The 57,262-nt window shown below is 64.1% G+C and carries 51 protein-coding genes (2 of these 51 running past the window's edge); 10 read left to right on the top strand and 41 right to left on the bottom strand.

Annotation, left to right across the window (positions count from 1 at the left end; translation table 11 throughout):
* The 4 genes in view from M2281_RS10790 to M2281_RS10775 are tightly spaced (at most 13 nt apart) and all read right to left on the bottom strand, a layout consistent with a single transcriptional unit that may run on beyond the window.
* A protein-coding gene (locus M2281_RS10790) for an ABC transporter ATP-binding protein (protein ID WP_280821052.1) crosses the window boundary here: on the bottom strand, positions 1–943 show its 5' portion. 122 nt of this gene lie to the left of the window's left edge; only the first 943 of its 1,065 coding nucleotides appear in the window; the start codon lies at positions 941–943; its stop codon lies off the left edge, out of view.
* Entirely contained in the window at positions 940–1,722 is a 783-nt protein-coding gene (locus tag M2281_RS10785; protein WP_280821051.1) for an ABC transporter permease, read from the bottom strand. Before M2281_RS10785 ends, M2281_RS10790 begins: the two co-directional genes overlap by 4 nt.
* Before the next feature lie 3 nt (positions 1,723–1,725).
* Entirely contained in the window at positions 1,726–2,568 is an 843-nt protein-coding gene (locus M2281_RS10780) for an ABC transporter permease (RefSeq protein WP_280821050.1), read from the bottom strand.
* Between the two features lie 13 nt (positions 2,569–2,581).
* Positions 2,582–3,625: a polyamine ABC transporter substrate-binding protein gene (locus M2281_RS10775; RefSeq protein ID WP_425537712.1), complete on the bottom strand. Its 1,044-nt coding sequence runs from the start codon at positions 3,623–3,625 to the stop codon at positions 2,582–2,584.
* A gap of 148 nt (positions 3,626–3,773) precedes the next feature.
* Between M2281_RS10775 and M2281_RS10770 the strand changes: the two genes are divergently transcribed.
* Complete coding sequence (locus M2281_RS10770) at positions 3,774–4,388, top strand: TetR/AcrR family transcriptional regulator (RefSeq protein WP_280821048.1); 615 nt, start codon at positions 3,774–3,776, stop codon at positions 4,386–4,388.
* A gap of 44 nt (positions 4,389–4,432) precedes the next feature.
* Here M2281_RS10770 and M2281_RS10765 read toward each other — a convergent pair whose 3' ends face one another.
* Positions 4,433–5,335, bottom strand: a complete 903-nt coding sequence (locus M2281_RS10765) for an AraC family transcriptional regulator (RefSeq protein WP_280821047.1) — start codon at positions 5,333–5,335, stop codon at positions 4,433–4,435.
* Positions 5,336–5,585: 250 nt separating this feature from the next.
* On the opposite strand from M2281_RS10765, the gene M2281_RS10760 reads away from it, so the two are divergent.
* Positions 5,586–6,680 carry a BMP family ABC transporter substrate-binding protein gene (locus tag M2281_RS10760; RefSeq protein WP_280821046.1) on the top strand — a complete coding sequence of 365 codons (1,095 nt, stop codon included), beginning with the start codon at positions 5,586–5,588 and terminating at the stop codon, positions 6,678–6,680.
* A gap of 73 nt (positions 6,681–6,753) precedes the next feature.
* Here the strand turns inward: M2281_RS10760 and M2281_RS10755 are convergent, their stop codons facing one another.
* The 15 genes from M2281_RS10755 to M2281_RS10685 form a co-directional block, all read right to left on the bottom strand.
* Positions 6,754–9,894 (bottom strand): efflux RND transporter permease subunit, encoded by a 3,141-nt coding sequence (locus tag M2281_RS10755; RefSeq protein WP_280821045.1) that lies wholly within the window; start codon positions 9,892–9,894, stop codon positions 6,754–6,756.
* Positions 9,895–10,008: 114 nt separating this feature from the next.
* Positions 10,009–11,157, bottom strand: a complete 1,149-nt coding sequence (locus M2281_RS10750; RefSeq protein ID WP_280821044.1) for an efflux RND transporter periplasmic adaptor subunit — start codon at positions 11,155–11,157, stop codon at positions 10,009–10,011.
* 52 nt (positions 11,158–11,209) lie between these two features.
* Positions 11,210–11,818: a TetR family transcriptional regulator gene (locus tag M2281_RS10745; RefSeq protein ID WP_280821043.1), complete on the bottom strand. Its 609-nt coding sequence runs from the start codon at positions 11,816–11,818 to the stop codon at positions 11,210–11,212.
* Between the two features lie 212 nt (positions 11,819–12,030).
* A complete protein-coding gene (locus M2281_RS10740) occupies positions 12,031–13,542 on the bottom strand; it encodes a zinc-binding dehydrogenase (RefSeq protein WP_280821042.1) in 1,512 nt (503 codons plus the stop codon).
* 7 nt (positions 13,543–13,549) lie between these two features.
* Positions 13,550–13,987, bottom strand: coding sequence for an SRPBCC family protein (locus M2281_RS10735; RefSeq protein WP_280821041.1), 438 nt, complete (start codon positions 13,985–13,987; stop codon positions 13,550–13,552).
* 19 nt (positions 13,988–14,006) lie between these two features.
* Positions 14,007–16,199, bottom strand: a complete 2,193-nt coding sequence (locus M2281_RS10730; RefSeq protein WP_280821040.1) for a flotillin family protein — start codon at positions 16,197–16,199, stop codon at positions 14,007–14,009.
* A gap of 28 nt (positions 16,200–16,227) precedes the next feature.
* Positions 16,228–17,061 (bottom strand): phosphoenolpyruvate hydrolase family protein, encoded by an 834-nt coding sequence (locus M2281_RS10725; RefSeq protein ID WP_280821039.1) that lies wholly within the window; start codon positions 17,059–17,061, stop codon positions 16,228–16,230.
* Complete coding sequence (locus tag M2281_RS10720) at positions 17,061–19,280, bottom strand: ABC transporter permease (RefSeq protein ID WP_280821038.1); 2,220 nt, start codon at positions 19,278–19,280, stop codon at positions 17,061–17,063. The genes M2281_RS10725 and M2281_RS10720 overlap by 1 nt, the downstream gene beginning before the upstream one ends.
* Positions 19,273–20,049 (bottom strand): ABC transporter ATP-binding protein, encoded by a 777-nt coding sequence (locus M2281_RS10715; protein WP_280821179.1) that lies wholly within the window; start codon positions 20,047–20,049, stop codon positions 19,273–19,275. Before M2281_RS10715 ends, M2281_RS10720 begins: the two co-directional genes overlap by 8 nt.
* A gap of 35 nt (positions 20,050–20,084) precedes the next feature.
* The gene (locus M2281_RS10710) at positions 20,085–21,329 is read right to left on the bottom strand and encodes an ABC transporter substrate-binding protein (protein ID WP_280821037.1); all 1,245 of its coding nucleotides are present in this window, start codon (positions 21,327–21,329) and stop codon (positions 20,085–20,087) included.
* A 52-nt stretch (positions 21,330–21,381) separates the two neighbouring features.
* Entirely contained in the window at positions 21,382–22,407 is a 1,026-nt protein-coding gene (locus tag M2281_RS10705) for a branched-chain amino acid ABC transporter permease (protein ID WP_280821036.1), read from the bottom strand.
* Positions 22,404–23,459: a branched-chain amino acid ABC transporter permease gene (locus M2281_RS10700; RefSeq protein WP_280821035.1), complete on the bottom strand. Its 1,056-nt coding sequence runs from the start codon at positions 23,457–23,459 to the stop codon at positions 22,404–22,406. The genes M2281_RS10705 and M2281_RS10700 overlap by 4 nt, the downstream gene beginning before the upstream one ends.
* Positions 23,456–24,778 carry a metal-dependent hydrolase family protein gene (locus M2281_RS10695; protein WP_280821034.1) on the bottom strand — a complete coding sequence of 441 codons (1,323 nt, stop codon included), beginning with the start codon at positions 24,776–24,778 and terminating at the stop codon, positions 23,456–23,458. Before M2281_RS10695 ends, M2281_RS10700 begins: the two co-directional genes overlap by 4 nt.
* A gap of 56 nt (positions 24,779–24,834) precedes the next feature.
* Complete coding sequence (locus tag M2281_RS10690) at positions 24,835–25,614, bottom strand: alpha/beta fold hydrolase (protein WP_280821033.1); 780 nt, start codon at positions 25,612–25,614, stop codon at positions 24,835–24,837.
* Entirely contained in the window at positions 25,611–26,486 is an 876-nt protein-coding gene (locus M2281_RS10685) for a fumarylacetoacetate hydrolase family protein (RefSeq protein ID WP_280821032.1), read from the bottom strand. The genes M2281_RS10690 and M2281_RS10685 overlap by 4 nt, the downstream gene beginning before the upstream one ends.
* 250 nt (positions 26,487–26,736) lie before the next feature.
* Between M2281_RS10685 and M2281_RS10680 the strand changes: the two genes are divergently transcribed.
* Both M2281_RS10680 and M2281_RS10675 read left to right on the top strand, forming a co-directional pair.
* Entirely contained in the window at positions 26,737–27,408 is a 672-nt protein-coding gene (locus M2281_RS10680) for a FadR/GntR family transcriptional regulator (protein WP_280821031.1), read from the top strand.
* Between the two features lie 130 nt (positions 27,409–27,538).
* A complete protein-coding gene (locus M2281_RS10675; RefSeq protein WP_280821030.1) occupies positions 27,539–27,784 on the top strand; it encodes a hypothetical protein in 246 nt (81 codons plus the stop codon).
* A gap of 43 nt (positions 27,785–27,827) precedes the next feature.
* Here M2281_RS10675 and M2281_RS10670 read toward each other — a convergent pair whose 3' ends face one another.
* The 15 genes from M2281_RS10670 to M2281_RS10600 all read right to left on the bottom strand — a co-directional run bounded on the left by M2281_RS10670 (position 27,828) and on the right by M2281_RS10600 (position 45,159).
* Complete coding sequence (locus tag M2281_RS10670) at positions 27,828–28,520, bottom strand: response regulator transcription factor (protein WP_280821029.1); 693 nt, start codon at positions 28,518–28,520, stop codon at positions 27,828–27,830.
* Entirely contained in the window at positions 28,517–31,213 is a 2,697-nt protein-coding gene (locus tag M2281_RS10665) for a sensor histidine kinase KdpD (RefSeq protein WP_280821028.1), read from the bottom strand. The genes M2281_RS10670 and M2281_RS10665 overlap by 4 nt, the downstream gene beginning before the upstream one ends.
* 83 nt (positions 31,214–31,296) lie before the next feature.
* Positions 31,297–31,902 carry a K(+)-transporting ATPase subunit C gene (locus M2281_RS10660; protein ID WP_280821027.1) on the bottom strand — a complete coding sequence of 202 codons (606 nt, stop codon included), beginning with the start codon at positions 31,900–31,902 and terminating at the stop codon, positions 31,297–31,299.
* Positions 31,903–31,913: 11 nt separating this feature from the next.
* Positions 31,914–33,998 carry a potassium-transporting ATPase subunit KdpB gene (kdpB, locus tag M2281_RS10655; RefSeq protein ID WP_425537711.1) on the bottom strand — a complete coding sequence of 695 codons (2,085 nt, stop codon included), beginning with the start codon at positions 33,996–33,998 and terminating at the stop codon, positions 31,914–31,916.
* 24 nt (positions 33,999–34,022) lie between these two features.
* Positions 34,023–35,726 (bottom strand): potassium-transporting ATPase subunit KdpA, encoded by a 1,704-nt coding sequence (kdpA, locus tag M2281_RS10650; RefSeq protein WP_280821025.1) that lies wholly within the window; start codon positions 35,724–35,726, stop codon positions 34,023–34,025.
* A gap of 30 nt (positions 35,727–35,756) precedes the next feature.
* Complete coding sequence (kdpF, locus tag M2281_RS10645) at positions 35,757–35,846, bottom strand: K(+)-transporting ATPase subunit F (RefSeq protein ID WP_280821024.1); 90 nt, start codon at positions 35,844–35,846, stop codon at positions 35,757–35,759.
* Positions 35,847–36,392: 546 nt separating this feature from the next.
* On the bottom strand, positions 36,393–36,800 hold the full coding sequence (locus M2281_RS10640) for a F0F1 ATP synthase subunit epsilon (protein ID WP_280821023.1): 408 nt from the start codon (positions 36,798–36,800) through the stop codon (positions 36,393–36,395).
* Positions 36,801–36,910: 110 nt separating this feature from the next.
* A complete protein-coding gene (gene atpD, locus M2281_RS10635; RefSeq protein ID WP_280821022.1) occupies positions 36,911–38,458 on the bottom strand; it encodes a F0F1 ATP synthase subunit beta in 1,548 nt (515 codons plus the stop codon).
* 70 nt (positions 38,459–38,528) lie between these two features.
* Positions 38,529–39,410, bottom strand: a complete 882-nt coding sequence (locus tag M2281_RS10630; RefSeq protein ID WP_280821021.1) for a F0F1 ATP synthase subunit gamma — start codon at positions 39,408–39,410, stop codon at positions 38,529–38,531.
* 16 nt (positions 39,411–39,426) lie between these two features.
* The gene (gene atpA / locus M2281_RS10625) at positions 39,427–40,956 is read right to left on the bottom strand and encodes a F0F1 ATP synthase subunit alpha (protein WP_280821020.1); all 1,530 of its coding nucleotides are present in this window, start codon (positions 40,954–40,956) and stop codon (positions 39,427–39,429) included.
* A complete protein-coding gene (locus M2281_RS10620) occupies positions 40,956–41,516 on the bottom strand; it encodes a F0F1 ATP synthase subunit delta (protein WP_280821019.1) in 561 nt (186 codons plus the stop codon). Before M2281_RS10620 ends, atpA begins: the two co-directional genes overlap by 1 nt.
* 237 nt (positions 41,517–41,753) lie before the next feature.
* Positions 41,754–42,149, bottom strand: coding sequence for a DUF4345 family protein (locus tag M2281_RS10615; RefSeq protein ID WP_280821018.1), 396 nt, complete (start codon positions 42,147–42,149; stop codon positions 41,754–41,756).
* 94 nt (positions 42,150–42,243) lie between these two features.
* A complete protein-coding gene (locus M2281_RS10610) occupies positions 42,244–42,633 on the bottom strand; it encodes a type II toxin-antitoxin system RelE/ParE family toxin (RefSeq protein ID WP_280821017.1) in 390 nt (129 codons plus the stop codon).
* Complete coding sequence (locus M2281_RS10605; protein ID WP_280821016.1) at positions 42,630–42,893, bottom strand: type II toxin-antitoxin system ParD family antitoxin; 264 nt, start codon at positions 42,891–42,893, stop codon at positions 42,630–42,632. The genes M2281_RS10610 and M2281_RS10605 overlap by 4 nt, the downstream gene beginning before the upstream one ends.
* A 61-nt stretch (positions 42,894–42,954) precedes the next feature.
* A complete protein-coding gene (locus M2281_RS10600) occupies positions 42,955–45,159 on the bottom strand; it encodes a primosomal protein N' (protein ID WP_280821015.1) in 2,205 nt (734 codons plus the stop codon).
* A 90-nt stretch (positions 45,160–45,249) separates the two neighbouring features.
* Between M2281_RS10600 and fsa the strand changes: the two genes are divergently transcribed.
* Positions 45,250–45,903, top strand: coding sequence for a fructose-6-phosphate aldolase (gene fsa, locus M2281_RS10595; protein ID WP_280821014.1), 654 nt, complete (start codon positions 45,250–45,252; stop codon positions 45,901–45,903).
* Here fsa and M2281_RS10590 read toward each other — a convergent pair.
* Genes M2281_RS10590 through leuS form a run of 3 tightly spaced genes read right to left on the bottom strand, consistent with a single transcriptional unit; the run spans position 45,900 to position 50,269 of the window.
* Complete coding sequence (locus M2281_RS10590; RefSeq protein WP_280821013.1) at positions 45,900–47,039, bottom strand: AAA family ATPase; 1,140 nt, start codon at positions 47,037–47,039, stop codon at positions 45,900–45,902. The genes fsa and M2281_RS10590 overlap by 4 nt on opposite strands.
* Before the next feature lie 52 nt (positions 47,040–47,091).
* Entirely contained in the window at positions 47,092–47,661 is a 570-nt protein-coding gene (locus M2281_RS10585) for an LPS assembly lipoprotein LptE (protein WP_280821012.1), read from the bottom strand.
* On the bottom strand, positions 47,648–50,269 hold the full coding sequence (leuS, locus tag M2281_RS10580; protein ID WP_280821011.1) for a leucine--tRNA ligase: 2,622 nt from the start codon (positions 50,267–50,269) through the stop codon (positions 47,648–47,650). Before leuS ends, M2281_RS10585 begins: the two co-directional genes overlap by 14 nt.
* Before the next feature lie 144 nt (positions 50,270–50,413).
* Here leuS and M2281_RS10575 point away from each other — a divergent pair, with 144 nt between their 5' ends.
* Positions 50,414–51,076, top strand: coding sequence for a YggS family pyridoxal phosphate-dependent enzyme (locus M2281_RS10575; protein ID WP_280821010.1), 663 nt, complete (start codon positions 50,414–50,416; stop codon positions 51,074–51,076).
* 11 nt (positions 51,077–51,087) lie between these two features.
* Here the strand turns inward: M2281_RS10575 and M2281_RS10570 are convergent, their stop codons facing one another.
* Positions 51,088–51,996, bottom strand: coding sequence for a LysR family transcriptional regulator (locus tag M2281_RS10570; protein ID WP_280821009.1), 909 nt, complete (start codon positions 51,994–51,996; stop codon positions 51,088–51,090).
* A 117-nt stretch (positions 51,997–52,113) separates the two neighbouring features.
* On the opposite strand from M2281_RS10570, the gene M2281_RS10565 reads away from it, so the two are divergent.
* Positions 52,114–53,298: an MFS transporter gene (locus tag M2281_RS10565; protein WP_280821008.1), complete on the top strand. Its 1,185-nt coding sequence runs from the start codon at positions 52,114–52,116 to the stop codon at positions 53,296–53,298.
* 69 nt (positions 53,299–53,367) lie between these two features.
* Complete coding sequence (locus M2281_RS10560) at positions 53,368–54,402, top strand: aldo/keto reductase (protein ID WP_280821007.1); 1,035 nt, start codon at positions 53,368–53,370, stop codon at positions 54,400–54,402.
* Positions 54,403–54,513: 111 nt separating this feature from the next.
* Here M2281_RS10560 and M2281_RS10555 read toward each other — a convergent pair whose 3' ends face one another.
* Positions 54,514–55,626, bottom strand: a complete 1,113-nt coding sequence (locus M2281_RS10555) for a branched-chain amino acid ABC transporter substrate-binding protein (protein ID WP_425537691.1) — start codon at positions 55,624–55,626, stop codon at positions 54,514–54,516.
* 290 nt (positions 55,627–55,916) lie between these two features.
* On the opposite strand from M2281_RS10555, the gene M2281_RS10550 reads away from it, so the two are divergent.
* Positions 55,917–56,303, top strand: a complete 387-nt coding sequence (locus M2281_RS10550; RefSeq protein ID WP_280821006.1) for a hypothetical protein — start codon at positions 55,917–55,919, stop codon at positions 56,301–56,303.
* An 8-nt stretch (positions 56,304–56,311) separates the two neighbouring features.
* Here M2281_RS10550 and M2281_RS10545 read toward each other — a convergent pair whose 3' ends face one another.
* Positions 56,312–56,584: an usg protein gene (locus M2281_RS10545; protein ID WP_280821005.1), complete on the bottom strand. Its 273-nt coding sequence runs from the start codon at positions 56,582–56,584 to the stop codon at positions 56,312–56,314.
* A 315-nt stretch (positions 56,585–56,899) separates the two neighbouring features.
* Here M2281_RS10545 and acs point away from each other — a divergent pair, with 315 nt between their 5' ends.
* A protein-coding gene (gene acs, locus M2281_RS10540) for an acetate--CoA ligase (RefSeq protein WP_280821004.1) crosses the window boundary here: on the top strand, positions 56,900–57,262 show its 5' end (the start). The gene runs 1,593 nt beyond the window's last position; 363 of the gene's 1,956 nt are visible here — the first part of the coding sequence; the start codon lies at positions 56,900–56,902; its stop codon lies off the right edge, out of view.

The following is a 57,262-nucleotide window of genomic DNA, read 5'->3' as shown; positions in this document are numbered from 1 at the left end:
TGGCAAGGACGCGCCGGAAACTGCCCTGGAAAACCACGTCGCCCACGACTGCCTCGCCCAAGCCGACAGCGCCCGCCGGCTCGCCAAGCAGCAGATGCTCCGGCCGGATCGCATGCGAGAAAGCGGAACCGGGCGTCGCCTCTCCCGGCAGGCTGAGATTCCCAACCGGCGTGCGGAGAGTGATCATACCTGATTGGAAGTCGGTGACCGTGCCGGAAATCACCGTGCTTTCGCCCATGAAAGTCGCGGAAAAACGCGTCACAGGCTGCGAATAGACGCGCTCGGGCGCGCCCTCGTCCTCGATGCGGCCCTCATTCATCACCACGCAATGATCGGCGAGCGCCATCGCCTCTTCCTGATCGTGGGTGACGTGGACGAAGGCCGTGCCGACGCTTTTCTGCAGCGCCTTCAACTCGTCCTGCATCTGCCGCCTGAGTTTCAGGTCGAGCGCGCCGAGCGGCTCGTCGAGCAACAGCACCGCCGGCTCCACCACCAGTGCGCGGGCAAGCGCGACGCGCTGGCGCTGACCGCCCGAAAGCTGGTGCGGCCTGCGGTCGAAGGCATCGGCGAGGCCGACGAGCTTCAGTGCCGTGCGGGCCCTCTCGGCCCGGGTCGCCCCGTCGACGCCGCGCATCCTGAGGCCGAAGGCAACGTTCTTGCCGATGCTCATATGCGGAAAGAGCGCGTAGTCCTGGAAGACGGTCGTGGTCGGCCGCTTTGCCGGGGGCACGGCGGTGCAATCCTGGCCGCGGATGAAGACATTGCCCTCGGTCGGCACAACGAAGCCGCCGAGGATGGAAAGCAGCGTCGTCTTGCCCGACCCTGACGGGCCGAGCAGCACCGTATAGCTTCCGGCTTCTATGCGCAGCGAAAGGTCATGCAGCACGCTTGTCTGCCCGAAGCGATGCGAGACGTTGCGGACGTCGACCAGGGGCGCGTTCATGACTGTTTCCTGCGAAAGAGCAAAAGTTCGAACGCCACGACGAGCACGATCGAAACACCGAAGACGAGCGAGCCGACCGCGTTGGTCTTGGGGTTGAGGCCCGAGCGCAGCAGATTCCAGATCTCCACCGGAAGCGTGGTGTCGAAGCGGGTCAGCAGGAACGAAATCACGAACTCGTCCCAGGAGAAGGTCATCGACAGGAAGAAGCTGGCGAAGATCGCCGGGGCCATGACCGGCACGGTGACCAGCAGCAGCACCTTCCACTCGGGAGCGCCGAGATCGCGCGCGGCCCGCTCGATATTGACCTGGTGATCGCCCGTCTGGCTGTAGATGATGGCAAAGCAGAGCGGCAGGTTGATCACGACATGGCCGATGCCCGCCGCCACGAGCGACTTCGGGATGCCCACCCAGTTGAACAGCACCAAGAGGCCCATGCCGATGATGAGGTAGCTCACCGTCAGCGGCAGGGTGATCAGCCCGCGCAAGAAGGCCGAGCCCGGCAGGTAGAAGCGCGCAAAGCCCCAGGCGCTGAGGAAGCCGAGCGTGACCGCCGCCAGCGACGAGGTGACGGCGACCAGAATGGAGTGCATGAGGCCGGTGGTGAGACGCAAGTCTGCCAGCACTGCCGTATACCAGCGCGTCGATGGTCCGGTGAAAGGCGGGATCGGGAACTGCGTCGCCTGCAGCGAAAACAGCACCAGCACCACGACCGGCAGGAAGATGAAGCCGTAGAGCAGCAGCGCGTAAACCGTCGAGAGGATCTTTGCCAATGAACGCATGGATCAGGTCCGCTCGATCTTCAGCCAGCGCGCCGAGGCGAGGTAGGCTACCGTCACGACCGCCATCAGGATGATCGCGAGCGCCGAGGCGAGCGGAAAATCGCCGCGCCGGCCGATCTGCATCATAATGAGCTGCGGCATCAGGAGTTCATTGTTGCCGCCCAAAATCTGCGGCGTGATGTAGTCTCCGATCGCCAGCACGAAGGTGAGGAACGCACCAACCATGATGCCCGGAAGCGTCAGCGGCAGGATGACATGGATGAAGGTGCGGACCGGCCCCGCGCCCAGATCGGCCGCGGCTTTGCGGTAGCTTGGGCTGAGCTGCTTGAGATTGGCAAAGATCGTCAGCGTCAGCAGCATGACGAAGAAATGCACGAAGCCGATCACAGTCGCGAGCCGCGTGTTGGCGAGTTGCACCGGATCGGCAAAGAGCTCGGACCCGGTGAGCACCCGGTTCACCACGCCGTTTTGCGCCAGCACCAGAAGCCAGCTGTAGGAGCGCACCACATAGGAGGTCCAGAAGGGCAGAACGGCCAGCATCAGCGCCAGCCGCTGGAAGCGCTCAGGCACCTGCTCGGCCAGGATCCAGGCCAGCGGATAGGCGAGCAGCACGGAAACCACGGTGACGATTGCCGTGACCTGCAGCGAATTCACCATCGCCCGCCAATAGGCAGGGTTCTGGAAGAACTGCGCATAGTTGGAGAGCGTGAAGCCGCCATCGCTGGCTGTCACGCTCGTCACCGCCATGGCCGCGAAGGGCAGGACGAAGAAGCAAAGCGTCCACAGGAGCGCCGGCGAAACCAGCGCCCAGGGCGTTGCTCGTTCTGAAGCTGACTTTGTGCTCACGATCGCCGCCGGCTTATTGGGCCTGCAGCATTTCGGTCCACATGTCCTGCATCTTCTTGTCGAGATCGGCGTTCGGCGCGGGATAGGCCTGGGCGCGCGCCAGGAAGGCCGGCTGCTCGTCGAAGCGCAGCGTCTTCTTCTCGTCGTCGTTCAGGGCCGCCTTCTTGTTGGACGGCATGCCCCAATAGCAGGACGAGGTGGCGAGCCGCGCCTGCCCTTCCGGGCTCAGCACATATTGGATGAACTTCAGCGCCAGATCCTTGTTCTTGGAATCCTTGAACATGGCCAGCGACTGGCTCCACAGGACGCCGCCTTCCTTGGGAATGGAGAAGTCGAGGGCCGGGTTTTCCTTGGCGAGACCCGCCGTCACCCATTCGCCGCCACCGACCAGGATATCGACCTCGCCGGTGGCAAGTGCCGTCTGGCTGGCCGTCACCTCGCCCACCAGCTTGGCGTTGGCCTTCATCTTCAAGAGTTCTTCCTTGAGCGCCGGCAGGTCGGCCTCGGTGAGGTCGGCGGTCTTCTTGCCGATCGCAAGTGCTGCCATGCCGACCACGGGGAGATAATAGTCGTAGATCGCGAGGCGGCCCTTGTATTTGTCGCCCGTCAGCGAGGACAGCGTTTCCATGTCGGCCGGGTCGACCTTGGTCTTGTTGTAGCTGATCGTGTTGTAGCCGAACTTTTCCGTAATCGCGTAGCGCTTGCCGTCGACGACGGTCTTGCCGTCCATCTTCACTTCGGGGAACAGGTCGGCGAAGGGAAGCTTGTCTTCCGGCAGCGGCTCGAACAGCCCCTTCTCCACGCCGCGTGGCACGTCGATGGAATCGATCACCATCACGTCCCAGTCGCCCGGCTGGGACTGCTCGACGATGGCAAAGCCGGCGCCGGTGCCCTCGAACTCCTTGACGTTGACCTTGACCCCGTTAGCTTCTTCGAAAGGTTGCAGCAGAGCCGGATCGGCATGGTCGCACCAGATCAGCGCGTTCAACTCCTGCGCGGACAGGGGGCTGGTCCCGGCCAGCATTGCGAGGGTCGATGCAGCGGCAGCGACGCGCATGCCACGCTTCAATGCAAATCGCAGATTGTTGGTCATTAGAGTGTCCCTTCTTGCCTTCATGGCTTGTTGCAAGAAAATTGAAGCAATTCCAAAATTGAGTCAATTGTAAATTCGTGCCAGAGTGGGCCCCGCGGGTCAGAGTGGACATATGAGCGGATTGAGGGCCAAGCACAGGGCAGACCGGCACCGTCGCATTCTCGAGGCGGCGGCGGAGCTGTTTCGCGAAGCCGGCTATGAGCGCGCCAAGATCGAGACGATCGCCGCGCAGGCAGAGGTTTCCGTCGGCACGATCTACAATTACTACAAGAACAAGGGCGACATCCTGGTCGCCATCGTCTCGATGGAAGTCAACGAGGTCCTGAACGCGGGTCACGGCGTCGTCGCCAACCCGCCCGCCAATGTGCACGACGCGGTCGACACTCTGGTCGGCCTCTATGTCGAGCACTCGCTGATCTATCTCAGCAAGGAGATGTGGCGGCAGGCGATGGCGATTTCGACCCAGCAGCCCGAAAGCCCCTTCGGCCGCACCTATACCGCGCTCGACCATGCGCTGATCGACCAGGTCTGCGCGCTCATCGAGCGTCTGCAGGAACTGGGGTTCATCGGCCTGGAGATCGACGGCCGCTCGGTCGGCGAACTCATATTCAACAACCTGAACATGATGTTCATCGACTTCGTGAAGAATGACCCGGCAACCATCGCTGGCTTGCGCGCCGCCCTCCGGCGCCAGAACCGCGTGCTCCTCAACGCCATCTCCCGCTGAGTTTTTGTCCGTTGGGTTAAGCCAAAAGGGCGTGACCTACGCCGTCATACCTGCAGCCGGCTAACTGCAGCAACGGACCGGGCGATCCTGCCTTCGCACTCCTCAGATTCGGCTTGGTAGACGGTATCGACCGCGTTCTCGACCTCGTCCGCGGGCACGCGAAAGCCGCGGTTCAAGCGAACTTCCCTGGGCGACTTGCCGAAATGCAGCTTGATCTGGCGCGAGAAATGGAACGGGTTCTTGTAGCCGCACCGATAGGCGATGTCGGATATGGTCAGGCCAGTGTGCAACAGCAGAAAGTGCCCATGCTCGGCCCGCTTCTGCCAGAGGTAACGGATCGGCGTCTCGCCGACATATCTGCGAAACAGCACAATCAGATGCTGCGGGGTCATGGCAATCGAGTGAGCCAGGCTGCCGACGCTGATCGGCTGATTGAAGTTCTCGTCGATGTGCTGCTTTGCGAGCAAGACCGGGCGCGGCACGTCAAGCCCCGCTTCCAGCATGTGCGCTTCGTGGAAGAAGGCCATGAACAGGGACTGCCCGAGCGCGTTGCGCAGCATGTTGAGGCTGGTGCCCGACCCCGTTCCCAATTCGAGGCCGAAACGTTGCAGCGCTTCGATGCGCTCCGATATTGCGACGCGCGCCGGCAGGTCGCGCAGGCGCAAGGCGACCGACTCCGGCAAGATGGCCGGCGACGCCTCGCACCAGGTCACCCGGTCGCGCCGGCCCCGTTCATATTCCGCCAGGTAGAAGCGCTCATTACGGAAGATGCCGCATTGCCCTGCCTCGAGCCTGACGACCGTGTCATCGCAGGTGATCCGGGCAGCACCCTCGTGCACCATCACGAGGCACACATAGCTTTTGGTAAGCGGTCCGAACATCCCGCCGGACTGGTAGCTGGCCTCGCCGAAGGCAAAACCGTGCTGGGCGTCGACGATCGCATGCATGGCCGGCTCCGCGTGGCTGCCTGACAGGACAACGCGATCCTAACCGGCGGCGGCCCCGTTTCAAGGGATGCCAACCGGCGCGCTTAATTCTGGATATGTTTTGGATTGGGGGCGACATTCCGGGCGACAAGACCTTGCCGCATAGTCTGCTGTCGCAACCCTAGCAAATGCTTGAGCGGCCAGCACCCGCTCCGCATCGAACCCAAGAACAATAAATCTGCCAGATTCAGGTCAGCGAGCAGAGGGAACAATGAAAAAGACTACCAGACGCGACTTTCTCAAATATGGCGGCGCGCTCGGCGCCGCCATGTCTTTTCCGATCCTCGGCACCAAGGCCCAAGCGGGCGAGGTCTTGAAGATCGGTGTCGTCAATGCCTCGCCGGCCGCCGAGATCGGCTGGAGCAAGCAGCATGCCCTTGCGCTGGACGCGGTGAAGGCTGAGCTGGGCGACAAGATCTCCGTCACCGTGCTCGACAGCATTTTCCTGCCGCAGGACGCCGAGCGCGTGTTCCGCGAACTCGCCTCCTCGGGCAACAACCTCATCTTCGGAACCAGCTTCTCGCTCGGCACGCCGATGCAGAAAGTGGCGACGCGCTTTCCTCACGTGGCATTCGAGCACTGCTCGGGCATCGTCCACACCGCCAATATCGGGACGTTCGAGGCGAAATACTACGAAGGCGCCTTCGTGGCAGGTGCTGCGTCGGGCCATATGTCGAAGTCGAAGAAGATCGGCTTCGTCGGAAGCTTCCCCATCCCCGACGTGGTCGGCCCGGCCAATGCGCTTCTGCTCGGCGCGCAGAGCGTCGATCCCACCATCACCTGCAACGCCATCTTCCTCAACTCGTGGTTCGACCCGGGCAAGGAAAAGGAAGCAGCCAAGGTGCTGATCTCGCAGGGCTGCGATGTCATCTGCGCGATGACCGACACCGGGGCCAGCGTGCAGGTTGCCGGCGAGCAAGGTGCCTATTCGATCGGCTATGCCAGCGATCTCACAAGCTTTGCCCCCAAGCATCATCTCACCGCCTTCATGCTCGACTGGTCGAGCGACTATCTGCGCGCCGTCAAGGGCGTGCTGGACGGCAACTGGAAATCGGAGGAGCACTGGGACGGCCTGGGCGCCGGTGTGGTCAAGATGGCGCCCTACAACGCCGTCATCCCGACCGAAATACAGGCCAGGCTCAAGCAACTCGAAGCCGACATTGGCTCGGGCAAGGTCCATCCCTACGCCGGAGAGCTGAAGGCCCAGGACGGCAACGTCAAGGTTCAGGCCGGCGCGGTCCTGTCCGATGCCGACATCCGTGGCATGAACTGGTTCGTTAAGGGCATGATCGGCAAGCTGGCTTGATGCCATAAAAAGCGGCGAGCCGAGGCTGTTTCCAACCTCGGCTCGCGGTCTTCGCGGCCATCCGGTGGTCCGCCTATTCTGCCGCCAGCGCCGGTCGCGGAACGATTTCGGCGATGTTGTCGCGAGGCTCTTCCTGCGGCTCGGCGGGCTTCTTCTTTTCCCTGCCGAAGAACAGCGCATAGCCAGCCGGCAGAACCAGGATCGTCAGCACCGTGGCAACCAGGATGCCGCCCATCATCGAGTAGGCCAGCGGCCCCCAGAACACGCCGCGCGAGATCGGGATCAGCGCCAACACCGCCGTCAACGCCGTCAGCATGATCGGCCGGAAGCGGCGCACCGCAGCGCCGATGATCGCCTCCGAGCGCTCCATGCCCGCCGCGATGTCCTGGTCGATCTGGTCGATCAGGATGATCGAGTTGCGGATGATGATGCCGAGCAGCGCAATCACGCCGAGGATCGCGACAAAGCCAAAGGGCGCGCCGCTGATCAGCAGTGCGGTGGCCGCGCCGATGATGCCGAGCGGGCCGGTGGCGAGCACCAGCATCGCCTTGCCGAAATGCTGCAGTTGCACCATCAAGAGCACCACGATCACCAACAGCATGATCGGCACCTTGGCGGCGATCGATGCCTGGCTTTCGGCACTGTCCTCGGCGCCACCCTGCACCTCGATCTTGTAGCCGGGGGCGAGGCTTTCACGCAGCGGCTTCAAATCCTTGAAGAGCTTGGCGGTCACGTCGTTCGACTGCACGCCGTCGGGCAGCGTCGCCCGGACCGAGATGGTCGGCAGGCGGTCGCGGCGCCATTCGATGCCCTGCTCCATCACGGGCACCACCTTGGCCACCTGCGACAGCGGCACGAAGCCGCCGAAGTCGGTCGGGATGTAGACAGAGTTGACCGCCGAGAGCAGATGCCGGTTGGCATCCGGCTCGCGGGCCATGATCGACACCGTCTCCTCGCCGTCGCGGAAATCGTCCAGCGGCGCGCCCGACATGGTTGCCTGCAGCATCTGGCGGATGCGCTGCGAGGACACGCCAAGCGCACGCGCCCGGTCCTGGTCCACCACCAGCTTCATTGCCGGTACCTGCTCCAGCCAGTCGTCATGGATCGCGCCTAGCCGCGGATCCTCCGCGAACCTGGCCTTCACCTGGTCGGCGATGCGGCGCACCTCGGCGCGGTCCGAACCCATCACGCGCATCTGCACCGGCCAGCCGGTCGGCGGGCCGAGGAACAGGCGGTCGACCTTGGCGCGGATCGAAGGGAAATCCTCGGCCAGTATCTTGCGCATCTTGGCGATCAGGCGCTCGCGCGCCGGCTCGTCATTGGCCATCACCAGAAGCTGGGCGAAGTTGGGATTGCGCAGCTGCTGGTCGAGCGGCAGGAAGAAGCGCGGCGCGCCCTCGCCGATATAGGTGGCGATGAAGCGCTTGTCCGGATCGTCCATCATGCGGGCTTCCAGCGCCTCGGCCTGCTTTTCGACTTCCTTGATGCTGGTGCCTTCAGGCAGCCAGAGATCGACCAGGATTTCCGGCCGCGACGACTGCGGGAAGAAGTTCTGCGGGATGAACTGGAAGGCGTAGAGGCTGCCGAAGAAGGCCGCCAGCGTCATGGCAAGCACGATGATGCGGTGCCGCACTGCCCAGCCCACGGTGCCGCGCAGGCGGCGATAGAAGCGCGTGTCGAACACGTCGTGGTGGCTGCCGGCATGCTTGCGCTGCTTGAGGACCATGTTGCCGAGCCATGGCGTGAAATAGACCGCCACGAACCAGGACGTGACCAGCGCGATGCCGACGACATAGAACAGCGAGCGCACATATTCGCCCGCCGTCGAGGCCGCAAAGCCCACGGGGATGAAGCCGGCGGTGGTGATCAGCGTGCCGGTCAGCATCGGGAAGGCGGTCGAGGTGTAGGCGAAGCTCGCCGCATCCACCTTCACCAGGCCTTCCTCCAGCTTTCGCTCCATCAGTTCGACGACGATCATGGCGTCGTCGACCAGAAGCCCGAGCGCGATGATCAGCGCGCCCAGCGAGATGCGCTGCAGGTCGATGCCGAGCTCGTACATGATGGCGAAGGTGGCGGCCAGCACCAGCGGAATGGCGATGGCGATGACAAGGCCCGAGCGCCAGCCGATCGACAGGAACGACACCACCAGCACGATCAGCAGCGCCTCGATCAGCGCGCGCATGAACTCGCTGATGGCGTCGGTCACCACTTCGGGCTGGTTGGAGATCTGCTCGACGGAAACGCCGTAGGGTAGCGAGGAGCTGAAGCGCTCATAGGTCGCCTCCACCTCCTTGCCGACGTCGGTGACCTTGAACCCCTTGGCCATCACCACGCCGATCTGGACGCTGTCATGACCGTTGAAGCGGTACTTTCGCGAGAACGGGTCTTCGAGGCCCGACGTAACGGTTGCGATGTCGCCCAGCCGCGTCACCTGGGTGCCGGCGCGCAGGCGCAGCTCACGTATGTCGTCGGCGCGGCTGACGTCGCCCTCCACCGAAATGCGCACCGAATTCGTGCCGGTGTCGACCGAGCCTGCCGGGTCGACATTATTCTGCCCGGCAATCGCGTTGCGCAGGTCATTCAGCGTCAGGCCGCGTTCGGCCAGCACCTTGGATGAGACGTCGATATAGATGCGCTGCGGCTGGTCGCCGATGATGACGGCCTTTTCGACGCCTGGCGTCGCCAGGAGCATGTCGCGCGCCTGGATCGCGAACTTCTTCAGCTCGGGATAGCTATAGCCGTCGCCGCTGATCGAATGCAGCGTGATGAAGGTGTCGCCGAACTCGTCGTTGAAATAGGGCCCGAGCAGGCCCTGCGGCAGCTCGCTCGATATGTCGCCGACCTTCTTGCGGACCTGATAGAAGGCGTCCTTTACGTCGGCGGCGTTGGTGTCGCCCTTCACCTGCACGGTGATGATGGCGCTGCCCGCCCGCGTGTAGGATTTCACCCAGTCGAGATGCGGGGTTTCCTGCAGCTTGCGCTCGATCTTGTTGACGACCTGATCCTGCATCTCCTGGATCGAGGCGCCGGGCCACACGGCCTGCACGACCATCACGCGGAAGGTGAATTCCGGGTCCTCGCGCTGGCCCATGCGCATCAGGCCGAGCACGCCGGTAACGAGGATCAGCGCAAACAGGAAGCGGGCAATGCTCGGATGCCCGATCGCCCAGCGCGACAGGTTGAAGGGCTTCTTTTCCTGGCTGGAACTATCCATGGCCGTGGTTCCGCGCTTTGTTCGGAGGTGGCTCAGAGCGCTTCTCGCCCTGAGCATTTGTTTTCACGGCATGATCCCGTCCGAAAAGCCTGCAGCTTTTCGGGTGATCATGCCCTATCGAACGACCTGGTCCGTTTCGCCCGAGGCTGAGCGCTGCTCGGTGTCCGGCAGCTTGACCTTCAGGTTCTCGGTCATGAACTGCGTTCCGGCCGCCACCACGATGTCGCCGGGCTCAAGCCCCTCGGCGATCTGCACGCCGTCTTCGACGAAGCTGGCAACCTTGATCTCTCGTGCATGGACGGTCGACTGATCCGGCTTCACCACCCAGACGATCTGCTTGCCGTCCTGCGAGGCGAGCGCGCTGAGCGGAACGGAGACGAAGCTATGGCCGCCTGCGACGGCAGCTTCGATCCGCGCGGTCATGCCGAGCAGCACGCGCTTGTCGTTGGGCAGGCTGACGCGGACGGAAAAGGTGCGCGACTGCGCATCAGCGCTGCCGGCCACTTCCCGCACCTTGCCGTCGAGCTTCAGCCCGTCGTGCGACCAGAAGCTCACCTGCACCTGCTTGCCCGGCTGGAACTGGGCGATTTCCAGTTCCGGCACGGCGATCTGCACTTCCTTTTCACCATCCACGGCAACCGCTGCCACCGGCGTGCCGGTGCCGACGACCTGGCCGGTGTCGGCATTGATGGCGGTGACGATGCCTTTGCGGTCGGAGCGCAGCTCCGTGTAGCCGACCTGGTTCTGCGCCTGCTGCAGGTTGGAGATCGCAGCGTCCCGCTGCGACACGGCCTGCTTGAAGGCCAGCGCTGCCTGGTCGCGTTGCGCCTCGGAGGCGAACTGCTTGGCATACAGCTGCTCGGCGCGCTTGTTGGCCAGGCTTGCGGTCTCGACCTGCTTCTGGGCGGATTCGAGATTGGCTTCGGCCGAGGTCACCGCCAACTGGTAATCGGTGGGGTCGACGCGTGCGATAACATCGCCGGGCTTCACCTTGTCGCCGATATTGACGATACGCTCGGTGATCTTGCCCGCTACGCGGAAGCCGAGATTCATTTCGGTGCGCGCCCTCACCGCTCCCGAATATTCAAGTTCGCGCGTCCCCCCGGTCTTGGCGATCTCGACGATCTTGACCGGCCGCACGATCTCGGTAGCGGTCTCCGTCTTGGCCTCGGAACAGGCCGCCACGGCGGCGCCGATGAGGACGACTGAAGCTATGCGCGCAAAGGGACGCACCTTCGTATTGAAGGTCTTGAACGAATACATCGTTCGCACTCCTGACTGTGTTCGGCTATCGAATGACGGCCCGCGGCCGCTTCTATTTCTTCAGCGCCCTGATCACGAATTCGATCAGTTCGTCGGATGTCGCGCGATTTTGTTTCGCGAGACACTGGGCCACCATTTGTGGGTGGCAAAGCGAGGCCGTCGCCGCTCCTATGCAGCGCGCGGCCACCGCCGGGTCCTGTTCCTTGAACTCGCCCGCCTCGATGCCGTCCTTGACGATCTGAGCAACCAGATCGTGGAGGCGGTCGATGTGCTTTTCGATGACGTGCCAGTCGCGCTCGATGGCCACGACGACCATTTCGTGCACTTTTTCCTGGTCGAGCATGGTCTCGAGGGTCAGCCGATGCTGCTCACTGACGAACAGGCGGATGCGGTCCGACGCACTGATCGGCCGCTTTGAGATGTCCAGCGCCATCTTGTAGACTTGGCCGAGCATGCGCCCGCAGATCGCCTGATGGATTTCCACCTTCGAGGCGAAGAAGCGGTAGATGTTGGCGGGAGACATGCCGAGATCGCGCGCAATGTCGGCCACATTGGTCTTGGCATAACCATAGTGCCGGAACAGCCGTTCGGCAGCGTCGAGGATGCGCTCAACATTCTCCTGCCGGGCGGGATCCATCTGACTTTCGGCGATTTCGGTCATTTCAGGCGCTCGATTTACGACTGACGATTTTCTATTTTCGTCAGACGTAATCCTTAAACCGTCCTTCGTCAAGCTTTTGCCATACACGATCTCGTTCGGAAATTAATCCAAAGCGCTTTGGGATGCGTGGAGCCTTGAAAGAGCGCCGTTCGCACCGACGGATCAAACCGCCATGCATCGGCGAAACACCGCCGCTGGAAACAGGCCCGCGATCAGACGGTGAGCACGAGCGAACCCGTGCTGCGACGCGATTCGAGATCGCGATGGGCATCCGCCGCCTGGGCAAGCGGATAGCGTCGCGGCGGCTCGATCCGCACGATGCCTTGCCGCAACGCCGAGAAGAAGCGGTTCACATGCGGCGCGAGTTTTTCCTGGCTGTCGGTGAAGTGCCCGTAGTTGGGCCGCGAGACGGTGATCGACTTCGACGAGAAACGGCCGATGTCCCAATTGCCGACCGGACCAGAGGCCTGCCCAAAGCTGACGAGATGGCCACGCACGCCGAGCGCGGCCAGCGAGCCGGCAAAAGTGTCGTTGCCGACTGCGTCATAGACGACATCGGCCCCTCGGCCCCCGGTAATCTCCATCACCGCATCGGCAAAATTCTCGCTGGTGTAGACGATCACATGATGAGCGCCGAGCCGCTCGGCGAGCCGCGCCTTGTCGTCGTTGGAGACGGTGGCGATGACGGTCGCGCCCAGATGCCGTGCCCATTGCACCAGTATCTGCCCAATGCCGCCGGCCGCCGCATGGACCAGAACTGTGCTCCCGGGCCGCACCGGTTGCACGTCATGCAGCAGGAAGCTCGCCGCTACACCTTTCAGCAGCGCGCCGGCAGCGATCTCGTCGGAGATGTCCTCCGGCAGGCGTACCAGCAGTTCCGGCGACATGTTGCGCCGCTCGCTATAGGCACCGACCGGCGGGCAGGCATAGGCCACCCGCTCGCCCACCGAAAAGCCCGAAACGCCCGGCCCGATAGCCTCGATGACGCCGGCCGCCTCCATGCCCGGCACGCCCGGCAGCCTCAGCAGATCGAAATAACCGGTGCGGCAATAGACGTCGATGAAATTCACGCCGATGACGGTGTGGCGGATACTGACCTCGCCATAGCCGGGCGCGGGCAACCCGATCTCGCGGAACTCCAGCACCTCCGGCCCGCCATGTTTTGCCACGACGATAGCGCGCGTGCGATCTGCGTTGGCCGCTGACAGTGGCTCGACCGGTTTTGACGTGAGCTTTGTCGTCGTCGGCGCGTCCATAACTCTCGCGGCAACCGGAGTTTGCCTCTGCCCCGCAGACAAGAGCTTGCGGATGGCGGCAAATCCGGCCCGGTAAATGCCCTCGGTCACCAGCCGCACCAGTTCCTCGCGCCGGTTAGCCGGCGGGTGGAACTCGGAGCGCCATTCCCAGAAGGTTCGGTTGCCGTCCGTCACGGGTTTCAGCCGGATCGAGGCGACATAGCCCATCAGCGGCAGTGGCGATTCCAGCAGGCAATAGGTCAGCCCAAAATCCTCGTCGGACAGCGACAGCAGTTGCTCCCGCAACTCGCCGCCATCGGCCAGGCGAAAACGCCGGACCGAGCCGACCGCGTCCACCGGCTCACCGTTTTCGATGACGCTGGACGCAATCGCCGGATGCCAGCGGTCATGCCCATTGAAATCGCGCAGCACGCGCCAGACCTCGTCGATCGGCGCGTCGATAATGGTGCTCTGGCAGACCTGAACCATCTGGACGTCAGCGCGCGAACCGCTTCTTCAGCGAATTGAACGCGGCCTGAAAGACCCCCGTGCCGATCTGCTGGAGCAGCGCGGCTTCCCGTTCCGGCGCACAGTCGAACTCCGCCTCCCATTCGCAGAAGGTGGCGTTGCCGTCGGTGATCGGCGTCAGCGCCAGCTTGGCGACGTAGTTCTCCACGCCCATCGGGCTTTCGAGGATCGAATAGGTGCAGGAGAGGTCGTAGTCCGAAAGCGCCAGCAGCCGCTCGCGGATCCGCCCGCCATCGTTCAGCGTAAAATTGCGGATGCAGCCGATCTGGTCGGGCCGGGCGTTCTGCTCGATCCGGCTTTCGGCCACGAAGGGCGTCCAGTCGGGCAGGCCGTTGAAGTTGCGCACCACCTGCCAGACATCGGCCGCCGGCGCGTTCACCACCGAGGAGACATAGACTTTCGGCATTGGATTATCCCCTGATCCCTCAACGATCGCGATCGTCGTCGCTGTCGTCCTTGCCGTTCTTGGTCTTGCCCTTCTTGTCGCGCGTCAGGCTGGAAATGTCCTTGGCGTCGCGCAGCACATCGGTCATGCGGCCGAGCGACCCGCCCTCGATGCCGATCTCCTTCATGAGGTTGTCGATCATCGGCGCCTGCACGCGATAGCGCAGGGCGGAGTCGATCACCTCGTCGGTTACGTTGCGGTTGCCGCCGCCGGCACCGCCATGCACGCCGTCGACATGCAGGATCTTGATGCCGTCGATCTTCTCCATCGGCTTGACGCTCTCGCGCACGATGCCTTCGAGCCGCTCGAGCAGCTTGCCGCGCAGGCGACCGGCGCGCGCCTCGTCCGTGAGCAGGTTTTCGGCTTCGTTAAGCAGGCGCTGGCCTGCGGCATCCACCTCGTAGCGCTGGGCGGCGGCCAGTGCCTGGATCTTCTCGGCTTCTGCAGAGGCGTTCGCGGCGATCTTCTGGGCCTCGGCGAGGCTCTTGGCGGCCTTCATCTCGGCCTCGGCCGCGGCCGTCACCCGCATTGCTTCACGCTCTGCTTCGCGGGCGGCGGCGATCAGGTCGGTCAGCTTGCGGCGTTCGGCGATCTCCTTCTCGCGGGCGGTGAGGGCCTGCTCCTCGGCCTGGATGGCCTTGGCCCGTACGGACTCGGCGGCGGCAATCGCGGAAGAACGCTCCTGCGTCTTCTTGGCGATGTCGATTGCCTTCTGGATTTCGGCCATCTCCACCTTCTGGTCGCGGTCGACGGCGAGCTGCCTGAGGTCGCGGTCCTTGACCAGCTTGGCTTCCTCGATGCCGCGCTCGGTAGCGATGCGCGCCCGCTCCACCTCCTCGGCCGCCGCGATCTCGGCTTCCTCGAACGCCTGGCGCTTGGCGATCTGCAGCGCCTCCAGATGCCGCTCGCGTTCGAGCCTGATCTGGTCGAGCGCGCGCTCCTGGGTGATCCGCTCGGCCTCGGTCTTCTGGTTGGCGACGATCTCGCCGCGCCGCTTCTCGGCCTCGGCCTTGGTTACGTCGAGCGCCTTTTCAGCAAGCGCGATCTGGCGTTCCAGCTCGACCAGTTCCAGCGCCTTCTTGCGCTCGATCTCCAGCTCGCTCTGGGCGCGCTCGCGCTCGATGCGGGCCGTTTCGAGCGAAAGCTCCAGCGCGATCTGCTCGCGCTCGGTCATCTCGCGCATCTTCAGCTCGGCTTCGTCGAGCGCACGCCGGCGGGCGATCTCGCGGCGCTGGGTCTCTTCCTCGCTGCGGATGCGCTCCTCGGTGATGCTGCGCTCCTGGGCAAGGCGGGACTTCTCCACCGCCTCGCGCGCCAGAAGCTGCGCCTGCTCGGCCTCCTGGTCGCGCACGGCGCGCTCACGGGCAAGCTCGGCGCGCTGGGCGGCGCGGCGGATTTCCACCTCGCGCTCCTGCTCCAGCCGCGCATATTCGGTCTCGCGATCGATCTCCAGCACCTTGCGCTGGGTGTCGAGGTTCTGGTTGCGGATGTCGACCAGCGTGCGCTGCTCGATCTCGTTGCGCATACGGCGCCGCGTCTCGATGGATTCGGTCAGCTGCGTCAGGCCCTCGGCATCGAAGGCATTGGATGGGTCGAAGAATTCGAGGCTGGTCTGGTCGAGGTCGACGATGGCGACGCTTTCGAGCTCAAGGCCGTTGGCGGCAAGCGACTCGGCAGCCAGTTCGCGCACCTTGGCGGCATAGTCGCGGCGCAGCTCATGCATTTCCTCGAGCGTCATCTGGGCAGCGACGGTGCGCATGGCGGCGGCGAACTTGCCTTCCAGCAGTTCCCGCAAGCCGCCCTCCTGCATGGTGCGCCGGCCGAGCGTCTGGGCAGCCGCCGCTACCAAGTCTGGGCTCGCCCCAACGCGCACGAAAAACTCGGCGATCAGGTCGACGCGCATGCGGTTCTTGGTGATCAGCGCTGCCTGGTTCTCGCGCCGCACCTCGATGCGCATGACATTCATGTTCACCGGGGTGATCTCGTGCAGCACCGGAATGACGAAGGCGCCGCCATTCACCACCACCTTTTCGCCGAGGAAGCCGGTGCGCACGAACGCTGTTTCCTTGGTCGAACGCCGGTAGAGCCATCTCAGAATGTAGACGGCCACCACCACGGCGATCACGAAAATGATGAGCCACAGTAGCAAAGTGCCAAAGGTCTGCGCGGCCATGTCCCTGTCCTCCCCGGATAGTCTGCGGTCAGCCGAAGGCGACCGACTTGAATTTTCTTGTCTGCTCGGTCAGCGCCCGCTCGGTGGGCAGCCGCTCCATCGACGATGCGCCATAGAAGCCGTGGCAATTGGCCGTGTTCTTCAGCACGAACTCGGCATCCTCCGGCTCGGCCACCGGCCCGCCATGCACCAGAACGATGATGTCCTTGTTGACCTTCAGCGCGGCCTCGGACCACTCATTCACCAGTGCCGGGCAATCCTTCAGCTTCAGCGCCGTCTCAGCCCCGATCGAGCCGCCGGTGGTCAGCCCCAGATGGCACACCACAATGTCCGCGCCCGCTTCCGCCATTGCTTTGGCCTCGTCGGCGTTGAACACGTAAGGCGTTGTCAGAAGGTCCTTCTCACGCGCCTTGCGGATCATGTCGATCTCCAGCCCGTAGGACATTCCCGTCTCTTCGAGGTTGGCGCGGAAGGTGCCGTCGATCAGGCCGACGGTCGGGAAATTCTGCACGCCGGCAAAGCCGATTGCCTTCACCTGATCGAGGAAGTGGTCGGCGATGAGGAACGGGTCGGTGCCGTTGACGCCTGCCAGCACGGGCGTGCGCTGCACCACCGGCAGGATTTCGCGCGCCATCTCCATCACCACCTCGTTGGCGTTGCCATAGGCGAGCAGGCCCGACAACGAGCCACGGCCGGCCATGCGATAGCGACCCGAATTGTAGATGACGATGAGGTCGATTCCGCCGTTTTCCTCGCATTTGGCCGACAACCCGGTGCCCGCGCCGCCGCCGACGATCGGCACCCGGCGGCGTTTCATCTCCTGGAACTTTTCCATCAGCGCGGAACGTTCGAAACGAGGCATTACGCCCTCCTCTGAAGCTTGGGCATCGTCGTCTGGAATGCCTCTATGACCGCGTCCACGAAGGCCGCGTCGTTGATATTGGCGCGCACGCGCTGGATGCGGCGCTGCGGCGTCTGGCGCACCGTGCGCTCGATGGCCTCGAACAACGCGTTGTCGGCCTCGGGGTCGTGGAAGGCGCCGCCCGGCGCATCGAGCATCGACACGCCGCCCTCGGGCAGCAGGAAGCGCAGCGGCCCATTCATCTGGTTGAGACGTGCGCCGATCCATTCGCCGAAGGTGCGGTTCTCGTCCCGCGTCGTGCGCATCAGCGTCACGTTCGGATTGTGGATCACGAATTTGCGGCTTTTGAATTTTTCGGGGACGCTATCGCGCGGCCCGAAATTGACCATGTCGAGCGCGCCCACGGAGCCGATATAGGGCAGGTCCGTGCGGATCGCCGCGCCGAACCGGTCCTGGTCGGCCGGGAACACGCCACCGACGATCATGTCGGCAACCTCGGTCGTAGTAAGATCAAGGAATCCGGCCAGCAGCCGGGAGTCGCCCAGGCTTTCCATCGCCCGTCCGCCGGTGCCCGTGGCGTGGAAGACGAGGCAGTCATAGTCGGCCTCGAGCCGTTTTGTGACGGCCTGCACGGCGGGAGTGGTCACGCCGAACATGGTGATGCCGACCGCCGGGCGCGCCAGCTTGCGCTTGGCTTCCCATGCTTCCGCGTCCGGCAACTGCGCCACCATGCCGGCCATGGCATGCGCGGCATTGCCCAGCACCTGCTCGGTGATGGAGTTCAGCCCCTGCACGTCGGCCACCGAATGGAACATCATGATGTCGGCGCCGCCGACATATTTGCCGACGTCGCCAGCCGCCACGGTCGAAACCATGATCTTCGGGATGCCGACCGGCAGTGCGCGCATGCCGGCGGTGGCGAGAGACGTGCCGCCCGAGCCGCCTGCGGAAATTATGCCGCCGAGGCGCGGCTCGCGCCCCACCCAGCGGGCGAAGGCTTCGGCCATCGCCGTGACTGACTTGCCGCGATCGCCCGACATGACCTCGGAGGCGCCATAAGGATGCATGCTCGCCACCTGCAGAGCCGTCACGTCGACGCTCGACGGCTTGCCCGAAGTGGAGAGATCGACGGTGCGGGCCGGAATGCCGAGCGACTTCAGCCTGTCGGCAATGAAGCGCAGTTCCTTGCCCTTGGTGTCGAAGGTCCCAGTGACGAGCACGGTGCGACCGATGCGCTCGGAGAAGGGAATGGCGAAGACCTTTTTGAGATCATCCTGCGGGGCAGCCTTCTCCACCGCCGCCTGCCGCATGGCGGTCACTGGCACGTTCCAGCGGTTGGGCAGGCTGGTCACCGGGCGGTAGACGCCATTCACCGGCTGGTCGCCCTGCCCGGCTTCGTTGCCGCCGCGCTCGATACGGTAGACCTCGGCCAGTTGCTCCTGCGCCTGTGCTGCCACGGCGGGCGAAACCGTTTCCTCTTCCGAATGACGGCCGACGCCGAGCAGTCGCTGCTGCAGATCGCGGTCGGCGGCCAGCGCCTTGGCGTCCATGATGCGGTTGATGCGGCCGTTGACCATGATGGCGACGCGGTCGGACACGGCGGTCGCGACGCCGATATTCTGCTCGATGACGAGGATCGCCATCTCGCCTTCCTGGCCGAGCGTGATCAGCATCCGCTCGACCTGTTCGACGATGACCGGCGCCAGGCCCTCGGTCGGCTCGTCCATGACGAGCAGCTTGGGGTCGCTCAGCAGCGCGCGCGAAATCGCCAGCATCTGCTGCTCGCCGCCCGAAAGCTGCGAGCCGCCATTGTTGCGGCGTTCCGCCAGTCGCGGAAAGGTCTGGTAGACGCGCTCGACGGTCCAGCTCGCATCGCGGCGGCTGCCGGCGGCAAGCCGCAGATGCTCGTCCACGGTCAGGCTCGGCCACACGCGCCGGCCCTGCGGCACATAGCCGACGCCGAGGCGGTGGATTTCGTGCGGCTCCAGCGAGGAGATCTCGCGGCCATTGACGCGGATCGAGCCGGAGCGGGCGCGCTTCAAGCCCGTAATCGTGTTGCAGAGCGTCGTCTTGCCCATCCCGTTGCGGCCGACGACCGACAGCACGCCGCTTTCGAGCGTCAGCGACACACCCTGTATGGCGTGGCTTTCGCCGTAATAGACCTGCAGGTCGTCTATCCTCAAGACGGCCTTGCCGGAAGAAGTGGCGCGCTCAGCCATGCTTGCCCCCGAGATAAATCTCCTGCACTTCCGGGTCGGCCTCGATCTCCTGCGGCGTGCCCTCCTTGAACAGCCGCCCATTGTGCATCATCGACACATATTCCGAGACGCGCAGCGCGACATCAAGGTCGTGCTCGATGATGATGTAGCCGATGTGCTTGGGCAGCGCGTTGAGGATGGCGACAAGATCGCGCCGCTCTGTGGGAGACAGGCCCGCTGCCGGCTCGTCGAACAGGATGAAGCGCGGCGCGCCGGCAAGCGCCAGTGCGATCTCAAGCTGGCGCTGCTGGCCGTGCGACAGCGTCGCCACCATCGCGTCGCGGTCGCCTTCGAGATGCACGGCGTTCAGGATCGATTCCGCCTGCACCATGTTCACGTCGTTGGCCGAGGGACGCAGCACCGAAAAGCGGCTGCGCGACACGCCCCGGCAGGCCAGGAAGATCGAGTCGAGAACCGTCAGCCCCTTGAAGAGTTGCGAAATCTGGTAGGTGCGGCGCAGGCCGCGCCGGATGCGCTCATGCGGCGGCAGATCGGTGATGTCCTCGCCGAAGAAGCGGATGCGCCCGGCAGTCGGCAGGAAGTCGCCGGTAATGGCGTTGAACAGCGTCGTCTTGCCGGCGCCGTTGGAGCCGAGGACCGCGCGCCGCTCACCGGCCGCGATCCTCATATTGATGCCCGTTAGCGCCACCAGCGCACCGAAATGGCGTGCAATGCCGTCCAGCTCCAGCGCGTATGCGCCGGAGCCTTGCAGGCGGGATGCAACTGAAATCTCGGCCACTGGTGGTCGCCTTATGCTTGTTGTTCTTACGGGCAGGACGGATTGTCACGGCCGACGACGCCGAGCTTCAGGAACTCGTCTTCAGCCATGCCAAGCGTCTGGTTCACCTGCGGCACCACCTTCACGAGCTTGTTGTAAAGGTTGCCGTCGGTGCCCTCGGACACCTCCGTCAGATACATGTCGGCAATCGCGTTGCGGTTCTTGTCGAGCGAGACCTTGCCGGTGGGGCCATCGAAGGAAACCTTCGCCAGCGTCTCCTGCAGCTTCTTGCCGCCGTCCGAGACGTCGCCGCCGGTCTCGTTGAGCGCCATCAGCAGGGCCTTCATGTCGAGATAGTAGGCATGGGCGAACAGCGAGGGCGACGGGAAGGCGTTGGGCTGCTTCTTGTAGGCGTCGACGAAAGACTTCCACTCCGCCGTGTCGTTGGTGTCGGCGATCGGGCCGGCCGATGGCGTGCCGATCAGGACGTCGCGGATCTTGCCCTTCGAGGTCAGCACGGTCTGGTCGACCGTGATCGAGCCGCCGATCAGCGGCGCGCTGCCGCCGGCCTGCTGGTACTGCGTCAGGAAGTTCACGCCGTCGGCGCCGCCGAGCGCGACATAGATGGCGTCGACATCGTCTGGGATCGCGGCGATGACCGAGGAATAGTCCTTGTTGCCGATCGGCACCCAGGACTTCGACGGCACCGTGCCGCCCGCCTTGCAGAACTCGGCCATGAAGCCGAACACCTGCGTGTAGGGGAAGGAGTAGTCTTCCGCGACGGTCGCGACCTTCTTGTAGCCCTTCTCGTTGAAAGCATAGGTGCCGAGGCCGGCCATCCACTGGGCGCCGTCGGTGCCGAAGCGGAAGAAGTTCGAGGCCGGGTCGCGCAGCGTGGTGTCCTGGGCGGCCGAAGAGCCGTTGACGAAGGTCACTTCCGGATGGGTCTTGGCATAGTCCTTGACGGCGATGCCCTCGTCGCCGGAGAGCGGGCCGACCAGCACCTTGACGCCGTCCTGCTCGACCAGCTTGCGGGCAGCACGCACGGCGCTATCGGGCGAGGCGTCGGACGAACCCTTGACGATCTCGATCTTCTTGCCGGCGACCATGCCGCTGACTTCATCCACGGCCGTCATGGCGCCGCGCTCGCCGTCTTCGCCCAGCACGGTGAAGGGGCCTTCGAAGGTCGCCAGAAGGCCGATCTTGATCGAGTCTTCCGCCCAAGCGAGCGACGGCGCAGTCAGTCCCGTGGCCAGCGCCAGCGCCAAAAGTGTTCGCCGATGGATCCTCATGATTACTTCCCTCCCTGGTTGTCTTTGGATCAATCTGAAGCCGCCCGTCCCCTCATGGACCCGAGCGCAAGGATTCCTGGGCCAGATGTGGTTTGATCCTCCCCCACAACCCAAGAAGACCATCCGGCGATACGAAAACGATCACCAGAAAGAACATGCCGATTAGCGTGTTGAACCGCTCGGCGCCGACGATATCGATGGCAAAGGTCTGCATCAGCACCACCACGACGGCGCCGAGGAATGGGCCGATGGGATGGCGCATGCCGCCGATCACGGCGATGATCAGCACATTGATGGCGGCGCCGACATTGATGGTGCCGGGCGAGATGCGCCCGTTGAACCAGACCAAAAGCACGCCCGCGAGGCCCGCAATGATGCCGGCGTAGAAATAGGCGACCACCTTGTGCGCGGTGACGTTGAAGCCCAGCGCCCGCATGCGGCGCGGATTGTCCCGCACCGCCTGCAGCGTCAGCCCATAGGTCGAGCGCGAGCCGTAAAGCACGGCCGCATAGGCGATCACAGAGAAGCCGAGGCACAGATAGTAGAACGGCATCGGATCGCGCCAGTTGACGCCCCAGAACTCCGGCGCGCGGATGCCCGTGTAGCCGGGAAAGCCGTTGAACAGCGAGTAGTTCTGCTGGGTGAAATAGAAGAAGGCCGTCGCGATCGCGAGCGTGATCATGATCGTGTAGATGCCTTCGGTGCGGTTGGAAATCACACCGATCAGTGCCGAAGCGATCGCCCCAATGAGCGTCGCGAAGGGCACCACGATCCAGAACGGCCAGCCGAAGCCGTGCACGCCGGAATTGTTGAGCCCGAAGATCGCCACCGTGTAGCCGGCAAGGCCGGCCACCGAAATCTGTGCCAGGCTGACCATGCCGCCATAGCCGGCGAGCAGCATCAGCGACAGCGAGATCATGCCAAGGATCAGCGAATAGGCGCCGATCTGCGTGAGGAAGAAGCCCGAGGCCACCGCCGGATAAAGCGCCAGCAGGACCAGCAGCACGATGTTTCCGGCGCCGATCTTTTCGAGGATCGACTGCGCGGCCGGCTTGTCTGTCGAGGAAAGAGCCGTCATCGCGCCTTCCCCATGATGCCCTGCGGCCGCACGGCCAGAACCACCACCATGATGACGAAGGTGAGCACGATGCCGTAGGTCGGGAAGTAGACGAGGCCGATCTGCTCGGCGAGGCCGATGAGCAGCGCGCCGATGGCCGCTCCCGTGATCGAGCCCATGCCGCCCACGATCACCACGACAAGCGAGGCGAGCAGGTAGCGCACGTCCTCGCCGGGTGCCACCGACAGCGCCGAGCCGCCGACGACGCCGGCAAACCCGGCGAGCCCCGCCCCGATGGCAAAGACGATGGCGAACACGGCGTGCACGTTCACGCCCGAGGCCGACAGCATGGCGCGGTCATCGACGCCGGCGCGGATCATCATGCCGACGCGCGTGCGGTTCAGCATCAGCCAGAGACCGACGCCGATGACGATCGCCACGCCCAGCACTACGAGCCGATAGAACGGATAGCGAAGGAACACGGCCTCGCCGCTGGATTTCACCGCCGTGATGATGGGCAGTCCCACCGCGCCGTCGAGCCAAGCCGGCGTGACGATCTGGTAGGTCGTGCCGGTCCACACGGCGAGCATCAGGTCGGCCGCGACGATGGAGATGCCGATCGTCACCAGCGTCTGGCGCAGGTCATCGCCCTCCAGCCGTCGAAAGACGAAAATCTGCATGACGAGGCCGACCAGCGCCAGCACGACGAAGCCGGCGGCCACGCCCAGCAGCCAGTAGCCGGTGCGGGTCGAGACCTCGTAGCCGATATAGGCGCCGAGCAGATAGAGCGAGCCATGCGCGAGATTGACGTTGCGCATCAGGCCGAAGACCAGCGTAAAACCGCTCGCCACCAGGAAATAGAGCCCGGCCAGCGTCAGCCCGTTGAGCACGGCGCTGGCGAAGGCCTTCTTCGAGGTCAGGATTGAGTTCAACCAGTCCGGCCAGACGCCAAGCATCAGCCAGGCAAACACTGCCGCCGCAAGGAGCCAGACGATGCCCCATGCCTGCCGCTTCGTGATCCCCCCGCCGCCCGACAAGCTGGCGGAAGCGCCTGGCCGTTCGAGCGTGCTCATGCGGTCAGCCGCCGGCGCTGCTCGTTCATGCGCGGCGCCTTGTGGAACTTGCCGTCCTTCATGATGGCAAGGATGCGGTTCTGGTCCTGAAGGATGCGCACGTCGGCGGTCGGATCGCCGTCGATCAGCAGCATGTCGGCGAGGTAGCCTTCCTTGACCATGCCGAGCTCGTCGCCCATGTTCATGATCTGGCCGCCATATTTGGTGCCCGCCATGATGGCTTCCATCGGCGAGAAGCCGAGCATCTCTACGAAGGTCTGGATGTCCTTGGCGTTGGTGCCCTGCGGCGTCCAGGCAAAGCCGTAGTCGCCGCCGATGCAGATGCGGATGCCGCGCCGGTGCATCTTCTTCATCGTGTCGATGCACATTTCGAGCTCGCGCTCATATTCCATGGCGAGCCGCGAGCCGGGCTTGATGCCCCACTGTTCGGCATGACGCGCCGTGTTGATGAGCCAGGCCATGCCCGGCGCCACGAAGTGCTTGTCCTTGGCCGCTTCCAAGAGGTCGAGCGCTTCTTCGTCGGCAAAGGAGGCGTGATAGATATTCTGGATGCCGTGGCGGATACACTGCTTGACCGAACCCGACGAGCGGGCGTGTGCCGAGAGCACCTTGTTGCGGCAGCGCGCTTCCTGCGCGGCCATCGCCACCTCTTCCTCCGACATCGGCGTTTCCTCAGCACCCATGCCGGTGATGGATTCGCCCGAGAGGTTGAGCTTGATGGAGTCGACGCCGTATTTGATCAGCGTGCGCACGGTGCGGCGGATCTCTTCCGGACCGGAAACGACGAGACCGAGGTTCAAGCCCTCATGCGGGATGTGCGATGGCGCGGAATCGCCGAGCCCACCCACGGTGGTGATCTCCGGTCCTGCCGCCAGATAGCGCGGGCCGGGGAAGCGGCCCTGGTTGATGAACTTCTTGGCCACCACGTCGAGGCGCGGCTTTGCGGCCGCCGCGCCTCGACCGGCGGTGAAGCCGGCGTCCAACACCAGCTTCGCCATTTCCATGGTCACCAGCATGTGCTCCTCGGTCTCCATCATCTGGATGGGATCGATACCGGGCGCGTTGTTCCAGGAAAGATGCAGATGCGCGTCGATCATGCCAGGCATCAGCGTCGCGCCCATGCCGTCGATGACCGTCATGCCGCCATAGGCCGACGAGGACGAGCCGAAGCGCGACGAACCCCTCGTGATCTGCTTGATGCGATTACCCTGCACCAGGACCTCGCCCGTATAAGGATAGTCGCCGGTGGCATCCAGAATGCGCACGTTGGTGAACAGCGTGCCACCCGAGCCGTTTCCGCTCCAGCTATCGTCTGCCATCTCTTCCTCCCAAAAGTGGCAAGGCGCCCTCCCGCGCCGGTGTCTTCGTCCTCAGATCACCGGTCTGCGCGCCTTAGAAATTCCGTCAGTTTCTGGTTGCACTCGCGTGGATGCTCAACCGTAGCCCAATGGCCGCATCTGTCTATGGTAGAAAGCACGGCACCTTTGATCTTGTCGGCCAGCGCCTGCGCCACGCCCACCGGATTGACGGCATCGGCGTCACCGGTGACCAGAAGCGTCGGCGCCGTAATCCGGCGCGCATCGACGGCGTTCGCCTTGGCCAGCGCCTCGCAGGTGCGGGCGTAGGATTCGGGGTCCTGACGCGTGATCGACTCGCGCACGAAGGCTACCGCCGCCGGCGAATTTTCTCGCGTATGGGCCGAAATCGCATTGGCCACGATCTGGTCTGCGATGTCGGACATGCCGCCCGAGCGGGCAAGCTTGGCCCGGTTGCCAAGGCCGGTCCGCGTCGCATCCGCCGGCTCGGTAAGCGCGCCGAACAGTGCGAGCGAAGCCACCAGTTCCGGCTTGTTGGCCGCGATCTGCTGGCAGACGATGGTTCCCATGGAATGGCCGACGAAATGCGCCCGGCTCACACCCACCCCGTCCATGGCGCGGATGACGGCCTCACTCATCATTTCGATGGTGAGCGGATCGAGCGGCCGGGGCGATCGGCCCGAGCCAGGAATATCGACCCGGATGACGCGATAGCCCGACAGCGCCTGCAGCTGCGGCTGGAACATGTTGGACGTCCCGCCGAGACCATGGATCATCACGACGGGGAACCCCTCCCCTGTGACCTCCAAAACAGTCTGGCCGACGGTGACCGTGGTCATTGCGCCCACTCCGAGAAGCGGTTTTCCAGCGTGCCGATGCCGTCGATCTCGACGCGCACCACGTCGCCCGCCTTCAGATATTTCGGCGGGTTGAAGCCGATGCCGACGCCAGCCGGCGTGCCGGTGGCGATGATGTCGCCCGGCTTCAGCGTAATGCCTTGCGAAAGCGTCGAGATGATCGTCGGAATGTCGAAGATCAGCAGCGAGATCTTGGAATTTTGGCGCATGTCGCCATTGACGAAACAGCGTATGCCGGCCGTCTCCAGGTCGAGCTCGTCCCTGGTCACAGCCCACGGCCCCATCGGACAGAACGTGTCCTGCGACTTGCCGATCAGCCACTGGCTGTATTTGCCCTGCAGGTCGCGCGCCGTCACGTCGTTGACGATGGTGTAGCCCCACACATGGTCCAGCGCGTCTTCCTTGGAGATGCCGCGCCCTTCCTTGCCGATGATGACTGCAAGCTCGGCCTCGTAGTCGATAGCCGACGAAACCTTCGTATCGATCAGCACCTTGGAATGCGTAGCAACCACCGATTCCGGCACCTTGGAGAAGATGATCGGATCCTTCGGGATCGCACCGGCGGCCGCACTCGAGTCGAAACCGCTGCGCGCGAACTCATGCGCATGCTCGTGATAGTTCTTGCCGACACAGAAGATGTTGCGGCGCGGCTGCGGGATCGGCGCCTCCAGCTCGACGCTGGAAAGCGGTAGCGGCGACAGCGTGCGCGGCAGCGCGCCATTGCGCTCAATCAGGGCGAGAATGCCGCCCTTGGCGGCCTCGACGGAAAGATCGAAGGGAGCGATCGTTTCACCTTCGGCATCAACAAGGCCTACGCGGCGCTCGCCGGCGATGGAAAATGTCGCAACCCTCATTCGCTTCCCCCTTATGAACCATTAGTGAGCCAATTCGGCTTCTTTCTGCTACGCTAGCGTCGATTGGTTCAGCTCGCAAGCAGATTCTATTGGCAAACGAAACGAAAAATGCCACCGTCGGTTGCTGCCATTTGCAGAAGCGGGGAATTTTCACTGCCAAACTGCCGGATCTCCGCAGCTTTGCTGTGGACCTCGGCTCGAAGTGCCATTATGAATGGTGCAAAATTGGATCAAATAAAGGTGCTTGCTCATGCCTAGGCTTGTCGCCACCGATATCGCCACGGAACTCAGGAAACGGATTGCCTCCGGCGAATGGACCGAGAGTGGCCGCATCCCGCCCGAGCGCGACCTTGCCCAAGCCTTCGGCGTTGCCCGCAACACCATACGGCGCGCGGTGCACCTGCTCGAGGCGGACGGTACGGTGGTGCGGCAGATCGGCCGCGGCACCTTCCTGGCCGATCCCGATCCCAATTCGCTGGCTTCCGTGGTGGGGCGGATGGAAGGCACCAGCCCAGCCGACATGATGGAAATCCGCCTGCTCCTCGAGCCGGCGGCCGCATCCTTCGCCGCCACCAATGCCAGCAGCAGCGAGCTCATCGCCGTGCGCGAAGCTCACCAGACGGCATGCGACAGCGCCGACATGCCGACCTTCGAGCACTGGGACGCGGAGTTCCACCACCGCATCTTCGCCTGCTCGCGCAACGACTTCCTCAAGGAAATCCATAACCTCATGCGCATCCTGCGCAACCAGTCGCCCTGGTTCGAGATGAAGAAGCGCTCCTTCTCGGAAGAGCGGCGCCAGACCTATTGTCGCGAACACCAGGCCATCGTCGAGGCGCTGATCGAGCGCAATCCCGACGGTGCCAAGCAAGCCATGCTGGCCCATCTCCAGACGGTGGAGCGCAACCTTCTGGGGCGCTGATACACGAAGGCACAGCAGACGCCGAATAGTCGAGCGCATCGGCCGCAAATTCCGCCAATTGATGCTCGACAGGCATTGCTCAAAAAGACGCGATCCGGCACATTCAGCCGCAAGGACGAGAGGACGAGCAATGGATTCGGTCGAGAAATTCGCGCTGTCGATAATGCTGCTGTTTGGGGCGCTGATCATCGGCGGCCTGATGGCGTACGGCATCGCCTGGAGCAATAAGCCGGCCTTCCTGTACGCGTTGGCATCGGCGATCGTCGTTTGGGGTTCCGCCTTTGCCGTTCTGTTCGGCAAGCCGCCCATCTACGGCGCGCTGCTGTTCGTCGCCGCCCTGCTTATCGCCGCCTCGATCACCATGATCGTGACCTGACGCCGGTCCTAAGCTCTTCCGCCCGGCGACAGCCGGGCCGCCTTCAATCCGCTTCGCTCAGCCTGTAGCCGACGCCGGTCTCGGTGCGTATGTAGCGCGGCTGCTCCGGATCGGGCTCGATCTTCTGGCGCAGCTGACGCACATAGACCCTCAGATACTGCACGTCCTGCACCTCGCCCCACACCTGCTTCATCAGGAAATTGTGGGTCAGCACCTTGCCGGCAAACTGCACCAGCGTGCGCAAGATGTCGTATTCCTTCGGCGACAGCTTCACCTCCGCGCCATCGACCCTGACGATGCGGCGCACAAGGTCGACCGAAAGCGCGCCGGTCTGGAACACCGGTTTCTCGCCCTGCTGCTGCAGCCGATGGCGCAGCGCCACGCGGATGCGCGCGATCAGTTCGTTCACGCCGAAGGGCTTTGTCACGTAATCATCAGCGCCGAGGTCCAGCGCCTCCACGATGCCGGCCTCGTCGGTACGGCTCGACAGGATGACGATCGGCACCGAGCTGCCCTCTGCCCGCCAGCGCTTCAGGAGTTCCTGGCCGGGAATGTCAGGCAGACCGAGATCCAGCACCACCAGATCGGGCGCGCTGTTGGCCATCTCCTCCAGCGCCGTCCTGCCGTTCGGCGCATCGATGATGACATAGCCCTGCGTCGCCAGCCCCGCCCGCAACAGCTTGCGGATCGGCTGCTCGTCGTCGACGACAAGGATTTTAATCGCGGGCGCGTTCATGGGATGTCCCTGCTTGCCGTCTGCGCCGACGGCAGTTTCATGCGAATGGTGAAGATAGCACCCTTGCGGTCGGTGCGGTTGCCGGCGGCGATGGTTCCGCCCATGGCTTCCACGAAGCCGCGGCAGATGGCAAGGCCGAGCCCGGTGCCGGCCGGCACGCTGTCGCCCTTTCGGGCGCGGGTGAACTTGCCGAAGATGTCCTCGAGCTCGTCCGGTGGAATGCCCGGCCCCTCATCCAGTACCTGCAATGTCACGCTCCGTTCACCGGCAAAGGCCTGCACGCGAATGCGCGAACCGGCCGGCGAATATTTCGCGGCATTGTCGAACAGGTTGAACAGCACCTGCTCGAACAGCACCGGGTCGATGCGCAGCATCGGAAGGTTCGCCGGCAGGTCGACCTCGATCTCGTGCCCGGCAAGGATCTTCTTGGCCCGCGACAGCGCGCTGCCGATGATCTCATTGAGATCGTGCAAGCCGCAATTGGGCGCGATCGCCCCCGATTCCAGCCGGGTCATGTCGAGCAGGTTGGCGATGAAGCGATTGAGGCGCTCGGCCTCGTCCAGCACGGTGCCGAGCAGGTCCTCCTTGGTCGGCTTGTCGAGCGCAGTCGAAAACTCCTTCAGCGTTCCGGCGGCACCCATGATGGCGGCGAGCGGCGTCTTCAGATCGTGCGAGATCGAGGTCAGCAAAGCCTGCCGCAGCCGGTCGGCTTCGACCGCCAGGCGCGCATTGTCGAGATCCTCGACCAGATGCACCCGTTCGATGGCGAGCGCGGCCTGATCGGTCAGCGCATCCATCAGCCGCCGGCTTTCTGGCGTCAGGATCGGCCCCTGACGATCGTCGTCGATGCCGACGACGCCGATGGCGCCGCGCGCCGTGCGCAGCGGCAGAAACAGGCGCTTGGCGCCCGGCAGCGTATCCGCCCCGCGCCCGGCCGGACGGTCGTTCTCCCAGGTCCATTTGGCGGCCGCAAGGTCCGCCTCGTCGAGCGTGTCCTCCGGTGGATAGCCGGCCTTCACCGTGATGCGCCCGTGTTCGGGCAGCAGCAGCACCACGCGCACCTTGAGCATGAAGGCGATCTGGAATGCCGTCGCCCAGAGCACGTCGTCCAGCGTGGCTGTGCCGGCCAGCTTTTTCGAGAACAGATAGAGGTTTTCTGTCATCCGCGCCCGCTGCCGGGCGGCCATGGCCTGCGCCCGCACGCGCGAGGTGAGATCGCTTGCGACGACCGAGACGATCAGGAAGAAAATGAAGGTGATGATGCTTTCGGGGTCGCCGATGGTGAAGGTGTAGAGCGGCGGCAGGAAGAAGAAGTTGAACGCCAGCGCGCTGACCACGCTGGTGAAGATGCCCGGCCCAAGGCCAAACCTCAGCGCGCTGATCAGCACGCCCATCAGGAACACCACGCCGATATTGGACACATCCAGCGTCTGCTGCAGGCCCTCGCTCAGCGCCAACGCGCCGGCGATGATCGCAAGACTGGCGAGATAGGGCCGCAGCGAAAGCCCGCTGGCCGCGGCGTCCTCGACCGCACCGCGCGGCGGCTTGGGCGCCGGCTCGCGCCCCGACACCACGTTGATGCTGACATCGCCGGCCATGCGGATCAGATCATTCGCCACCGACCCTTCCAGCCATTCGCGCCAGCGCGACTTGTCGGAACGGCCGACCACGATGTGGGTGACGTTCTTCTCGCGCGCATGGCGCATGATCTCTTCCGCAACGGTGCGGCCGGGCAGCGTCATGGTCTCGGCGCCAAGCGATTCGGCGAGCCGCATCGTATTGGCGAGACGGTCACGATCGGCTTCCGACATACGCGCAGTGCGCGTCGTCTCCACCGTCACTACCGACCAGGGAGCGCGCAGCCGCTCGGCCAGACGTCGGCCATAGCGCACGATGGCCGGCGAACGCAGCGCCTCGTCGACACAGACCAGCACCCGCTCGCCCGCCGCCCACGGCCCCGGAATGGCATTCTCGCGCATATGGCTGACGAGCTGCTCGTCCACGCGCTGCGCGGTGCAGCGCAGCGAGAGCTCGCGCAGCGCAGTGAGGTTGCCGGGCGTGAAATAGTTCTCGATTGCCGCCCGCGCCGTCTGCGGCATGTAGACCTTGCCCTGCTTCAGCCGTTCGATCAGGTCGCCCGGCGTCAGGTCGACGACCTCGATGTCGTCGGCGCGGTCTATGAAGGAATCGGGCACGGTCTCGCGCACGCGTATGCGCGTTATCTGCGCGACGATGTCGTTCAGGCTTTCGAGATGCTGGATGTTGACGGTGGTGTAGACGTCGATACCCGCCGCCAGCAGTTCCTCGATGTCGATATAGCGCTTCGGGTGGCGGCTGCCCGGCGCATTGGTATGGGCAAGCTCGTCGACCAGCACCAGTTCCGGACGCCGCGCCAGGATGGCGTCGAGATCCATCTCCGTCAGCGTCCGGCCGTGATAGGGCACCTCCACACGCGGCACGATCTCGAAACCCTGCAGCAGCGCCTCGGTCTCGGCGCGGCCGTGGGTCTCGACCACACCGATAATCACGTCGACGCCCTCGGCCTTGCGGGCGCGCGCCGACAACAGCATCTCGAACGTCTTGCCGACGCCCGGAGCCGCGCCCAGGAAAATACGCAATTTGCCGCGCAGCTCCCGCTCCGCGGCTTCCAGAAGCGCATCCGGCGAAGGACGCCTGTCGGTGTCGTCAACCATGAACACCACTCGGTTCCGGGCAAGACCTGCCCGTCTGATTCCTCGTGCAAAGGCGCGCCGAAATCAATCGGCGCGCCGTGAGCTTAGTTCTTGCCCAGCGCGTCGAGCGCCCGGTTCAGCGCCAGCACATTGACACGCGGCTCGCCGATGACGCCGAAGGCCGGCTGCTGCACGTTCTTGGCGACGAGGTCGTGCAGGTCGTTTTCCAACATTCCGCGCGCCTTGGCCACGCGCGGCACCTGGAAATAGGCGGCGTTCGGCGAGATGTCCGGGTCAAGCCCGCTGCCGCTGGTGGTCACCAGGTCGATCGGCACCGGCTGGCCCGGATTTTCCGCTTTCAGCCTTTCCATGTCGCCCTTCACGCGCTCGATCAGCGCCGAGTTCGACGGACCGAGATTGGAGCCGCCGGAGTTGGCGGCATTGTAAGGCTGAGGGACCGACTTCGACGGATCAGCCGGATCGGCGCCCGTCGTCGCCGACGGGCGGCCATGGAAGTAGTGGTCGCTGGCAAAGTTCTGGCCGATCAGCTGCGAGCCGACCACCTTACCGTTCTCGGTAACCAGGCTGCCCGCCGCCTGTTTGGGAAACAGAATGCCGGCAATACCGGTCATGGCCAGCGGGTAGGCAAGTCCGGTGAGGACGGTGAACACCACGATCATCACCAGCGCGGGACGAAGTTGCTTCAGCATGATTGCCTTCCTTATGCGAGGCCGAGCGCCGAGACGGCGAGGTCGATAGCCTTGATGCCCACGAAGGGCACGGCGATGCCGCCAAGGCCATAGATGAAGAGGTTGCGGCGCAGGAGCGAAGCCGCACCCACCGCCCGGTATTTGACGCCGCGCAGCGCCAACGGGATCAGCGCGATGATGATCAGCGCGTTGAAGATGATCGCAGAAAGGATCGCCGACTGCGGAGTGGCCAGCTTCATCACGTTCAGCACCTGCAGTTGCGGATAGAAGGCTACGAACATCGCCGGGATGATCGCGAAATATTTGGCGATGTCGTTGGCGATGGAGAATGTGGTCAGTGCGCCGCGCGTCATCAAGAGCTGCTTGCCGATCTCGACGATCTCGATGAGCTTGGTCGGGTCGGAATCGAGGTCGACCATGTTGCCGGCCTCGCGCGCCGCCACCGTGCCGGTGTTCATAGCCACGCCCACATCGGCCTGCGCAAGTGCCGGGGCATCGTTGGTGCCGTCGCCGCACATGGCCACCAGCTTGCCCTTCGCCTGCTCGTCGCGGATCAACTGCAGCTTGTTCTCGGGCGTTGCCTGGGCGAGGAAATCGTCCACGCCGGCTTCCGCCGCAATCGCCGCCGCCGTCACCGGATTGTCGCCGGTGATCATGACGGTGCGGATGCCCATGCGCCTCAGTTCGGCGAAGCGTTCGCGAATGCCGCCCTTGACGATGTCCTTGAGGTGGATGACGCCGAGCAGCTTGCCGTCGCGCATGACGGCGAGCGGCGTGCCGCCGGACTTGGCGACTTGTTCGGCAATCGCGCGGATTTCCTCGGCGCGCGCACTGGAAACGCGCGCGGGAGGCGTGGGCGAATCGCTCGCCATCGCCATGGCAGGGCTCCTGGCGAGCTGGGCGAGGATGGCGTCCACCGCGCCCTTGCGGATGGAGCTGCCGTCGACATCGACGCCGCTCATGCGGGTCTGCGCGGTGAAGGGCACGAAATGGGCATGCAGCGTGCGCATGTCGCGGCCGCGGATGCCGTATTTTTCCTTGGCGAGCACGACGATCGAGCGGCCTTCCGGCGTCTCGTCGGCAAGCGAGGCCAGCTGCGCGGCATCGGCCAGCTCCTGCTCGCTGACGCCGCTGAGCGGCAGGAATTCGCTGGCCTGGCGGTTGCCGAGCGTGATCGTGCCGGTCTTGTCGAGCAAGAGCGTGTCGACGTCGCCGGCGGCCTCGACCGCGCGGCCCGACATGGCGAGCACGTTGAAGCGCACCAGCCGGTCCATGCCGGCAATGCCGATGGCCGACAGAAGCGCGCCGATGGTGGTGGGGATCAGCGTCACGAACAGCGCCACCAGCACCACGACGGGGATCGCGCCGCCGGCGTAAGTGGCAAAGCTCGGAATGGTGACGGTCGCCAGAACGAAGATCAGCGTCATGCCGGCAAGCAGGATGTTGAGCGCGATCTCGTTCGGCGTCTTCTGGCGCTCGGCGCCTTCCACCAGCGAGATCATGCGGTCGAGGAAGGTCGAGCCAGCCGCGGCCGTGATCCGTACGCGGATCCAGTCGGACAGGACTTGCGTGCCGCCGGTGACGGCCGAGCGGTCGCCGCCCGATTCGCGGATCACCGGCGCCGATTCACCGGTAATGGCGGCCTCGTTAACTGAGGCCACACCCTCGATCACTTCGCCGTCGGAGGGAATGATATCTCCCGCCTCGACCAGCACCACGTCGCCCACCTTGAGGCCGGCGCCGGGCACGATCGTGTAGTTGCTGCGGTCTTCACCCGTCAGCAGCTTGGCTTGGGTTTCGGTGCGGGTGCGGCGCAGCGAATCCGCCTGCGCCTTGCCCCGTCCCTCGGCCACGGCTTCCGCGAAATTGGCGAACAGCACCGTGAACCACAGCCAGATGATGATCTGGAAGGAAAAGAGCAGGTGCTGCCCGCCGGTGAAGATGTCCTTGAGGAACAGGATGGTCGTCAGCAGCGAAACGGCGGCGACGACGAACATCACCGGGTTTCTGGCAAGCGCGCGCGGATCGAGCTTAACGAAGGCCCCGCAGATGGCCGGAACAATGATCTTGGCGTCAAGGATACTGGCCGGTTTCATATGGCTCATTTTCGTAATCCCAACTTAAAAGGTCTGGCCGGCAACGAGGGCGAAGTGCTCGACGATGGGGCCGAGCGCCAGTGCCGGCAGGAAGGTAAGGCCGCCGACGATTAGGATGACGCCGACCAGCAGGCCGACGAACAGGCCGCCATCGGTGGGGAACGTGCCGGCCGAGGCCGGAACCGTCTTCTTGGCCGCCAGAGAGCCGGCAATGGCCAGCGCCGGCACAATGACCAGGAAGCGCCCCATGAGCATCGCGATCCCGATGGTGAGGTTGAACCAGGGCGTGTTGCCGCTCAGCCCGCCAAACGCCGAACCGTTATTGGCGGTGGCCGAGGTGAAGGCGTAGAGGATCTCCGAGAAGCCGTGCGGCCCCGGATTGGCTATCGACGACACGGCCGAAGGCAGCACCACGCTGATGGCGGTGAAGCCCAGCATGGCAAGCGGCAGGCACAGCATCGCCAGCATCGCCATCTTCACTTCCTTGGCCTCGATCTTCTTGCCGAGATATTCGGGCGTGCGCCCGACCATCAGGCCGGCGACGAAGATCGCCACGATTACGAAGACGAAGATGCCGTAGAGACCCGCGCCGACGCCGCCGACGATGATTTCGCCAAGCTGCATGTTGATCATCGGGATCATGCCGCCAAGCGCGGTGAAGCTGTCATGCATGGCGTTCACCGCACCGCAGGAGGCAGCCGTCGTGACCACGGCAAACAGCGCGGACAACGGGATGCCGAAGCGAACCTCCTTGCCCTCCATGTTGCCACCGGCGAGGCCGAGCTGGTGGAGCAGCGGATTGCCTGAAGCTTCCGCCCAATAGGCGACGATGACACCGGCGATGAACAGAACGCCCATGGCTGCCAAGATCGCCCAGCCCTGGCGCTGGTTACCCACCATGCGGCCGAAGACATTGGTAAGTGCTACACCGATGGCGAAGATCGAAACCATCTGCACCAGATTGGTGAGCGCATCAGGGTTCTCGAAGGGATGGGCGGAATTGGCGTTGAAGAAGCCGCCGCCATTGGTACCCAGAATCTTGATCGCGAGCTGCGAGGCTACTGGGCCGACCGCGATCGTCTGGCGTGCGCCTTCGAGCGTGGTGGCCTCGACATAGGCGCCGAGCGTCTGGGGCACGCCGCGGAAGACGTAGAACAGCGTCAGCACCACGCAAAGCGGCAGGAGCACGTAGAGCGTCGACCGGGTGAGATCGACCCAGAAGTTGCCGACCGACCTCGCCGAATGGCGCGCAAAGCCGCGCACCAGTGCAATGGCCAGCGCCATGCCGGTCGCTGCGGAAACGAAGTTCTGCACCGTCAGCCCGGCCATCTGCACCAGATAGGACATGGTGCTTTCGCCGCCATAGTTCTGCCAGTTGGTGTTGGTGACGAAGCTCGAGGCGGTGTTGAAGGCAAGTGCGGGATCGACCGCGCTCATTCCGGCAGGGTTGAAGGGCAGGCTCGCCTGAAAACGCTGCAATGCGTAAAGCACGAGCATTCCCACGAGGTTAAACGCCAGCAGGGCCGCGGCATAGCCGACCCAGTGCTGCTCTTCCTTTTCGCTCGTTCCGGCCAGCCGGTAGAGCAGGCGCTCGAAGGGTCCGAACAGGAAGGAGAGGAAGGTGCGCTCGCCCTGGTAGACGCGCGTCATGTAGCCGCCGAGCGGCTTAACGAGAAGAATGATGATCCCGCAGAAGATAAGGATCTGAAGCCAGCCGGCGAGGGTCATGGTCTTGCAGCTTTCAATATGAGGTTGCGGTCAAAAGCGCTCGGGGCGCAGAAGCGCGAGGATGAGATAGGCGGTAAGCAGGAGGCTGACCCCGCCGCCGAGCAGATAATCGATCAACATGGCTCTCTTCTCCTGGAGCGTGATCCCGAAAAGTTGCAGACTTTTCGGTTAGGATCATGCGCGAAAAAACAAAGGCTTAGGGGGCGATTGCAATCCACGGCACGCCCTCTAAAGCCGGTCGCAGCCCAGCGTGTAGGCGTAGAACAGCCCGAAGGAGACGACGCCGATCGCAACGACAATGAAATCCCACATAGGCTTTCCTTTGCACGCAACAATGCGCCTGCGCCTAAGGCGCGGGCATGGTCTGATTGAGGAAGACACCGCGCCGGCAAAGAACAAAAAAAGAGCCGCAGCGGTCGTCAGATGCGGGCCGAAAATGTCACCGGCGGCATAAAGGTTCGAGACAACCGCCCAGGCAAAGAAATAGGAATTTTATATAGATGTAGGGTTGGCGCGCGTGGCGACAACGGCGCGAGCGGGCCTGCGGCAGCGGCCAGGTCGGCGGTTCAGCTAGGGTCGGTGGGACTTGGGAACGCAGAACCGCGCCCAAAGAAAAAGGCGGGTGTTGCCACCCGCCCTGGTTCGTTCATCGCATTTCGCGCCCTATCAGGCCGGCAGGATCGCGCCTTCCAGCGTGGTGAGCTGGGCAAGGAAAGCCTCGGCGCGGGTCTTGTCCTCGTCGTCCTTGGCGTCGGCCGCGTCTTCACGCGCTTCCTGGATGCGACGGGCCAGCTCGGCGCGGTCGATGTCCTTAACGGACGTCGCCGATTCGGCGAGCAGCGTGCAGCCGGAGGGCAGGATGTCGGCAAAGCCGCCGAACACCACATAGCGCTCTTCCTGGCCGCTGACCGACTTCACCGTGACGACGCCCGGCTTGATCGTGGTCATCACCGGAGAGTGGTTGACCAGAACCGTCATCTCGCCTTCCGCACCCGGAATGACGACGGACTGAACCTCTTCCGAGACGAGCAGGCGCTCGGGCGAGACCAGTTCGAATTTGAAAGCTTCAGCCATGATGTCTCACAAAGTTCGGGACCGTGGTGGGCATGGTTTCAGCCGCTCTAAGCGGAAAGCCATGCCACGAAAGCGCGGGCTTTCTCGCCCGCGCTGCGCAGTTTTTCGTCTTATGCCGCTTCGGCAGCCAGACGCTGAGCCTTCTCGATGGCCATATCGATCGAGCCGACCATGTAGAACGCCGCTTCCGGCAGGTGGTCGTATTCGCCTTCGACCAGACCCTTGAAGCTCTTGATGGTGTCTTCGAGCGGCACCAGCTGACCGGGCGAGCCGGTGAACACTTCGGCCACGAAGAACGGCTGCGACAGGAAGCGCTCGACCTTACGGGCGCGGGCAACCGTCACCTTGTCCTCTTCCGACAGCTCGTCCATGCCCAGGATGGCGATGATGTCCTGCAGCGACTTGTAGCGCTGGAGGATTTCCTGAACGCGACGGGCGACGTTGTAGTGCTCTTCGCCGACGATCAGCGGGTCGAGCATACGCGAGGTCGAGTCGAGCGGATCCACGGCCGGGTAGATACCCTTTTCCGAGATCGCACGGTTGAGAACGGTCGTCGCGTCAAGGTGCGCGAACGAGGTTGCCGGCGCCGGGTCGGTCAAGTCGTCGGCCGGCACGTAGATGGCCTGCACGGACGTGATCGAGCCTTTGTTCGTGGTCGTGATGCGTTCCTGCATCGCGCCCATGTCGGTGGCGAGCGTCGGCTGATAGCCCACGGCCGAAGGAATACGGCCGAGCAGAGCGGACACTTCCGAGCCGGCCTGCGTGAAGCGGAAGATGTTGTCCACGAAGAACAGCACGTCCTGGCCCTGGTCGCGGAAGTGCTCAGCGATGGTCAGGCCGGAGAGGGCGACGCGGGCGCGCGCACCGGGCGGCTCGTTCATCTGGCCGAACACCAGGGCGCACTTGGAACCTTCGGTCGAGCCGTTGTTCTCGTGCGGGTCCTTGTTCACACCCGATTCGATCATTTCGTGGTAGAGGTCGTTGCCCTCGCGGGTACGCTCGCCCACGCCGGCGAACACGGAGTAACCACCGTGCGCCTTCGCGACGTTGTTGATCAGTTCCTGGATCAGAACGGTCTTGCCGACGCCGGCGCCGCCGAACAGGCCGATCTTACCACCGCGGGCATAAGGCGCGAGCAGGTCGACGACCTTGATGCCGGTGACGAGAATCTGGGCTTCCGTCGACTGGTCGACATATTCCGGGGCCGGCTGGTGGATGGCGCGGCGGGCCTTGGTCTTGACCGGGCCAGCTTCGTCAACCGGCTCGCCGATGACGTTCATGATGCGGCCGAGCGTCTCGTCGCCAACCGGAACCATGATCGGGGAGCCGGTGTCATACACGGCCTGACCGCGAACCAGACCTTCCGAAATGTCCATGGCGATGCAGCGAACGGTGTTTTCGCCGAGGTGCTGCGCCACTTCGAGAATGAGGCGGTTGCCGCCGTTGTCGGTCTCGAGCGCGTTCAGGATCGGCGGCAGTTCGCCATCGAACTGCACGTCGACGACGGCGCCGATGACCTGCGCGATGCGGCCGGCCGCACCCTTGCTCTGCACTGCGGCCGAAGCCTTCGCAGCAGCCGCCTTGGCGGGCGCTGCCTTCTTTGCTGCCGGGGCCTTTTCGGCCGCCGGAGCCGCTTTAGGTGTAGCTGCTTTAGCCATGCTGTAACCTCTTGGTCCGTTTCCGTTTCCACATGAACCGCCGGGAAGGCTAGCCTCCCGGCCTCACGTGCTAGAGCGCTTCCGCGCCCGAAATGATTTCGATGAGTTCCTTGGTGATCTGCGCCTGACGCTGACGGTTGTAGGTGATCGTCAGCTTGTTGATCATGTCACCAGCGTTACGCGTCGCGTTGTCCATGGCGCTCATCTTGGCACCCATCTCGCCGGCAGCGTTTTCGAGCAGCGCCCGGAAGATCTGCACCGAAATGTTGCGCGGGATGAGGTCGCTCAGGATTTCACCCGGCTCCGGCTCGTATTCGTAGACGGCGCCGCCCGACACATCCTCTTCGCCGGCGGCAGGAGCCGCGGCCGGGATGAGCTGCTGCGCAGTCGGAACCTGGCTGATCACCGACTTGAACTCTGAATAGAACAGCGTGCAGACGTCGAAGCCGCCCTGGTTGAACAGGGCAATCACCTTCTTGGCGATGGCGTCGGCGTTGGCGAAGCCGACCTGCTTGACCTCACGCAGCTCGATCTTATCGATGATAAGCGAGCTGAAATCGCGGCGAAGGATGTCGTTGCCCTTCTTGCCGACCGTGATGATCTTGACGGTCTTGCCGTCGGCCCGGAGCTTGCGGACATGCTCGCGGGCCAGACGCGAGATCTGGCTGTTGAAGCCGCCGCACAGGCCGCGCTCGGCCGTGCAGACGACGAGCAGATGCACGTCGTCCCTGCCGGTGCCAGCCATCAGGGCGGGCGCATCACCATTGGTGCCGACCGCCTTGGTGATGTTGGCCAGAACCGCACCCATGCGCTGCGAATACGGCCTGGCTGCTTCCGCCGCCTCCTGGGCGCGGCGCAGCTTCGCCGCGGCGACCATTTGCATCGCCTTGGTGATCTTCTGCGTCGCCTTGACCGAGGCGATACGGTTTCGGAGGTCCTTTAGAGAAGCCATGCCTTATCCGTCAGCCTCAGGCGAAGTTCTTCGCGAAAGCGTCGATGTGAGCCTTGAGCTTGCCCTTGAGGTCGTCGCTCAGCGCCTTCTCCTTGCGGATGCCGTCGAGGACGTCCTTGCCCTCGGCCCGCAGGTAGGAAAGCAGACCCTGCTCGAACTTGCCGACCTGATTGAGGGCCAGCTTGTCGAGGTAGCCGTTCACGCCGGCGTAGATCACAGCGACCTGCTCTTCCGTCTTCAGCGGCGAGAACTGCGGCTGCTTCAGGAGCTCAGTCAGACGTGCACCGCGGTTCAGCAGGCGCTGCGTGGCGGCGTCGAGGTCGGAGCCGAACTGCGCGAAGGCCGCCATTTCGCGGTACTGCGCGAGCTCACCCTTGATCGAGCCTGCAACCTGCTTCATAGCCTTGATCTGAGCCGACGAGCCGACGCGCGACACCGACAGACCCACGTTCACGGCCGGGCGGATACCCTGGAAGAACAGGTTCGTCTCGAGGAAGATCTGGCCGTCGGTGATCGAGATCACGTTGGTCGGAATGTAGGCCGACACGTCGTTGGCCTGGGTTTCGATGACCGGCAGAGCCGTCAGCGAGCCATTGCCATTCTCGTCGTTGAGCTTGGCGGCGCGCTCGAGCAGACGCGAGTGCAGGTAGAAAACGTCGCCCGGGTAGGCTTCACGGCCCGGCGGACGGCGGAGCAGCAGCGACATCTGGCGGTAGGCCACGGCCTGCTTGGACAGGTCGTCGTAGCCGATCAGCGCGTGCTGGCCGTTGTCGCGGAAGTATTCGCCCATGGCGCAGCCGGCGAACGGAGCCAGGAACTGCATCGGGGCCGGGTCCGAAGCGGTCGCGGCGATGATGATCGAGTATTCGAGCGCGCCGCGCTCTTCGAGCACCTTCACGAACTGTGCGACGGTCGAGCGCTTCTGGCCGACGGCGACGTAGACGCAGAACAGCTTCTCGGAGTCCGGGCCGCTCTGGTGGATCGCCTTTTGGTTCAGAATGGTGTCGAGAATGATCGCGGTCTTGCCGGTCTGACGGTCACCGATGACCAGCTCGCGCTGGCCGCGGCCGACCGGGATGAGCGCGTCGATGGCCTTGAGGCCAGTCGACATCGGCTCGTGCACCGACTTGCGGGGGATGATGCCGGGAGCCTTGACGTCGACGCGGCGACGCTCGGCGGCGACGATCGGGCCCTTGCCGTCGATCGGGTTGCCGAGTGCGTCGACGACGCGGCCGAGCAGGCCCGGACCGACGGGGACATCCACGATGGCGCCCGTACGCTTGACGGTGTCGCCTTCCTTAATGTCGCGGTCGTTACCGAAGATAACCACGCCGACATTGTCGCTTTCGAGGTTCAGCGCCATGCCGCGGATACCGCCGGGGAACTCGACCATTTCGCCCGCCTGGACGTTGTCGAGACCGTAAACGCGGGCAATACCGTCGCCGACGGACAGAACCTGACCGACTTCGGAGACCTCAGCCTCCTTGCCGAAATTCTTGATCTGATCTTTTAGGATTGCGGATATTTCCGCAGCGCGGATGTCCATCAGCCGACCTCTTTCAGTGCAAGCTTGAGCGAATTGAGTTTGGTTTTGAGCGATGTGTCGATCTGGCGCGAGCCCAGCTTCACGACGAGGCCGCCCAAAAGCGACGGATCGACGGTAACCGTGATCGAGACATCCTTGCCGGCAACGCTTTTCAGCGTGGCCTTCAGTTCGGTTTGCTGAGCAGCCGTCAGTTCGTGCGCCGAGGCGACCTCGGCCGAAACCTCGCCGCGCTGCTCAGCGGCAATGACGCGGAACGCCTTGATCATTCCCGGGAGCGCAAAGAGGCGACGGTTCTGCGCCACCACGCGGAGGAAATTGCCGACGAGGCCGTCGATCTTCGCCTTGGCGGCGATGGCCTCGATGGCCTGCGCCTGTTCCTCAGCGGAGAACACCGGGCTCTTGATCATGCGGGAGAGATCTTCGCTACCTTCGAGCAGAGCCTCGAAGCGGCCGAGGTCGGATTCGACCTTGGCAGCCTGATTGGCATCCGCCGCCAGTTCGTACAGCGAGGCCGCATAACGTTCAGCAACTGCGGAGATCGGCGAGCTAGACTGTGCCACGGTCCGTCTTTTCTCTTGTCTGACAGGCCGGAAGATCTGGGCGCGAGTCGGTAACTCTGGCTAAATCTTTGACCTTGCTGCGTTTTATCAATCGCAGGGACACGGCTGTCGCATCCCCCGATCGAAAGTCGATTGCCGTCTAGCACAGGCCTTTCAGAGTCGCAACACGTTGAAGATGCGCCATTCAGGCAGATTTGTCGCATCCTGGGCACATATGTCCCGGAGGCGAGGCTCCGTTCAGGCGACCAGGCCGAAGGCGAAGGCCAACGGCAGGGCCCCGAGCACCAGCGCCACAAGCAGCCAAACCCAATTGTAAAGCTTGTTTCCGTGATCGGAAAGCATGGAGATCATGCGGCCAAACGCCGTCAGCAGCCACGAGAAGCCGAGCGCCATATAAAGCAGCGGTTGGGCCAGCAGGATGCAGCATAGGCCCAGGCCGAGATAGAAGCCGGACATGGTGGCGCGCGCTTCGGCGACCGCCTCGGGCTTGGTCTCGATCGGCTGCAGGCGCAGGATGCGCAGCGAAATCCGCGGCAGGAACAAAAGTATCAGGCCGAACAGCACGGTCACCACAGCGGAGGACCATGCCAGCCACTCGCCCTGGCTCATCGGCCAGGGAAATTCGAATTCCATTTCGCCCCTCCAGAATCGCAGAATCTCGCCGCGCGCAGTTTATCGGGCGGCGGCCCGCGCGCCAGATGGAAAGCGTGCCTGCCGAAGCGAAATCTCACTCTGTCTCGCGGGATCCTTTCCCTTCGGGGAGCTTCTCTACCGCTCGCAGCGACTGCGCGATTCTTTTCCTCGGCTCCATCTCTTCGGCCAGGACGCGCAGGATGACGACGGTCTCCGCGTCGGTGGGGTCGATGCAATAGTACAGGACATGCGCCGCGCCCTTGTGGCGACCGGCTGCGAGTTGGAGATGATACGAGCGCACGCCACGGCGCAAATCATCTCTGTGCTGCGACGAGGCGCGAAACGGCTCCTCCGCGACCATCTCGACGCCGCGTTTGACGATTCCCGTGTATCGCTTGAGCTGGTTTTCTCCGAAAAGTCGGTAGGTATCTCGAAATATCGCGGCGATATCGCCGTCTGCGGCCTTGGTGAGCCGGAATTTCAAGCTTCGCTCTCGCGACGCACGGCCCGGGCAATGTCATCGATCGAGCGATCGGAAAACTCACCCTTCTCCATCTCGTGATAGCCGCGTTCGATCTCGTCGCGCAGAAGGCTGAGCTTTATCCCCTGCTGCTCCTTTTCGTGGCGCATGATGCGAAGGGCGTCCCTCACAACCTCACTGGCGGAAACATAGTCCCCGCTCGACACCTCGGCCTCCACGAAATCCGCCATTTCGGCGGTCAGGCTCACATTCATCGTCGGCATGGCGTTCGCCTCCTGACTTCGGAATCTATGATTGCCGGCCAGGATTGTCAAAGTTTGCCAATCACAGGAAGCTCTGCGGGTCGATGTCCACCTGCACTCTTATGGAGCCGCGCACCTTCGGCCCTGCCGCAAGCATAGCCCGGATAAAGCCTTGCATGTCGCTGCGCCGCTCGCCCTGTACCAGGAGGCGGAAGCGGTGGCGCCCTCCTACCAGCGCCAGTGGCGCCTCGGCAGGGCCGAGCACGTGGATGTCCTTGGCCTCCGGCGCAGCACGGCGCAGCTGTCGGGCATGGGCCTCGGCCTCGGGCCGCGTGTCGGCGCTGACGATGATTCCGGCCAGGCGGCCGAAGGGCGGCAGGCCGCCGCGCTCCCGTTCCACGATTTCGCGGTCATAAAAGGCTTCGGTATCGCTCGATACGATCGCCTGCATCACCGGATGGCCGGGCTGGTAGGTCTGCAGCAGACCGAGAGACTTCTTGCCGGTACGGCCGGCGCGCCCGGTCACCTGGTTGAGCAGCTGGAACGTCCGCTCGGCGGCGCGCGGATCGCCATTGGCAAGGCCGAGATCGGCATCAACCACGCCCACCAGCGTCATGTTGGGAAAATTGTGGCCTTTGGCCACAAGCTGCGTGCCGACGACGATATCGGCCTCACCCTTCGCGATCGCTTCCAGTTCCAGCCTGAGTCGTTTGACGCCACCCAGCATGTCGGAGGACAGCACGATCGTGCGCGCATCGGGAAAATGCCCGACGACTTCTTCAGCGATTCGCTCCACGCCCGGCCCGCAGGCGACGAGATGATCGAGCGTGCCGCATTCCGGGCAGGATTCCGGTCGCTTTTCGTTATGACCGCAGTGATGGCAGATCAGCTGGCCGCGGAACCGATGTTCCACCAGCCAGGCCGAGCAGGACGGGCACTGGAAGCGATGGCCGCACACGCGGCAGAGCGTCAGCGGTGCATAGCCGCGACGGTTGAGGAACAGCAGCGACTGCTCGCCTCTCTCCAGCGTCTTTTGCATCTCTCCGATCAGCGCCGGAGACAAGAAACCGCCGCGCGCCGGCGGGGCGCGGCGCATGTCGATGGCCTTGATGTCGGGCAGCGCGGCTTCCGCGAATCGCGCCGCCAGCACCGAGCGGGCATAGCGTCCCTGCTCGGCATTGACCCGGCTTTCCACCGAAGGCGTGGCCGAGGCCAGCACCACCGGAAAGCCGCCGATATGGCCGCGCACCACCGCCATGTCGCGGGCGTTATAGAAGACGCGGTCTTCCTGCTTGTAGGCAGGGTCGTGCTCTTCATCGACGATGATCAGGCCGAGATCGTTGAACGGCAGGAACAGCGCCGAGCGTGCGCCGGCCACCACGCGCACGCCGCCCTCGGCCACCTGCCGCCACACGCGCTCGCGCTTGCGCGGCGCAAGGTCGGAGTGCCACTCGCCCGGCTTTGAACCAAACCGGTTCTGGAAACGCTCGAGGAAGGCCTGGGTCAGCGCGATTTCCGGCAGCAGGATCAGCACCTGCTTGCCCTTTTCCAGGGCAGCTGCCACCGCCTCGAAATAGACCTCGGTCTTGCCCGAGCCGGTGACGCCGTCGAGCAGCGTGACGGTGAAGCTGTCGGCCTCGACCTTTTCGCGCAGCGTCTCGGCAGCAGCCTGCTGGTCGCCGGTGAGATCGGCCCGTGCATATTCCGGGTCTGGCGGCGCCACCACCGTGCGCGGCGGGATCATCACCGTCTCGAACACGCCCTGTGCCTTCATCCCGTCGATGACGGTGGAAGACACACCGGCCGCATGCGCCAGACCCGAGCGTGTCCAGGCCATGCCGTCGGACGCCATTTCCAGCACGCGCCGGCGCGCGTCGGTCACGCGGTCGGGCTCCATCCCGGTCAGCTGCAGGCCCTCCACCCAGGGCTCGGGGTCGAAGGCCTCGGGCGCACGCAGGATCATGCGCGCCACCATGCCGGGCGGCGACAGCGTGTAGGAGGCAATCCAGTCGACGAAGCGGCGCATCGCCTCATCGACCGGCGGGCAGTCGAAGACATGCGAGATTGCCCTGAGCTTGCGCGCGTCCACCGCCTCGCCCGGCCCGTCCCAAACGATGCCGGCCACTTCGCGCGGCCCCAGCGGCACACGCACAATGGAACCCGGCACCACGTTTATGCCTTCCGGTACGGCGTAGCTGTAGGCGCGCTCGGCCGGCATCGGCACCAGCACGGGCACGATTGCTGCGGGTCTGAGCAGGGCAACGGTTTCGGGCGAATCTTGCTTCATGGCGCGTGACCTTGCCCTGAGATTAAGTTAGAGCAAAGGCCGAACACGAAAGCGCCTCCCAGGACGCGAAATTTGCCAAGGAGACATCCCATGAAGTTCTTCGTCGATACCGCCGACGTCAAGGAGATCCGCGAGCTCAACGAGCTCGGCCTGCTCGACGGCGTCACCACCAATCCGTCGCTGATTCTGAAGTCCGGCCGCAACATTGCCGAAGTCACCAAGGAAATCTGCGACATCGTCGAGGGTCCCGTCTCGGCCGAGGTCACCGCGACCGAATTCTCCGAGATGATGAAGGAAGCTGAGATCCTCTCCAAGATCGCCGACAACATCGCCATCAAGGTTCCGCTGACGCTCGACGGCCTCAAGGCCTGCAAGGCGATCACTTCGGAAGGCCGCATGGTCAATGTCACGCTGTGCTTCTCCGCCAACCAGGCGCTGCTGGCCGCCAAGGCCGGCGCCACTTTCGTCTCGCCCTTCATCGGCCGTCTCGATGACATGGGCTTTGACGGCATGGAACTGATCACCGAGATCCGCCACATCTACGACAACTACGGCTTCGACACCGAAATCCTGGCTGCCTCGATCCGCACCGTCGACCACGTCAAGCGCGCAGCCCTGATCGGCGCCGACGTCGCCACCATTCCGCCGGCAACGCTGAAGGCGCTGGTCAAGCACCCGCTGACCGACAAGGGCCTGGAAATGTTCCTGGCCGACTGGGCCAAGACCGGCCAGAAGATCGCCTAATCATCATCGCGGCCGGCGGGAAAAAGCCCCGTCGGCCGCAAGCCTTCGATCGTCGTCGCCCCGTCGACACGAATGACGGTCAGGGCCCGCGCCCCGGTGCGCTCCCTTACCAACTCCGCCAGATCGCGCGAATGGGTCACCACCCACAGCTGGGTACGCTCGGCGGCTTTTGCTGTCATGTCCGCCAGCGCAGGCAGCATCTGCGGATGCAGGCTGGCTTCCGGCTCGTTGAGAGCAATCAGCCCCGGCAGGCGATAGGACATCAGCGCGCCTGCAAGCGCCAGGAAGCGTATCTGGCCGTCCGACAATTCCTCCGGCCGGAACAGCCGCTGCGGAAATTCCGGCATCCTCAGCCCATAGCTCGCCGCCTCGCCGGGAACCGGCACCTCAAGCCTTGCACCGCCCAACGCGTCCGCGATCGACCGGTCGAGCTCGACCGTATCCTGCCGTATATGGGCAAGCGTCGCAAAGACCGCGGCCAGATTGCCGCCATCCTCGTCGAGCAGCGGCGACGTGACCGCGAGCGAGGGCCTGCGCACCGGCGAATCCCGATCGGTGCGGAAACCGTGATAGAACCGCCATGCCAGTACGGCCGCCCGCATGTCGCCGGCTTCGGGATAGCGGCCCGACGCGCCGAGTGCCGCAAGTGCCGTTTCCGAATTCAGCATGCGCTGAGGATGTTCCACGCGCCGCCCATCGCCGTCGCGGGCAAACACCACCGGGCCGCGCCGCGTCATCATCTCCACCGGTCGCCGGCCGGCCTCCAGGACAAGCGTCTCTTCCTTAATGTGCGGCTCGAAGGCAAAGCCGGCCGAGGCTGGCGGCGGCAGGCCGATCTCGACCTGATAGGAGGATTTCAGCGCCGTCTCATCGTCCTCGAAATCGGCGCACAAGACGACCCGCACGGGCTGGCCGGCCCGGCGCACGCCCGACCAGAGCGCGGACTGCATGCCGCCTTCTCGCGCGATCTCAAAGGCGAGCGTGCCGTCGGCAGCGGCCTTGATGAGTTGCAAAGCGCGGTAGAGGTTGGATTTGCCGACGCCGTTTTCGCCGACGAACAACCCGACCTGTCCAAGGTCCAGTCGAATCGACTTCAACGAGCGATAGCCAGAAGCGGTAAGGGATGTCAGGCGCATGGCGCGACCATAAAGCGAATCCGGCCCTCGGTCAGGGCCGGATCGCAGGGGATCAGTGCGGCCTCGCCAGGTCCTGCGCGAGCGCAAGCCTCAGCAGTTCGGCCAGCTCGCGCGCGGCGCGATCCTCGGCATTCATGCGCGCACGCAAGGCTGCGAATTCCTGGCGCGGAATGTCGAAGGACGAAGATATTTCACGCTTGCCGAAGGAAACGACCTTGTCGGTGCCGATCTCCTTCAGCGTGTAGTGCGAGGTCACCGTAATGGTGGCCGCCGTCGGCTCGTCCTCGGTCACGCGCTGCACGATGGCCGAAGCCGTCTCGCGCTCGGTGATGTCCAGATCGAGCGAATAGAGCGGCGTTGCCGGCTGGCCCGCCCCGCCATTGAGCCCGAAGATCAGGTTGTTGCGCACCTGCTGGGCATAACGCGTCTTCACCGGCTTGATCGCAATCGAGCGCAGCCCGGTCGTTGCCACGGCGGGCACGCCCGGCGCCACCGGCGCGGTGGAATAGAGCGGGCGCACGGTGCAGGCGGAAGCAACGGCCACGGCCAGCATGACGCCGGCCAGGGCAAGGTTACGAGAGCGTTGGAACCGGGACTTATGCGTCTGGTCAGGCAACGACATTGACGATCCTTTGCGGCACGACGATCACCTTGCGCGGCGCTTTTCCTTCGAGTGCCTTCTGGACGGACTCGAGCGCCAGTGCCGCCTTTTCGACGGCAACTTGATCTGCGTCGCGGGCGATTGTCAAATCCCCGCGCTTCTTGCCGTTGACCTGCACCGGATAGGTGAACTCGTTGTCCACCACCAGCGCCGGATCGAACGTCGGCCACGGCCGCTCGGCCACCAGATCGGTGCCGCCCACGGTCGCCCAGCCTTCTTCGGCCAGGTGCGGCATGAAGGGCGCAATCAGATGCACGAGGATCTCGACCGCTTCGCGGGTCGCACCCTTCAGGGCATCGTCCCCCTTGCCCTCGGCGATCTCGCCCACCGGGCCGGACAGCACGTTGGCCAGTTCGTAGATGCGGGCGATGGAACGGTTGAAGGCGAGCTTTTCGATGTCCTCGCCGACCGCCTTCAGCGCCTTGTGCGCGGGCTTGGAAACAGCCCCCGCCGCACCTTCCGAGGCCGAAACAGGCTTCACGCCGGCCAGCGCTTCGCCGGCGGTGGAGATGATGCGCCACACGCGCTGCACGAAGCGATGCGCGCCGGCCGCGCCGTCGTCGGTCCATTCCACGTCGCGCTCGGGCGGGGAGTCCGACAGCATGAACCAGCGCGCGGTGTCGGCGCCGTAGCCATCGGTGATCTCTTCCGGGCTCACCGTGTTCTTCTTGGACTTCGACATCTTCTCGAGCGCGCCGATCGACGCCGGCTTGCCGGTCGCGATCTCGATGGCGCTGCGTGTCGTGCCGTCGATCTCAAGCCGCACCTCGGTCGGCGCCAGCCAGCGCCCCTCGGCAGACTTGTAGGTCTCGTGCACCACCATGCCCTGCGTGAACAGGCCCTTGAACGGCTCGGCGAGGTTCAGGTGGCCGGTCTCGCGCATGGCGCGGGTGAAGAAGCGCGAATAGAGCAGGTGCAGGATCGCGTGCTCGATGCCGCCGATATACTGGTCCACCGGCAGCCATTCATTGGCGGCCTTGGGGTCGGTCGGCTCGTTTTCCCACGGCGCGGTGAAGCGGGCGAAATACCACGACGAATCCACGAACGTGTCCATCGTGTCGGTTTCGCGGCGCGCATCCTTGCCGCACTTCGGGCACGTCACATGGCGCCAGCTTGCATGGCGGTCGAGCGGGTTGCCCGGCTTGTCGAAGTCGATGTCGTCGGGCAGCTTGACCGGCAGGTCGGCGCGCGGCACCGGCACGGTGCCGCAATCGTCGCAGTGGATCATCGGGATCGGGCAGCCCCAGTAGCGCTGGCGCGAAATGCCCCAGTCGCGCAGGCGGAACTGCACCTTGCGTTCGCCCATCGGGCGGTTGCCGATGGTCTTTTCGCCGAGGAGGTTCGCGACCTCCTCAAAGGCCTGCTTGGGCTTCATGCCGTCGAGGAAGCGCGAATTGATCATCACGCCGTCGTCGGTATAGGCCTCTTCGGTGACCTGGAAGGTGGCGGCGTCCGCGCCTTCCGGCATCACCACCGGCACCACCGGCAGTCCGTACTTGTTGGCGAAGTCGAGGTCGCGCTGGTCGCCCGAGGGGCAGCCGAAGATCGCGCCCGTGCCGTATTCCATCAGCACGAAGTTGGCGACATAGACCGGCAGCGTCCAGCTGTCGTCGAAGGGGTGGACGACGCGGATGCCGGTGTCAAAGCCCTTCTTCTCGGCGGTTTCGAGCGCAGCCACCGAGGTGCCCATGCGGTGCACTTCATCGAGGAAGGCAGCCAGTTCTGGATTCTTCTCGGCGACCTTCTTGGCCAGCGGGTGGTCGGCGGAGATCGCCATGAAGGAGGCGCCGAAGATCGTGTCCGGGCGCGTCGTGTAGACTTCCAGCTCCTGCTCACCGTTCGGCGCGGTGCCGTCGGCAATCGCCCAGCGGATCAACAGGCCTTCGGAGCGGCCGATCCAGTTGGACTGCATGGTGCGGACCTTCTCAGGCCACTCGGTCAGGCCTTCCAGCGAATCGAGCAGGTCCTGCGCATAGTCGGTGATCTTGAAGAACCACTGCGTCAGCTCGCGCTGTTCGACCAGCGCGCCCGAGCGCCAGCCGCGACCATCGATGACCTGCTCATTGGCGAGCACGGTCATGTCCTCGGGGTCCCAGTTGACCTTGGACGACTTGCGCGTGACCAGCCCCTTCTCGACCATGTCGAGGAACAGCATCTGCTGGCGGTGGTAGTAGTCGACGTCGCAGGTGGCGAACTCGCGGCTCCAGTCGATCGACAGGCCCATCACCTTCAGCTGCGCGCGCATCGTGGCGATGTTGTCGTAGGTCCAGTCCTTGGGATGAACCTTGTTCTGCATCGCGGCGTTCTCGGCCGGCATGCCGAAAGCGTCCCAGCCCATCGGGTGCAGGACGTTAAAACCCTTGGCGCGCTTGTAGCGGGCAACTACGTCGCCCATCGTGTAGTTGCGCGTATGGCCGATATGGATGCGCCCCGACGGATAGGGGAACATCTCCAGCACGTAGTATTTCGGGCGTGGGTCCTCGTTCTTCGTCTCGAAGAGCTTCTTGGCATCCCAGGCCTTCTGCCATTTGGGCTCTGACGCGCGTGGATTGTATCGTTCGGTTGCCATCGGATGTTTTTCACTTAAAAGCGTGCGTGGAACCTACGGGCGAAAACCCGTGGTTCAGGAAATCGTCGTGGGTGTTCATCATGGATTCCCCAACCCGTCAACACCAGCAGGCTGGGGGCGGGCAAAAAGCAGCAGGGCCAAGGCATGGAAAAGTCGGTCGAACAGCTTCTCGAGGTCAGGCGCAAGATCGCCGCCGCAGAACTTGAGGCGGACCGCCCGGAAGGCGCCGCAACGCTCGTCGCCGTGTCGAAAACCTTCGAGGCCGATGCCATCCGCCCGGTGCTCGAGGCGGGCCAGCGCGTCTTCGGCGAAAACCGCGTGCAGGAAGCGCAAGGCAAGTGGCCGGCGCTGAGGCAAGAATTTGCAGGCATCGAGCTGCATCTCATCGGCCCGCTGCAGTCCAACAAGGCCAAGGAAGCGGTGGCGCTGTTCGACGTCATCGAAACGGTCGACCGCGAGAAGATCGCCGCGGAGCTCGCCAAGGAGATCGCAAGGCAGGGCCGTTCGCCAAAGCTCTACGTGCAGGTCAACACCGGCTCCGAGCCGCAGAAGGCAGGCATCGAACCGCGCGAGGCGGTGGAATTCGTCAAGCGCTGCCGCGAGGTTCACAATCTCGCGATTGAGGGCCTGATGTGCATCCCGACGGCGGACGAAAACCCCGGCCCGCATTTCGCGCTGCTCGAAAAGCTGGCGCGCCAGGCCGGCGTCGAAAAGCTGTCGATGGGCATGTCGGGCGACTTCGAGACGGCCATCGCCTTCGGCGCCACCAGCGTCCGCGTCGGCTCGGCGATCTTCGGCGCCAGATAACGGCCTGAGGTCTACGCCAGCGTCACGTTCTCGGTGAGAAAATCGAGGAACGCGCGCACCCGCGCCGGCAGATATTTGCCCTGTCCGACATAGATCGCGTGCGTGGCTTCCTCGTCGCCGGGATTGAACTCCTCGAGGATCGGCACCAACCGCCCGGCGGCAATGTCGGGGTCGACATGCCAGCGCGCCAGACGGGCAATGCCCGCGCCGGCAAGCGCCATGCGCCGCATCGCCTCCCCGTCGCTCACCACCACATTGCCGTTGGTCGGCACGATCATGCTCGCGCCGGTTCCATCGACAAAGGGCCAGCCATTGACGTGGCGCAGGAAGCCGAACTCCATGCGTTCATGTGCGTCGAGATCGGCCGGCACATTCGGCGTGCCACGGCGCGCGAGGTAGGATGGCGCTGCCACCAGTACCATGCGGCTTTGCCCCAGCTTGCGCGCGACCAAGCTGGAATCGCTGAGCGGACCTGCCCGAATGGCCACGTCGGCGCGTTCCTGCATCAGGTCGATGACGTCATCCGTCAGCACCACGTCGACCGATATCTCGGGATAGAGCTCCAGAAACCGCGCCACCAGCCTGATCAGGCGATGCTGGCCGAACGGCACATAGCTGTTGACGCGCAGCCTTCCGCGTGGCGCGGCCCCAGCCGCCGCCTCCCGTTCCGCCGCCGCCATGTCAGCCAGAATGCGCATGGCACTTGTGTGAAACGCAACGCCCTCCGGCGTCAGCATGATCTTGCGCGTGGAGCGGCTGAGCAGCCGGCCCCCCAGCCGCGCCTCGAGCCGGGCGACGAGCTTGCTCACCGCCGAGGGGGTCACGCGAAGCGCCCGGGCAGCCGCCGAAAAGCTGCCCGCCTCGATCACGCGGACGAACACTTCCATCTCGCCGGAGCGGTTGATTTCGGGTCTCGCCATTCGTGAATCTATTTCACAGAAAATGTGCCTTCCGCAAGTCTGGTTCACAAAGCTCCGGCAGACGATCTATAGGCCGGCGCCGGCTACTGGCGTCGACCTATCGTCGCTGGAGCAACCATGCCTATCGCCCTTTATGCACTCGCCGCCGGCGCTTTCGGAATCGGCGTCACTGAATTTGTCATCATGGGCCTGCTGCTCGATGTCAGCGCCGATCTCGGCGTGTCGATCTCGGCGGCAGGCATGCTCATTTCCGGCTATGCGCTGGGCGTCGTCGGCGGCGCGCCGCTGCTTGGCGCCATTGCCGGGCGCTGGTCGCACAAGACGCTGCTGATGGCCCTGATGGCGATCTTCACCATCGGCAATCTCGCCTGCGCGCTTGCGCTGGACTACTGGACGCTGATGGCCGCGCGCGTGCTCACAGCCTTTGCGCATGCCTCCTTCTTCGGCGTCGGCTCGGTTGTCGCCACGGGGCTGGTCGCCCCGGACCGCAAGGCCTCGGCAATCGCCGTCATGTTCACCGGCCTCACGCTCGCCAATATCCTCGGCGTGCCCTTCGGCACCTGGCTCGGCCAGGCCTATGGCTGGCGCTCCACTTTCTGGGCGGTGACGCTGATCGGCATCGTCGCTCTGGGTGTCATCGCGCTTCTGGTCCCGGCCGACCGCAATAGCGAGGAGCAGGAAGGCGGGGAAAGCGCGCTCGCCGTGCTCGGCCGCAAGCCCGTCCTGCTGGGGCTTCTGACCACCGTGCTAAGCTGGGTCGGCGTCTTTGCCGGCTTCACCTACATCGCGCCCATCCTCACGCGCATCACCGGCTACTCCGAAGCGGCCGTTTCGCCGATCCTGCTGGTCTTCGGCGCGGGCCTGGTGGCGGGCAACCTGCTTGGCGGACGACTGGCCGACCGGCGGCTGGTGCCTACCGTGATCGGCAGCCTGATTGTGCTCTCTGCCGCGCTGTTCGTCCTGACCCTTGCGATCCACAACCAGGTCCTGGCGGTCATCGCGATCGGCCTTTTCGGCGCCGCCGCCTTCGCTACGGTCGCTCCGCTGCAGATGTGGGTGCTCAGCAAGGCCGCCGGCGCGGGCCAGGGGCTGGCATCTTCCTTCAACATCGCCGCCTTCAACCTCGGTAACGCCATCGGCGCCTGGCTCGGCGGCTTCGTCATCGACCACGGACCCGGCCTCGGCGCCGTGACCTTCGTGGCTGGACTGGTCCCGCTGGCGGCACTTGCCGTGGCGTTCGCCGCGCTGCGCCTCGACCGGCGCGGTGTAGGCTTCGTGCCGTCTCCCAACGCGGCCGAATAGCTGACCTCACCCGCGGGCATTTTGTTGCCCGCACCCAATGTCGTTCAACGCATACAAGGAGTACTGACCATGGAATACAGACGACTTGGAGCATCCGGCCTGAAGGTGCCGGCTCTTTCTTTCGGCGCGGGCACATTCGGCGGCTCCGGCCCGTTGTTCAGCCACTGGGGCAACAGCGGCGAGACCGAAGCGCGGCGGCTGGTCGACATCTGCCTGGAGGCCGGCGTCAACCTCTTCGATACCGCCGACGTCTATTCGGACGGCGCCTCGGAAGAGGTGCTTGGCGCGGCCATCAAGGGGCGCCGTGACCAGGTGCTGATCTCCACCAAGACCTCTTTGCCCATGGGCGACGGACCGAACGATGCAGGCTCTTCCCGCTCACGGCTGATCCGCGCGGTCGAGGACGCGCTGCGGCGCCTTGGCACCGACTATATCGACCTTCTTCAGCTCCACGCCTTCGACGCCGGCACGCCCATTGACGAAGTGCTGTCGACGCTCGACGTTCTCGTCCGCGACGGCAAGCTTCGCTATGTCGGCGTATCGAACTTCTCCGGCTGGCAGCTCATGAAGTCGCTGGCGCTCGCCGACAGGCACGGCTGGCCCCGCTATGTCGCCAACCAGGTCTATTATTCGCTCGTCGGACGCGACTACGAATGGGAGCTGATGCCGCTGGGGCTCGACCAGGGCGTCGGCGCGATGGTGTGGAGCCCGCTCGGCTGGGGCCGCCTGACCGGCAAGGTCAGGCGCGGCCAGCCGCTGCCCGAAGGCAGCAGGCTTCACGACACGGCAAGCTTCGGACCGCCGGTCGAGGACGAGCACCTCTACAGAATCGTCGATGCGATCGACGTGATAGCCAGGGAAACCGGCAAGACGGTGCCGCAGATCGCCCTAAACTGGCTGCTCCAGCGCCCGACCGTATCTTCCGTCATCATCGGCGCGCGCAACGAGGAGCAGCTACGCCAGAATCTGGGAGCCATAGGCTGGTCGCTCACGCCCGAGCAGGTCGCGCGCCTCGATGCGGCAAGCGAAGTCACCGCGCCCTATCCCTATTTCCCCTACCGGCGGCAGGAGGGATTTGCGCGGCTCAATCCGCCGGTGGTCTGATCGCAGTCCAGCGGAAGTCGATGCAGATAAAAGGCCGGGATCTCTCCCGGCCTTTCTTCGTACCCAAACAGTTTGAACGAGCATCGGAACATTCCGATGCTCCAGGCGAGATCAGTCCGCCGAGACGATCTTGCCGTCTTCCCACTTGAACAGCGAGAAGCTCGGCGAGGACAGGTCGCCGTTTTCGCCGTAGGTGAGCTTGCCGATAGCGGTCTGGATCGGCTCGCCCGACTTGATCGCGGTTGCGACGGCGGCGGTATCGTCGGCCTTGCCGGCCTTCTCGATGCCTGCCTTCAGAACCTGCACGGCCGCATAGGCGTTGAGCGTGAAGGCCTCCGGCGGAACGCCCTTGTCCTTCAGCACCTGCACGGCTTCGGCCGAATCCGGGTTCTTCAGCGCGTCGGTGGCATTGGTGAAGAGTGTGCCGGCCGCAGCCTGGTTGCCGATCGCCCAATATTCGGTGTTGGAGAGGCCTTCGCCGCCGATGATCTGCGCCTTCACGCCGGCATCCGCCAGCTGACGGGCAAGCAGGCCGCCTTCGGGGTGATAGCCGCCGAAATAGATGACTTCCGCGCCGTCCTTCTTCAGACGGCCGACGAGCGCCGAGTAATCCTTGTCGCCGGGGGTGAGGCCTTCATACAGCACCTCGGTCACGCCGCCGGCGTTGAGGCCGGCCTTGAACGCATTGGCCAGGCCCATGCCGTAGGTGCCCTTGTCGTGGAGGACGGCGATCTTCTTGTCCTTCAGATGGTCGAGCACGTATTTGGCGGCGACTTCGGCCTGCTGGTCGTCGCGGCCGCAGGTGCGCAGAATGTTGGTCAGGCCGCGATTGGTCAGGTCCGGCGCGGTCGCGGTGGGGGTCACCATCAGCACGCCGTTCTCGGCGAAGACGTCCGAAGCGGGGATCGCCACGCCCGACGTCACCGGGCCGACGACATAGTGCACACCGTCGCCGACCAGATTGTTGGCGGCCGACACGCCCTGCTTGGGATCGCCCGCATCGTCGGCGAACTTCAGCACGACCTTCTCGCCCAGAATGCCGCCATTCTTGTTGATCGTGTCGACGGCGGCTTCCGCGCCGTTCTTGACCTGGTCGCCATAGGCCGCGACGGGGCCGGTGAGCGGCGCAACGAGGCCGATCGTGATATCGGCGCGGGCAGCCGATGCGGCGACGACCAGGGACGCGGCGAACGCAACGCCGGCGAGTAATTTCTTCGTGTTCACGTCAATTCTCCTCAAGCGAACCTCGGAAACTCCAAGTAGAAACCTTCGGGATAGACCGAAAGCCTGGCTTGGCGCATAGCCATTCGTCGCCACCTTGGCAATCGGCCAGACAGGACAACCAGATAGGCTTGCCAAACAGTCTAGCATGAACTGGCCAACGACATTGCCCGAGGCCGGGTAAACCTGACCCGGCGTCAATACAACACATGGAAAACGAAGCGCGCGAACCCAATCTCCGGTGAAGAACCACGCGACGGACGGGCCACCTTTGCGATGCGAAGGAGGGCATCATGAACAAATACCCTGTCCACACGACCGACCGTCTCCACCCATTCGTTTATGCCGCGCTGGTTGCACTGGCCGCCTTCTATGTCATTGCGGCATGGATCGGCTTTGGTGCGGGCGAGAACACCGACTACCTGCTCAGCGTCATGACGGGCTTCTTCATCATGATTGTGGTGCTGCCGACAATTGCCTGGCACACTTGGCGCGCCCACCGCCGGCGCCGCGCGCCCGATGAGAAGATACCGAGTTTTTCGGAATGGGCTTCCGAACAATTCTATACCAGCAGGGACCACATGAGCGGCTCGTCGGCAGCCATCCAGGTCTTGCTGCCCATCGCCGCGGTTGCCTTCGGCATGGTTGCCTTCGCCATTGTCGCGCGGCTGTCGGGCTGAAAACGCCGTCAGTGCAACACGAACTCGCCCTTCACATTGCGCCATTCGTTCGGCGCGACCAGCAGCCTGTGCGTGTAGCGCACCGAATGCAGCGGCCCGTCCAGCCGGGTCGTCCAGAACCTGATGAACCTGAACAGGCCCGGGAAATCCGGCGCCAGGTCGTAGTCCTGCCAGACGAAGGTCTGCAGCAGATGGGGATGGTCGGGCATGTGGTAGAAAAACTGCGCCGTGGTCAGCCCGTACCCCTTCAGCATCAGTTCCAGTTCGGAAACGTTGCGCATGGCCTTTCACCCGCTCCCTGCCGTTTCTCCACTAATATAGTGGGTGACGCGGCCAGATGCTTAACCGTGCTTGGAAAACGCGCATGGGCGCGGAGAGTTTCATTTACAAAATCAAGAGCTTGTCAGCACTCCGTACGTCGAGTGCCAATGCCAATGCGAGACGGCCGCAGCCACCGCCTTTTGTGCGAAGCCGGGCAAATCCAAGGTCTAATATTGTCCGCTACGGCGGAATGATATTAATTCGACCCGAACATCTGCGCGCTCACCTGCGCAGCGGGCCGCGCTCAGGCTGCCCGACATCCCTGGGGAGAGAAAATGTCCGACGAGAAAGTCTACCGCGTTCAGCCGGCGTGGAAGAAAAATGCGCTGATCGACAACGATACCTACCTCAAATGGTATGCCGACAGCATCAAGAATCCGGACAAGTTCTGGGGCAAGCACGGCAAGCGGATCGACTGGTTCAAGCCCTACACCAAGGTCAAGAACGCCTCCTTCACCGGCAAGGTCTCGATCAAGTGGTTCGAGGACGGCGTCACCAACGTCTCCTACAACTGCATCGACCGCCACCTGAAGAAGCGCGGCAACCAGACCGCCATCATCTGGGAAGGCGACAACCCGTACGACGACAAGAAGATCACCTATAATGAGCTTCACGAGCGCGTCTGCCGCGTCGCCAAT

The sequence above is a fragment of the Pseudaminobacter soli (ex Li et al. 2025) genome (assembly GCF_029892515.1).
Classification (GTDB): domain Bacteria; phylum Pseudomonadota; class Alphaproteobacteria; order Rhizobiales; family Rhizobiaceae; genus Pseudaminobacter; species Pseudaminobacter soli_A.
Note: the sequence above shows the minus strand (reverse complement) of the source record. Positions and strands in the feature narration are given on the sequence as shown.

Bases quoted from the DNA above. Each gene is read 5' to 3' on its own strand.
- M2281_RS10785 (WP_280821051.1), bottom strand. From the start codon at position 1,722: ATGCGTTCATTGGCAAAGATCCTCTCGACGGTTTACGCGCTGCTGCTC.
- M2281_RS10775 (WP_425537712.1), bottom strand. From the start codon at position 3,625: ATGCGCGTCGCTGCCGCTGCATCGACCCTCGCAATGCTGGCCGGGACC.
- M2281_RS10770 (WP_280821048.1), top strand. From the start codon at position 3,774: ATGAGCGGATTGAGGGCCAAGCACAGGGCAGACCGGCACCGTCGCATT.
- M2281_RS10765 (WP_280821047.1), bottom strand. From the start codon at position 5,335: ATGCATGCGATCGTCGACGCCCAGCACGGTTTTGCCTTCGGCGAGGCC.
- M2281_RS10760 (WP_280821046.1), top strand. From the start codon at position 5,586: ATGAAAAAGACTACCAGACGCGACTTTCTCAAATATGGCGGCGCGCTC.
- M2281_RS10755 (WP_280821045.1), bottom strand. From the start codon at position 9,894: ATGGATAGTTCCAGCCAGGAAAAGAAGCCCTTCAACCTGTCGCGCTGG.
- M2281_RS10750 (WP_280821044.1), bottom strand. From the start codon at position 11,157: ATGTATTCGTTCAAGACCTTCAATACGAAGGTGCGTCCCTTTGCGCGC.
- M2281_RS10745 (WP_280821043.1), bottom strand. From the start codon at position 11,818: ATGACCGAAATCGCCGAAAGTCAGATGGATCCCGCCCGGCAGGAGAAT.
- M2281_RS10740 (WP_280821042.1), bottom strand. From the start codon at position 13,542: ATGGTTCAGGTCTGCCAGAGCACCATTATCGACGCGCCGATCGACGAG.
- M2281_RS10735 (WP_280821041.1), bottom strand. From the start codon at position 13,987: ATGCCGAAAGTCTATGTCTCCTCGGTGGTGAACGCGCCGGCGGCCGAT.
- M2281_RS10730 (WP_280821040.1), bottom strand. From the start codon at position 16,199: ATGGCCGCGCAGACCTTTGGCACTTTGCTACTGTGGCTCATCATTTTC.
- M2281_RS10725 (WP_280821039.1), bottom strand. From the start codon at position 17,061: ATGCCTCGTTTCGAACGTTCCGCGCTGATGGAAAAGTTCCAGGAGATG.
- M2281_RS10720 (WP_280821038.1), bottom strand. From the start codon at position 19,280: ATGGCTGAGCGCGCCACTTCTTCCGGCAAGGCCGTCTTGAGGATAGAC.
- M2281_RS10710 (WP_280821037.1), bottom strand. From the start codon at position 21,329: ATGAGGATCCATCGGCGAACACTTTTGGCGCTGGCGCTGGCCACGGGA.
- M2281_RS10705 (WP_280821036.1), bottom strand. From the start codon at position 22,407: ATGACGGCTCTTTCCTCGACAGACAAGCCGGCCGCGCAGTCGATCCTC.
- M2281_RS10700 (WP_280821035.1), bottom strand. From the start codon at position 23,459: ATGAGCACGCTCGAACGGCCAGGCGCTTCCGCCAGCTTGTCGGGCGGC.
- M2281_RS10695 (WP_280821034.1), bottom strand. From the start codon at position 24,778: ATGGCAGACGATAGCTGGAGCGGAAACGGCTCGGGTGGCACGCTGTTC.
- M2281_RS10690 (WP_280821033.1), bottom strand. From the start codon at position 25,614: ATGACCACGGTCACCGTCGGCCAGACTGTTTTGGAGGTCACAGGGGAG.
- M2281_RS10685 (WP_280821032.1), bottom strand. From the start codon at position 26,486: ATGAGGGTTGCGACATTTTCCATCGCCGGCGAGCGCCGCGTAGGCCTT.
- M2281_RS10680 (WP_280821031.1), top strand. From the start codon at position 26,737: ATGCCTAGGCTTGTCGCCACCGATATCGCCACGGAACTCAGGAAACGG.
- M2281_RS10675 (WP_280821030.1), top strand. From the start codon at position 27,539: ATGGATTCGGTCGAGAAATTCGCGCTGTCGATAATGCTGCTGTTTGGG.
- M2281_RS10670 (WP_280821029.1), bottom strand. From the start codon at position 28,520: ATGAACGCGCCCGCGATTAAAATCCTTGTCGTCGACGACGAGCAGCCG.
- M2281_RS10665 (WP_280821028.1), bottom strand. From the start codon at position 31,213: ATGGTTGACGACACCGACAGGCGTCCTTCGCCGGATGCGCTTCTGGAA.
- M2281_RS10660 (WP_280821027.1), bottom strand. From the start codon at position 31,902: ATGCTGAAGCAACTTCGTCCCGCGCTGGTGATGATCGTGGTGTTCACC.
- kdpB (WP_425537711.1), bottom strand. From the start codon at position 33,998: ATGAAACCGGCCAGTATCCTTGACGCCAAGATCATTGTTCCGGCCATC.
- kdpA (WP_280821025.1), bottom strand. From the start codon at position 35,726: ATGACCCTCGCCGGCTGGCTTCAGATCCTTATCTTCTGCGGGATCATC.
- kdpF (WP_280821024.1), bottom strand. From the start codon at position 35,846: ATGTTGATCGATTATCTGCTCGGCGGCGGGGTCAGCCTCCTGCTTACC.
- M2281_RS10640 (WP_280821023.1), bottom strand. From the start codon at position 36,800: ATGGCTGAAGCTTTCAAATTCGAACTGGTCTCGCCCGAGCGCCTGCTC.
- atpD (WP_280821022.1), bottom strand. From the start codon at position 38,458: ATGGCTAAAGCAGCTACACCTAAAGCGGCTCCGGCGGCCGAAAAGGCC.
- M2281_RS10630 (WP_280821021.1), bottom strand. From the start codon at position 39,410: ATGGCTTCTCTAAAGGACCTCCGAAACCGTATCGCCTCGGTCAAGGCG.
- atpA (WP_280821020.1), bottom strand. From the start codon at position 40,956: ATGGACATCCGCGCTGCGGAAATATCCGCAATCCTAAAAGATCAGATC.
- M2281_RS10615 (WP_280821018.1), bottom strand. From the start codon at position 42,149: ATGGAATTCGAATTTCCCTGGCCGATGAGCCAGGGCGAGTGGCTGGCA.
- M2281_RS10605 (WP_280821016.1), bottom strand. From the start codon at position 42,893: ATGCCGACGATGAATGTGAGCCTGACCGCCGAAATGGCGGATTTCGTG.
- M2281_RS10600 (WP_280821015.1), bottom strand. From the start codon at position 45,159: ATGAAGCAAGATTCGCCCGAAACCGTTGCCCTGCTCAGACCCGCAGCA.
- fsa (WP_280821014.1), top strand. From the start codon at position 45,250: ATGAAGTTCTTCGTCGATACCGCCGACGTCAAGGAGATCCGCGAGCTC.
- M2281_RS10590 (WP_280821013.1), bottom strand. From the start codon at position 47,039: ATGCGCCTGACATCCCTTACCGCTTCTGGCTATCGCTCGTTGAAGTCG.
- M2281_RS10585 (WP_280821012.1), bottom strand. From the start codon at position 47,661: ATGTCGTTGCCTGACCAGACGCATAAGTCCCGGTTCCAACGCTCTCGT.
- leuS (WP_280821011.1), bottom strand. From the start codon at position 50,269: ATGGCAACCGAACGATACAATCCACGCGCGTCAGAGCCCAAATGGCAG.
- M2281_RS10575 (WP_280821010.1), top strand. From the start codon at position 50,414: ATGGAAAAGTCGGTCGAACAGCTTCTCGAGGTCAGGCGCAAGATCGCC.
- M2281_RS10570 (WP_280821009.1), bottom strand. From the start codon at position 51,996: ATGGCGAGACCCGAAATCAACCGCTCCGGCGAGATGGAAGTGTTCGTC.
- M2281_RS10565 (WP_280821008.1), top strand. From the start codon at position 52,114: ATGCCTATCGCCCTTTATGCACTCGCCGCCGGCGCTTTCGGAATCGGC.
- M2281_RS10560 (WP_280821007.1), top strand. From the start codon at position 53,368: ATGGAATACAGACGACTTGGAGCATCCGGCCTGAAGGTGCCGGCTCTT.
- M2281_RS10550 (WP_280821006.1), top strand. From the start codon at position 55,917: ATGAACAAATACCCTGTCCACACGACCGACCGTCTCCACCCATTCGTT.
- M2281_RS10545 (WP_280821005.1), bottom strand. From the start codon at position 56,584: ATGCGCAACGTTTCCGAACTGGAACTGATGCTGAAGGGGTACGGGCTG.